The sequence below is a fragment of the Citrobacter sp. Cpo061 genome, from assembly GCF_030332845.1.
Lineage (GTDB): Bacteria > Pseudomonadota > Gammaproteobacteria > Enterobacterales > Enterobacteriaceae > Citrobacter > Citrobacter portucalensis.
Genome location: NZ_JAOWHB010000054.1, coordinates 54142 through 111812, shown reverse-complemented (window position 1 = coordinate 111812; position 57671 = coordinate 54142). Strand labels below are relative to the sequence as shown.

Sequence of the window (57671 nt, the reverse complement as noted above, 5' to 3'; positions counted from 1 at the left end):
TTAATATTAATCTTAAAAGCCAGGTATCGGCGGTTTGTTATCTTGCCTGATATTCGCATAGCTGCAACAATTCTTGCGGTAATAATCAAAAGATAAATATTTCCTCATCAATCAGTGGCGCCATTCCCGATGCGTTAACGCTGTAAATGTGATGAAAATAAAGGAGAAGATAAAAATTTAAATTAATCAGTGCATTGGTAGCTAGTGAAGCCAGGGGCGGTAGCGTGTCTGGTCGCCTGAAACAAGCCTAAATTATTCTGTCAAGAGACCGCAGATGAATTCATTTTTTTTAGGACTGATGCCAGTTAAATTTCATTTCAATTAACGGCAAGGTAAATACGTACAGGCGAAGTCGCTATTTAGATTGCATGTGATAAATACTCTGCCAAAGTGATAAATAATCAATGATGAAATCCAAACTTAAATTGATGCCAGTATTGGTATCGGTGATCTTGATAAACGGTTGTACCGTGCTTCCGGGCAGCAATATGTCTACGATGGGCAAAGATGTGATTAAACAGCAGGACGCTGATTTTGATATCGATCGCATGGTGAATGTTTATCCACTCACGCCACGTCTGGTCGAACAATTACGTCCTCGACCAAATGTTGCCCAGCCTAATATGTCGCTGGACCAGGAGATTTCCGGGTATCAGTACCGGGTCGGCCCGGGGGATGTCCTGAATGTGACCGTCTGGGACCATCCTGAACTCACCACGCCGGCCGGGCAGTACCGTAGCTCAAGCGATACCGGCAACTGGGTGCAGCCTGATGGCACCATGTTTTACCCCTACATCGGCAAAGTCAGCGTGGTGGGAAAAACGTTGGCAGAGATTCGTAGTGATATTACCGGGCGCTTAGCGAAGTACATTGCTGACCCGCAGGTGGACGTTAATATCGCCGCTTTCCGCTCGCAGAAGGCCTATGTCTCCGGGCAGGTGAACAAATCCGGCCAACAGGCCATCACCAACGTGCCGCTTACCGTTCTCGATGCCATTAACGCCGCTGGCGGTCTCACCGAGGCAGCAGACTGGCGCAACGTTGTACTGACTCATAAAGGGCAGGAGCAACGTATTTCACTGCAAGCGCTGATGCAAAATGGCGACCTGAGCCAGAACCGTCTGCTCTATCCTGGCGACATTCTGTTTGTTCCGCGTAATGACGATCTGAAAGTCTTCGTAATGGGAGAAGTGAAAAAACAGAGCACCCTAAAAATGGACTTCAGCGGCATGACGCTTACCGAAGCGCTGGGCAATGCCGAAGGTATTGACCTGACCACCTCCAATGCCAGCGGCATTTTCGTTATTCGACCATTGAAAGGTGAGGGCGGGAACAACGGCAAGATCGCCAATATCTATCAGCTTGATATGTCCGATGCGACGTCGCTGGTGATGGCAACATCATTCCGACTCCAGCCATACGATGTGGTGTACGTCACTACCGCGCCGGTTGCTCGCTGGAACCGTTTGATCAATCAGTTGCTGCCGACTATTAGCGGTGTTCGCTATATGACGGACACGGCCAGCGACCTTCACAACTGGTAATCATCATGTTTAACAAAATCTTAGTTGTCTGTGTGGGGAACATTTGTCGTTCCCCGACGGCAGAGCGCTTATTAAGGCAATTTCATCCGGCGTTAACGGTCTCTTCAGCCGGTCTTGGGGCGCTGGTGGGGAAAGGCGCGGATCCGTGTGCTATTAGCGTGGCACAGGCGCACAACCTGTCACTGGATAATCATTGTGCCCGGCAGATCTCGGGACGAATGTGCCGGGAGTATGACCTGATCCTGACCATGGAGAAGCGCCATATCTCTGCCCTGTGTGAAATGGTGCCGGAGATGCGCGGCAAAGTGATGCTTTTTGGGCACTGGGACAGCGAGCGCGAAATTCCCGATCCGTATCGTAAAAGCCGTGATGCGTTTGACGCGGTGTACGCATTACTTGAACGGTCTGCCCGCCAATGGGCTCAGGCACTGAACGCAGAGCAGGGAAAACAATGACAGAAAAAGTTAAACAGTCTGCTGCGCCGGTAACGGGCAATGATGAAATCGATATTGGTCGTCTGGTCGCAACGGTAGTGGAAGCCCGCTGGTGGGTTCTTGGCATTACCGCGGGCTTTGCATTGTGTGCCGCGGTCTACACGCTGTTCGCCACACCCATCTACAGTGCGGACGCGCTGGTGCAAATTGAGCAAAATACCGGAAATTCACTGGTGCAGGATATTGGCTCAGCGTTGTCGAACAAACCGCCGGCCTCGGAAGCGGAAATTCAGCTCATCCAGTCGCGTCTGGTATTAGGGAAAACGGTAGACGATCTTAACCTCGATATCGCCGTTACCAAAGATACATTCCCTATTTTTGGCGCGGGCTGGGACCGGCTGATGGGCCGCCAGAACGAAACGGTTAATGTGACCACCTTCACGCTGCCAAAGGCAATGAATGAACAGACCTTCACGCTCAATGTGCTGAATGACACAAGCTATCAACTGGTGAGTGACGGGGGTTTTAGCGCCCGGGGGCAAGTCGGCAAGGTGTTGGAACACGATGGCGTGACGATGCTGGTTGAGGCGATTCATGCCAGCCCGGAGAGCCAATTTACCGTCAGCAAATTCTCCACGCTGGGCATGATAAACACCCTGCAAAATAACCTGATGGTGACGGAAACGGGCAAAGACACCGGCGTATTGAGCCTGACCTTTACCGGCGAAGACCGCGAGCAAATCCGCCAGATCCTCGACAGTATTACCCGCAACTATCTGCAACAAAACGTGGAACGTAAATCTGAAGAGGCCGCCAAAAGTCTGGCGTTTCTGGCAAAGCAACTGCCTGAGGTGCGTAATCGGCTGGACGTTGCTGAAAACAAGCTGAACGCCTTTCGTCAGGATAAAGACTCCGTGGATTTGCCGCTGGAAGCCAAAGCGGTGCTGGATTCGATGGTGAATATCGATGCGCAGCTGAATGAACTGACCTTCAAAGAAGCGGAGATTTCCAAGCTGTTCACCAAAGCGCATCCGGCGTACCGCACGCTGCTGGAAAAACGCCAGGCGCTGGAAGATGAGAAAAGTAAGCTGAACGGGCGCGTAACGGCGATGCCGAAAACGCAGCAGGAAATTGTTCGTCTGACGCGTGATGTGGAGTCCGGTCAGCAGGTCTATATGCAGTTGCTGAACAAGCAACAGGAACTGAAGATTACCGAGGCCAGTACGGTTGGCGATGTGCGCATTGTCGATCCCGCGATTGCCCAGCCAGGCGTGCTGAAGCCGAAAACGGCGCTGATTATTCTCGGCAGTATCATTCTCGGTTTGATGCTTTCCGTGGTGGGCGTACTGCTGCGTTCTCTGTTTAATCGCGGTATTGAAAGCCCGCAGGCGCTGGAAGAGCATGGTATCAGCGTGTATGCCAGTATTCCGTTGTCTGAATGGCAAAAAGCACGTGATAACGTTCAGATCATTAAAGGTGTGAAACGCTACAAGCAAAGCCAGCTGTTGGCCGTGGGTAATCCAACGGATCTCGCCATAGAAGCGGTCCGTAGCCTGCGTACCAGCCTGCACTTTGCCATGATGCAGGCGCGTAACAACGTATTGATGCTGACCGGCGTCAGCCCGTCGATTGGTAAAACGTTTGTCTGCGCCAACCTGGCGGCAGTCATCAGCCAGACCAACAAACGCGTGCTGTTGATCGACTGCGATATGCGCAAAGGCTATACCCACGAACTGCTGGGGACCAATAACGTCAACGGCCTGTCTGAGATCCTCATCGGCAAGGGGGATATCTCATCCAGCGCCAAACCGACATCGATTCCGCATTTTGATCTGATCCCTCGCGGTCAAGTCCCTCCCAATCCTTCCGAGCTGTTGATGAGCGAGCGTTTCGGCGAACTGATTGCCTGGGCCAGCTCGCACTATGACCTGGTGCTGATTGACACCCCACCAATTCTGGCGGTGACCGACGCGGCGATTGTTGGCCGTCATGTCGGCACCACGCTGATGGTGGCGCGTTATGCGGTCAACACGCTGAAAGAGGTGGAAACCAGCCTGAGTCGCTTCGAGCAAAACGGCATTCAGGTGAAAGGGGTGATCCTCAACTCGATCTTCCGCCGTGCCAGCGGGTATCAGGATTACGGCTACTACGAATACGAATATACGTCGGATGCGAAATAAATCACCAACCCTGCCGGATGCGGCGAAAACGCCTTATCCGGCCTACAAAAGCGTATCTATCCGGAAACGAAAATGACGACAGAAAACCCGCTAATTTCAATTTATATGCCAACCTGGAACCGCCAGCAGCTGGCCATTCGGGCGATTAAATCGGTGTTGCGCCAGGACTACCCTCACTGGGAGATGATCATTGTGGATGATTGCTCTTCATCATATGAGCAGTTGCAGCAGTTTGTTGAGGAACTCAACGATCCGCGTGTGTCGTATACGCATAATTCCACCAACTCCGGGGCCTGCGCGGTGCGTAATCAGGCCATTATGCAGGCCAACGGGCAATACATTACGGGGATTGATGATGATGATGAATGGACGCCGAACCGCCTGAGCGTGTTCCTGCAGTATCGGCATCAACTGGTCACACGGGCGTTTCTGTATGCCAATGACTATGTCTGTGAGGGCGAAGTGTATTCGCAGCCGACCAGTCTGCCGCTCTATCCGAAGTCCGTTTATTCACGCCGCAGGTTTTATAAGCGCAACATCATTGGTAATCAGGTATTTACCTGGGCATGGCGGTTTAAAGCATGCCTGTTCGATACCACGCTGAAAGCGGCGCAGGATTACGACATCTTCCTGCGCATGGTGGTGGCGTATGGCAAACCGTGGAAGGTCAAAGAGGCGACGCAGATCCTGCATGTGAATCACGGCGAGATGCGTATTACCTCATCGCCGAATAAATTCTCCGGCTACTTTCAGTTTTACCGCAAGCACAAAGGCAAATTTGACCGGGCCAGCAAGAAATATCAGCTGTTTACCCTCTATCAGATCCGCAACAAACGGATGAACTGGCGCACGCTGCTGACGCTGCTTTCTGTTCGCAACAGTAAGCGTCTGGCCGACGGACTGCGAGGACGCTAAGTATGCTGGAAGATTTACGCGCGAACGGCTGGAGTCTGCGCCCCTGCTGCATGGTGGCGGCCTATCGGATTGCCCATTTTTGCTCCGTCTGGCGTAAAAAAAACATCATAAACAACCTGTGGGCTGCCCCGGTGCTGGTGATGTACCGCCTTATCACCGAATGCCTGTTTGGCTATGAAATTCAGGCTGCTGCATCAATCGGTCGTCGTTTCACCATCCATCATGGCTATGGGGTGGTTATCAATAAACACGTGGTGGCGGGGGATGATTTTACCCTACGCCACGGCGTCACCATCGGCAATCTTGGTGCCAACGATCCATCCTGTCCGGTCATCGGTAACGGCGTTGAGTTGGGGGCCAATGTCACTCTGCTCGGCGACGTTGCTATTGGCGATAACGTGACGATTGGCGCCGGGAGCGTTGTGGTGGATAGCGTCCCGGACAATACGCTGGTCGTGGGCGAGAAGGCACGGGTGAAGGTAATAAAATGAAGATATTACAGTTTAATGTGCGACTCGCAGAAGGTGGGGCGGCAGGCGTGGCGTTAGATTTGCATCTGAGGTCGCTGGAAAAAGGGCTGTCGTCGCGGTTTGTCTATGGCTATGGCAAAGGCGGTAAAAAAAGCGCCAGTCATGCGAATTACCCGCAGGTTATCAAATATACGCCGCGCCTGACGTCGGCGGCTAACATTGCGCTGTTTCGTTTTGCAAATCGCGACATGTTCGGCAATCTCGACAAGCTATATCGCACGGTTACCCGCACCTGCGGCCCGCTGGTACTGCATTTTCATGTGTTGCACAGCTACTGGTTGAACCTGGAAGAGGTGGTGACCTTTTGCCAAAAAGTGAAGGCGCATAAACCGGATATCACCTTCGTCTGGACCCTGCACGATCACTGGAGCGTGACCGGGCGCTGTGCCTTTACCGATGGCTGCGAAGGCTGGAGAACGGGCTGTCAGAAATGCCCAACGCTCAGCAACTATCCGCCGGTAAAAGTCGATAAAGCCCATCAGCAGTTGCCCGGTAAGCGGCAGATGTTCCGTGCCATGCTGGCGCTGGGCTGCCAGTTTATCTCGCCCAGTCAACATGTGGCCGACGCATTCAACAGCCTGTATGGCGTGGGACGCTGCCGCGTTATCAATAATGGCATTGATGTGGCAACCGAAGCCATTCTTGCCGAACTACCCGCGATGCCTGCGGAGAGCGGTCGGCCGAAAATTGCCGTGGTGGCTCATGACCTGCGCTATGACGGCAAAACCAGTCAACAACTGGTGCGAGCGATTAGCGCGCTTGGGGACAAAATTGAGCTGCATACCTTCGGCAAATTTTCGCCATTTGCGGGAGATAACGTCATCAACCACGGTTTTGAGAGCGATAAGCGCACGTTGATGAGTGCGCTTAACCAGATGGATGGACTGGTGTTCAGCTCCCGTGTCGATAACTACCCGCTGATTTTGTGTGAAGCGCTTTCCATCGGCGTACCGGTAATTGCCACGCACAGCGATGCCGCGCAGGAAGTGCTGGCTAAATCAGGCGGTAAAACGTTCAGCGAAGCGGACGTATTGCAGCTGGTGCAGCTGAAAAAATCAGACATTGCGCAGGCGGTATTTGACACGTCCCTTACCGCGTTCAGTCAACGCAGTCGGGTGGCATACAGTGGGCAACAGATGCTGGAGGAATATGTCTCGTTCTATCAGAATCTGTAGCTATCTGGTGCTACCGCTGCTTTATCTGCTGGTTAACGTCAAACTCGCCCAGCTTGGCGAGAGCTTCCCGATAACTATCGTCACCTTCTTACCCGTTCTGCTGTTGCTGTTTGTCGAGCGCATCAATATCAAAAAATTAATGATCGCGCTGGGGGTAGGGGGCGGGCTGACGGCGTTTAACTACCTGTTCGGTCAATCACTGGATGCCAGTAAGTACGTAACGTCAGCGATGCTGTTTGTTTATACCGTGGTGATTATTGGCATGGTGTGGAGTATTCGCTTCAAAACCATTTCACCGCATAACTACATTAAGATTTTGCGTTTTTTCTGGCTGGTGGTGGGACTGGTGGTGGGGTTAGCTGCGGTTGAAATGGCACAGATAATTCTCAGCGGCGGCAGCAGTTTAATGGAAGTTATTTCGAAATATCTTATTTACAGTAACAGCTATGTTCTGAACTTTATTAAGTTTGGTGGGAAACGTACCACTGCGCTCTATTTCGAACCGGCATTCTTCGCTCTGGCGTTAATCTCAATTTGGCTCAGCATCAAACAGTTTGGTATCAAAACACCTAAGTCCGATGCTATGATTCTGGCAGGGATAATATTATCAGGATCGTTTTCAGGGGTAATGACGTTTATTTTGTTTTATCTCCTGGAGTGGGCGTTCCAGTACCTGAATAAGGATGCGATAAAAAAGAAGCTGCCGCTGGCGATAATCTCATTAAGCGTGTTTTTAGTTGGGGTGATATTTGCTTTTCCGTACATCGCAACGCGGCTTGGTGATTTAGGAACTGAAGGTTCGTCATCGTATTATCGTATCGTAGGGCCATTAGTGATGGTCGGTTATTCGTTACTGAACGTTGATGGCGTAGTGAGATTTGGCTCACTTTATGAATACGTTGCGTCATTCGGAATTTTTAACGGTGCAGATGTCGGTAAAACAATAGACAATGGTTTGTATCTGCTGATTATTTATTTTTCATGGTTCGCGGTAATATTAGCCCTGTGGTACATGGGGAAGGTCATGAAAATGATGATCAATGCGTTTGGCGATAATCAGAATTATCGGGTGCAGCTTTATCTTTTTACACCGTTGTCACTGTTTTTTACAGGTTCAGTATTTAGTCCGGAATACGCATTTTTAATTGTGTGTCCGTTTATATTGCGCAAGGCGCTGAATATCGCGAGGTAACTCACATGCTGCTCAGTATCATTACCGTCGCCTTTCGCAATCTGGAAGGGATCGTCAAAACTCACGCATCGCTGGCACATCTGGCGCAAGCGGGTGATATCAGTTTTGAGTGGATTGTTGTTGATGGCGGCTCCTCGGATGGTACGTCGGCGTTTCTTGAAGGGCTCAGTGGGGAATACCGGTTACGGTTTGTCAGCGAGCCGGATAACGGCATCTATGATGCGATGAACAAAGGCATCGCGATGGCGCGCGGGCGGTTTGCACTGTTCCTCAACTCCGGGGATATTTTGCATGCGGACGCGGCACATTTTATCCGCCAGCTAAAAATGCAGAGCGACCAAACCATGGTCATTGGCGATGCGTTGCTGGATTTCGGCAATGGCAACAAAATTAAGCGCCGGGCAAAACCGGGTTGGTATATTTATCACAGCCTGCCCGCCAGTCATCAAGCGATATTCTTTCCGCTCTCAGGACTGAATGTCTGGCATTATGATTTGCAATATAAAATATCGTCTGATTACGCGTTGGCAGCCCAATTATACAAGTCCGGTTACGCTTTTAAAAAGCTTAGCGGGTTGGTATCGGAGTTTTCTATGGGCGGAGTGTCAACGACGAATAATCTGGAATTGTGTCGGGATGCCAAAAAAGTACAGCGCCAGATATTACACATGCCAGGTTTTTGGACCGGTTTGTCAGAATATTTACGTCTGCGCACAACCGGTAAAACAAAAACCTTATATGGGAAAACGTAAGGGCATATTATGCAGGACTTAAGCGGATTTAAAGTGCCTGGAGGTTTTCGCGGCGGTGGTGCTATTAAAGTGCAATTATGGTGGGCGGTGCAAGCAACATTATTTCGCTGGTCTCCACAGGTCATGTATCGCTGGCGTGCATTTTTATTACGAATGTTTGGCGCAAATATAGGAAAAAACGTAGTCATTCGGCCTTCAGTAAAAATTACTTATCCGTGGAAATTAACCCTGGGAGATTATGCCTGGGTGGGTGACGACGCGGTTTTATATACGTTAGGTGATATTACGATTGGCGCCCATGCGGTTATTTCGCAAAAAAGTTATTTATGCACCGGGAGTCATGATTATGCCAGTCAACATTTTGATATTAACGCCACGCCGATTGTGGTTGGCGCTAAATGCTGGCTGGCGACAGATGTCTTTGTCGCGCCTGGCGTGACGATTGGCGATGGCACCGTCGTTGGAGCACGAAGCAGCGTATTTAAATCGCTGCCAGCAAATGTTGTTTGTCGGGGAAATCCCGCAGTAGTCACGCGCGAACGCGTCGAGAAAGTTACTCCCTGAGGGGATCACTGAAGAGGTTATAACATGTCAAAAGTCGCTCTCATTACTGGCGTAACCGGGCAGGATGGTTCTTACCTGGCAGAACTCCTGCTGGAAAAAGGGTACGAAGTACACGGTATTAAGCGTCGCGCTTCATCATTCAACACCGAACGTGTGGACCACATCTACCAGGATCCGCATTCAGGCAATCCCAAATTTCATCTGCACTATGGCGATTTGACCGACTCCTCCAACCTGACCCGTATTTTACAAGAAGTCCAACCGGATGAAGTCTATAACCTGGGTGCCATGAGCCATGTCGCGGTGTCGTTTGATTCACCGGAATACACCGCAGACGTTGATGCGATCGGCACCTTGCGTTTGCTGGAGGCGATCCGCTTCCTTGGTCTGGAGAAAAAGACCCGTTTTTATCAGGCGTCCACCTCTGAGTTGTACGGTCTGGTACAGGAAATCCCGCAGAAAGAGAGCACGCCGTTCTATCCGCGTTCACCGTATGCCGTTGCCAAGCTGTACGCCTACTGGATCACCGTCAACTACCGCGAGTCTTACGGGATGTATGCCTGTAACGGCATTCTGTTCAACCACGAATCTCCGCGCCGCGGCGAAACCTTTGTCACTCGCAAAATTACCCGGGCGATCGCCAACATCGCTCAGGGGCTGGAGTCTTGCCTGTACCTGGGCAACATGGATTCACTGCGCGACTGGGGGCATGCCAAAGATTACGTCAGGATGCAGTGGATGATGCTGCAGCAGGATAAGCCGGAAGATTTCGTGATTGCCACCGGCGTGCAGTATTCCGTGCGCCAGTTCGTGGAAATGGCGGCCGCTCAGTTGGGGATTAAATTGCGCTTTGAAGGCGAGGGCGTGAATGAGAAAGGCATCGTGGTTTCTGTGACCGGACACGATGCGCCGGGGGTGAAACCCGGGGATGTCATGATTGCCGTTGACCCGCGCTACTTCCGTCCGGCTGAGGTGGAAACGCTGCTGGGCGACCCGGCCAAAGCACATGAAAAACTGGGCTGGAAACCGGAAATCACACTGCGCCAGATGATCTCGGAAATGGTTGCCAACGATCTTGATGCGGCGAAGAAACATTCCCTGCTCAAGTCGCACGGTTACGAGGTCGCCATCGCGCTGGAGTACTGAGGATGAAGACACAACGTATTTTTGTGGCGGGCCATCGCGGGATGGTGGGGGCCGCCATCGTCAGACAACTGGCGCAGCGAGATAACGTAGAACTGGTGCTGCGTACTCGCGACCAGCTTAATCTGCTGGACGCCGGTGCGGTGCAGGCGTTCTTTGCCGCTGAAAGTATTGACCAGGTTTATCTGGCGGCGGCAAAAGTGGGAGGGATTGTGGCGAACAATACTTATCCTGCTGATTTTATTTATGAAAATATGATGATTGAGAGCAACATTATTCATGCGGCGCATCTGCATAACGTGAATAAACTGTTGTTCCTCGGGTCATCCTGTATTTATCCCAAGCAAGCCACCCAGCCAATCGCCGAAAGTGAACTGTTGCAGGGGGCACTTGAACCGACCAATGAGCCGTATGCGATTGCCAAAATTGCCGGTATCAAGCTGTGCGAATCGTATAACCGACAGTATGGCCGTGATTATCGCTCGGTGATGCCGACCAATCTGTACGGACCGCATGACAACTTTCATCCGAGTAATTCGCATGTGATCCCGGCGCTGCTGCGCCGCTTTCATGAGGCTCGCGAGCAAAATACGCCGGATGTGGTGGTGTGGGGAAGCGGGACGCCAATGCGTGAATTTCTGCATGTCGACGATATGGCGGCGGCCAGTATCCACGTGATGGAGCTGGCTCAGGAAGTGTTGCAGGAATATACCCAACCAATGCTGTCGCATATCAACGTGGGCACCGGTGTGGACTGCACCATTCGTGAACTGGCCCAGACCATCGCACAGGTTGTGGGTTACAAGGGGCGCGTGGTGTTTGACGCCAGCAAACCGGACGGCACGCCGCGCAAATTGCTTGACGTTACGCGTCTGCATCAGTTGGGCTGGTATCACGAGATATCTCTGGAAGCGGGGCTTGCCAGTACATATCAGTGGTTCCTTGAAAACCAGCAGCGTTACCGGGGGTAAGCATGTTTTTACGTCATGAGGATTTTGCCACCGTTGTACGTTCAACTCCGCTGATTTCCATCGATTTGATCGTGGAAAACGCCCACGGCGAATTTCTGCTTGGCAAGCGCCTCAATCGTCCGGCGCAGGGGTACTGGTTCGTGCCCGGCGGTCGGGTGCAAAAAGATGAACCGCTGCGCGCGGCCTTTGAGCGGCTGACTGACGCTGAGCTGGGGTTACGTTTACCGCTGTCCGCTGCAGAGTTTTACGGGGTCTGGCAGCACTTCTATGACGACAACTTTTCCGGGGAAGATTTCTCAACGCATTACATCGTGCTGGGATTTCGTCTGCGGGTGTCGGAAAACGACCTGCAACTGCCTGACGTTCAACATGGCGCGTACCGCTGGCTGGCAATTGAAGAGATCCTGGCCAGTGACCACGTGCACGACAACAGCCGGGCTTACTTCTGTGAGAAGAGTCAGGCCGGAGTACCCGGGCTATGAAGATCCTTGTGTATGGCATCAACTATTCGCCGGAGTTGACCGGTATCGGTAAATACACCGGTGAAATGGTGGAGTGGATGGCGCAACAGGGGCATGACGTACGGGTGATCACTGCGCCGCCTTATTATCCGCAGTGGAAGGTCAACGGTCGCTATTCATCCTGGCGCTATCGTCGTGAAGAGGGCGATGCCATCGTCTGGCGTTGTCCGCTGTATGTGCCTGAGCAGCCTTCTACGCTCAAGCGCTTGCTGCATCTAGGCAGTTTCGCCCTGAGCAGTTTCTTCCCGCTGCTGGCGCAGCGTCGCTGGAAGCCGGATCGCATCATTGGGGTAGTGCCGACGCTGTTTTGTACGCCGGGCATGCGCCTGCTGGCGAAGCTGTCCGGGGCGCGCACGCTGCTGCATATTCAGGATTACGAAGTCGATGCCATGCTGGGGCTTGGCATGGCGGGCAAAGGCAAGCGTGGCGCGGTGGCAAAACTGGCCAGCGCCTTTGAGCGCAGTGGGCTGTTGAATATGGACCATATTTCGACCATTTCTCGCTCAATGATGAATAAAGCGCAGGAGAAGGGCGTTGATGCACAGAAGGTCATTTTCTTTCCGAACTGGTCAGAAGTAGCACGTTTTCGTGACGTGAACGATGCCGATGCTCTGGCGTTGCGCCAGCAACTGGGCTTGCCTGATGATAAAAAAATCATTCTCTACTCAGGCAATATCGGTGAAAAGCAAGGGCTGGAGAGTGTGATCGACGCAGCGGCCCTGTTGAGCGAACAGCCCTGGCTGTTTGTGATTGTCGGGCAGGGCGGAGGTAAAGCACGGCTGGAGAGTATGTCTGGCGAACGCGGCCTGAACAATGTGATGTTCTTTCCGCTGCAATCTTATGATGCGCTGCCTGCGCTGCTCAAGATGGCGGACTGTCATCTGGTTGTACAAAAGCGCGGTGCGGCGGATGCCGTATTGCCCTCCAAACTGACCAATATCCTCGCCGTTGGCGGTAACGCTGTGATTACCGCCGAACCTGAGACCGAGTTGGGTCAGCTGTGTGACGCTCACCCAGGCATCGCGGTGTGTGTCGAGCCTGAATCAGTGAGTGCGCTGGTTGGCGGGATTCAACAGGCGTTAACCATGCCAAAGATTAACACGGTGGCACGTGAGTATGCCGAACGCACGTTGGATAAAGAAAACGTGCTGAGCCAATTTATTGCAGATATTCGGGGTACATGATGAGTCAAAACAAACTCTTTCCGGTGGTGATGGCCGGTGGCTCGGGTAGCCGTTTATGGCCTCTGTCCCGCGTACTATATCCAAAGCAGTTTCTGTGCCTGAAAGGCGATCTCACCATGCTGCAGACAACGATCTGTCGTCTGAACGGCGTGGAGTGCGAAAGCCCGGTGGTTATCTGTAATGAACAACACCGTTTCATCGTAGCGGAACAGCTACGACAACTGCACAAGCTGACTGAGAATATTATTCTCGAACCCGCCGGGCGCAATACTGCACCGGCGATAGCGCTGGCCGCCCTGGCGGCAAAACGTCAAAGTCCGGGGGAAGATCCGCTGCTGTTGGTATTGGCGGCCGATCACATGATTGCCGATGAAGAGGCATTTCGAGAGGCGGTTCGCAATGCAATGCCGTATGCCAGCGCGGGTAAGCTGGTGACGTTTGGTATCGTGCCGGACCAGCCGGAGACCGGCTACGGCTATATACGTCGCGGCGAGGTTTCGCCGACCAATACCGACGCCGTGGCTTTTGAGGTGGCGCAGTTTGTTGAAAAGCCCAATCTGGAAACCGCGCAGGCTTACGTTGCGAGCGGCGACTACTACTGGAACAGCGGCATGTTTCTGTTCCGGGCCGGGCGCTATCTGGAAGAACTGAAAAAATATCGCCCCGACATTCTTGAGGCCTGCGAAAACGCCATGAGTACGGTTGACCCCGATCTCGATTTTATCCGCGTTGATGAACAGGCGTTTCTCGCCTGCCCGGAAGAGTCTGTGGACTATGCGGTAATGGAGCGTACGGCCGATGCGGTGGTGATGCCCATGAACGCAGGCTGGAGCGATGTTGGCTCCTGGTCATCATTGTGGGAAATCAGCGCCCATACTGCTGAAGGTAATGTGCATCATGGTGACGTCATTAGCCATAAAACGGAAAACAGCTACGTGTATGCCGAATCTGGCCTGGTGACGACCGTCGGGGTGAAGGATCTGGTGGTGGTGCAGACCAAAGATGCGGTGCTGATCGCCGATCGCAACGCGGTGCAGGACGTCAAAAAAGTGGTGGAGCAAATTAAAGCTGACGGACGTCATGAGCACCATATTCACCGTGAAGTTTACCGTCCATGGGGCAAGTACGACTCTATTGATGCCGGAGACCGTTACCAGGTGAAGCGGATTACCGTTAAACCCGGTGAGGGATTGTCCGTGCAGATGCATCATCACCGGGCTGAACACTGGGTTGTGGTGGCTGGTACCGCGAAGGTGACAATCAATGACGACATCAAACTGCTCGCTGAAAACGAGTCTGTCTATATTCCGCTGGGGGCGACCCATTGTCTGGAGAACCCGGGGAAAATCCCGCTCGATCTGATTGAAGTGCGCTCCGGATCTTATCTCGATGAGGATGATGTGGTGCGTTTTGCGGACAGATACGGGCGTACCTGATGCCGGATGCGCTGCGCTTATCCAGCCTACAACACCGTAGGCCCGATAAGCGAAGCTCGCCGGGAAATGCATTTAACACTCATTAAAAGGCTCATTAAGAGTCAGGGCCTCCTGTTGCCTGAAGAAGGGTAAATCATGACGAAATTAACCTGTTTCAAAGCCTACGATATTCGCGGCAGGCTGGGCGAAGAGCTGAATGAAGATATCGCGTGGCGTATTGGCCGCGCTTACGGCGAGTTCCTGAAGCCAAAAACCATTGTCCTCGGCGGCGATGTGCGCCTGACCAGTGAGACGCTGAAGCTGGCGCTGGCGAAAGGACTGCAGGATGCGGGGGTGGATGTGCTGGATATTGGCATGTCGGGCACCGAAGAGATTTACTTCGCCACCTTCCACCTGGGCATTGACGGCGGTATTGAAGTGACCGCCAGCCATAATCCGATGGATTACAACGGTATGAAGCTGGTGCGGGAAGGGGCGCGGCCCATCAGCGGTGATACCGGTCTGCGCGACGTGCAACGTCTGGCGGAAGCCAACGACTTCCCGGCGGTTGATGAGACAAAACGTGGCCGCTACCAGCGCATTACTACCCGCGATGCCTACATTGACCACCTGCTGGGTTACATCAATCCCGCCAACCTGAAACCGATGAAGCTGGTGCTCAATTCCGGCAACGGCGCGGCAGGTCCGGTGGTTGACGTCATTGAAGCCCGTTTTAAGGCGCTGGGCGTGCCGGTCGAGTTCATCAAAATTCACAACACGCCGGATGGCAACTTCCCCAACGGTATTCCCAATCCTCTGCTGCCGGAATGCCGGGCCGACACGCGCCATGCAGTGATTGAACACGGCGCGGATATGGGGATTGCCTTCGACGGTGATTTTGACCGCTGCTTCCTGTTCGATGAAAAAGGTCAGTTCATTGAGGGTTACTACATTGTCGGCCTGCTGGCGGAAGCGTTTCTGGAGAAGAATCCGGGGGCGAAAATTATCCACGACCCACGCCTGTCCTGGAACACCGTGGATGTGGTGACGGCGGCAGGTGGTAAACCGGTGATGTCAAAAACCGGGCACGCGTTTATCAAAGAGCGGATGCGCCACGAAGATGCCATTTATGGTGGCGAAATGAGCGCGCACCACTATTTCCGCGATTTTGCCTATTGCGACAGCGGAATGATCCCGTGGCTGCTGGTGGCGGAGCTGCTGTGTCTGAAAAGACAGTCGCTGGGCGAACTGGTCCGCGACCGGATGGTGGCCTACCCGGCGAGCGGAGAAATAAACAGTACGCTGGCAGAGCCGACGGCAGCGATTGCGCGCGTGGAGCAGCATTTTTCCCGTGAGGCGTTGTCGGTGGACAGAACGGACGGTATCAGCATGTCGTTTGTCGACTGGCGCTTCAATTTACGCTCTTCCAATACCGAACCGGTGGTGCGCCTGAACGTGGAATCGCGCGGAGATATTCCGTTGATGGAAGCGCGAACGCGCACTCTTCTGGCGTTACTGAATCAGTAATGCTGGTGCTTCCTTTGCCCGATTCTGGGCAAAGGGTGACTAACAGGAACCACGATGACACATCTAAAAAAGCGCGAACGCGCCAAAACCAATGCGTCGTTAATTTCGATGGTGCAACGCTTTTCAGATATCACCATCATGTTTGGCGGGTTGTGGGTAATCTGCGAATTAAGCGGTTTGCCTTTCCTGTACATGCACCTGCTGGTGGCGCTGATCACGCTGGTCGTTTTTCAGATGCTCGGTGGCATAACGGATTTTTATCGCTCCTGGCGCGGTGTCAAAATTTCCACTGAGCTGGTGCTGTTGCTGCAAAACTGGACGCTGAGTCTGATTTTTTGCGCAGGTCTGATCGCCTTTAATAACGATTTTGATAACCGTCTCGCCGTCTGGCTGGCGTGGTATCTGCTATCCAGCGTTGGCCTGGTGTTGAGCCGTTCGTTTATTCGCTACGGCGCGGGATGGTTGCGTAATCGCGGGTATAACACTCGCCGGGTGGCGGTGGCAGGGGACCTGCCAGCCGGACAAATGCTATTGGACAGCTTTCGCCATGAACCGTGGCTGGGATTTGAAGTAGCAGGTGTCTATCACGATCCTATCCCTGGAAAAAACTCCCGCGACTGGGCCGGTAATCTGCAACAGCTGGTGGATGACGCCAAAGCCTCACGTATTCATAACGTTTATATCGCCATGTCGATGAGCGATGGCGCCAGCGTCAAAAAACTGGTTCGTGAGCTGGCCGACACCACCTGTTCGGTGATCCTTATTCCTGATGTCTTTACCTTCAACATTCTGCATTCACGGATTGAAGAGATGAATGGCGTTCCGGTGGTGCCGCTGTATGACACGCCGCTCTCGGGGATTAATCGCCTGTTGAAACGCGCGGAAGATATCGTGCTGGCTTCACTGATCCTGCTGCTTATTTCTCCGGTGCTGTGTGGCATAGCGCTACTGGTAAAACTGACCTCCAAAGGACCGGTGATTTTCCGCCAGACCCGTTACGGCATGGATGGGAAGCCGATCAAAGTCTGGAAATTTCGCTCGATGAAAGTGATGGAAAACGACGCGGTGGTGACGCAGGCGACGCAAAACGATCCGCGCGTTACCCCTGTGGGGAATTTCCTGCGCCGAACGTCACTCGATGAACTGCCGCAGTTTATTAACGTGCTGACCGGGGGCATGTCTATTGTTGGGCCACGCCCGCATGCGGTAGCGCATAACGAACAGTACCGCCAGCTGATCGAGGGGTACATGTTACGCCATAAGGTGAAACCGGGTATTACCGGCTGGGCGCAAATCAACGGCTGGCGCGGTGAAACCGATACGCTGGAAAAAATGGAAAAACGTGTGGAATTTGACCTCGAATACATTCGCGAGTGGAGCGTGTGGTTCGATATCAAAATTGTTTTTCTGACGGTATTCAAAGGCTTTGTCAACAAAGCGGCGTATTAACATGAGTTTACGAGAAAAAACGCTGAACGGCGCAAAGTGGTCGGCGATTGCCACTGTGATCATCATTGGTCTGGGTCTTATCCAGATGACCGTACTGGCACGGATTATTGATAACCACCAGTTCGGGTTGTTAACCGTGGCGCTGGTGATCATCGCGCTGGCCGATACGTTGTCTGACTTTGGTATCGCCAACTCAATTATTCAGCGCAAAGAGATTGGCTATCTTGAGCTGACCACGCTGTACTGGCTCAACGTTGGGTTGGGTATCGTGGTATGCGTAGCGATGTTTCTGCTGAGCGAGACGATTGCCAGCGTACTTAATAACCCAGAACTGGCACCGCTCATCAAAACGTTATCGCTGGCGTTTGTGGTGATACCGCACGGGCAGCAGTTTCGTGCGCTGATGCAAAAAGAACTGGCCTTCAACAAAATTGGCATGATTGAAACCAGTTCGGTACTGGCCGGTTTTACCTTTACCGTAGTCAGCGCCCATTTCTGGCCGCTCGCACTGACGGCCATTCTCGGGTATCTGGTAAACAGTACGCTACGTACGCTGCTGTTCGGCTATTTTGGTCGCCGGATTTACCGCCCGGGGCTGCATTTTTCGCTGGCATCCGTTTCGTCGAATCTGCGTTTTGGTGCGTGGCTGACGGCAGACAGTATCATCAATTACATCAATACCAACCTTTCCACGCTGGTTTTGGCCCGCACGTTGGGAGCTGGCGTGGCGGGTGGATTCAATCTTGCCTGGAATGTGGCGGTTGTCCCCCCGATCAAACTGAACCCGATTATCACCCGCGTGCTGTTTCCGGCGTTTGCCAAAATCCAGGACGACAGTGAAAAGCTACGGGTGAATTTTTACAAGCTGCTGTCGGTGGTCGGGATTATCAACTTCCCGACGCTGCTGGGACTGATGGTGGTGTCGAATAACGTGGTGCCGCTGGTATTCGGCGAGAAGTGGAACGGCATTATCCCCATCCTGCAACTGCTGTGCATTGTTGGGCTGCTGCGCTCGGTGGGGAATCCAATCGGTTCACTGCTGATGGCGAAAGCGCGGGTCGATATCAGCTTTAAATTCAATGTGTTCAAAACCTTTCTGTTTATTCCAGCCATTTTCATCGGTGGGCATCTGGCCGGGGCGATTGGCGTGACGCTGGGCTTTTTGCTGGTCCAGGTGATTAACACAGTCCTCAGCTATTTCGTGATGATTAAACCTGTTCTTGGCTCCAGCTACCGCCAGTACATGCTCAGTCTTTGGCTGCCGTTGTATCTCTCCTTGCCAACCCTTGTAGTGAGCTATGCGCTGGGCGTAATGCTGCATGACCAGCTGTCGTTGGGCGTGTTGTTGGGGAGCCAGATAGCGGCAGGGGCGCTGGCGTTTGCGCTAATGATAGTGCTGTCGCGTCATCCGCTGGTGGTGGAAATAAAACGCCAGCTCTGTCGCAGTGAAAAAATGAAAACCTTGCTCCGTGCAGGATAAGAACAACGCTTTAAGAGGTCATAATGAAACTATTAATTTTGGGCAACCATACCTGCGGGAACCGAGGGGATAGCGCGATCCTGCGCGGTTTGCTGGATGCCATTAACGCGTTGCGTCCCGAGACTGAAGTGGATGTTATGAGCCGTTACCCAGTGAGCTCCTCATGGTTACTGAACCGCCCGGTGATGGGCGATCCGCTGTATTCGCAGATGAAGCAACACAACAACGCAGCGGGTGTTATGGGGCGCGTGAAGAAAGTGCTGCGTCGTCGCTATCAGCATCAGGTACTGCTCTCGCGTGTTACCGACTCCGGTAATCTGCGCAATATCGCTATCGCCCAGGGTTTTACCGATTTTGTTCGTTTGTTGTCGCGCTATGACGCCATCATCCAGGTCGGCGGATCGTTCTTTGTCGATCTGTATGGTGTGCCGCAGTTTGAGCATGCGTTGTGTTCGTTTATGGCGAAAAAACCGTTGTACATGATTGGTCACAGCGTGGGGCCATTCCAGGATGAGCAGTTTAATCAACTGGCGAACTACGTGTTTGGCCACTGTAATGCGTTGATTTTACGTGAATCCGTCAGTCTGGATCTGATGAAGCGCAGCGCAATTACCACGGATAAAGTCGAAACAGGCGTGGATACGGCCTGGCTTGTCGACAATCATCATGAGGATTTTGAGCCAGGTTATGCGGTACAGCACTGGTTAGACATGGCGGCTAAACAGAAGACCGTTGCCATTACATTGCGCGAGCTGGCGCCTTTTGATAAGCGTCTGGGAACAACGCAGCAGGCCTATGAGCAAGCCTTTGCCGGGGTAGTGAACCGCATCCTTGATGAAGGTTATCAGGTGATTGCACTGTCAACCTGCACCGGTATTGATAGTTACAACAAAGATGACCGCATGGTGGCGTTAAATCTTCGCCAGTATGTTAACGACCCGGCCCGATATCACGTGGTGATGGATGAACTTAACGATCTGGAGATGGGGAAGATTCTGGGGGCATGCGATCTGACGGTGGGTACTCGGTTGCACTCGGCCATTATCTCGATGAATTTTATGACGCCAGCCATCGCCATTAACTACGAGCATAAATCGGCAGGGATCATGCAACAGTTGGGGTTGCCGGAGATGGCTGTCGATATTCACCATCTGCTCGATGGCAGTCTGGAAGGAAAGGTCGCCGATACCCTCGGACAGCTACCTGAACTGAACATACGGCTTGGGGATGCTGTGACACGCGAACGCGAACGCGGGGTACGCATGGTGCAGTCGGTTTTAACGCGTATTGAGGGGGAAAAATGAAGATTGGCTTTTTCCTGCTTAAATTTCCGCTCTCTTCTGAGACCTTTGTACTCAATCAGATAACCGCATTTATCGATATGGGCTACGACGTGGAGATTGTCGCTTTGCAGAAGGGCGATCTTGAAAATACGCATGCCTCATTTAATACCTACAGGCTGGGTGAAAAAACGCGCTGGTTGCTGAATGAACCGGAAAGCAAACTGGCGAAGCTGAAATATAGGACCGCGGCGGCTCTGCACGGTCTCACCCGCGCAGCGACCTGGAAAGCGCTTAATGTTGCACGCTATGGCGAAGAAGCGCGTAATCTGATTTTGGCGGCCATTTGCGGTGGGAATCCGCGGGCGTTTGAAGCGGATGTCTTTATTGCTCATTTTGGGCCAGCAGGCGTAACGGCCGCTAAGCTGCGTGAGCTTGGGATGATCCGCGGAAAAATCGCCACGGTATTTCACGGCGTCGATGTTTCGCATCGGGATGTGCTTACCCGCTATACCCCTGAGTATCAGCAGCTGTTTCAACGCGGAGATTTGATGTTACCCATCAGCAATCTCTGGGCCGGACGTTTAAAAAACATGGGATGCCCGCCGCATAAAATCGCGGTTTCGCGTATGGGTATCGACATGACGCGTTTTACCCCTCGCCAACTGAAAGCACCAGCAGCAGCGCTGGAAATTATCTCTGTCGCCCGGTTAACCGAGAAAAAAGGACTGCACGTCGCCATCGAAGCCTGTCGTCAGTTAAAAGAGCAGGGCGTCTCATTTCGTTATTGCATTCTGGGTATCGGCCCTTGGGAGCGACGTTTACGCACACTGATCGAGCAATATCAACTCGATGATGTGATTGAGATGCCCGGCTTTAAGCCCAGCCATCAGGTAAAGGAGATGCTTGAACAGGCGGATGTATTTTTACTGCCGTCGATTACCGGAAGAGACGGCGATATGGAGGGGATCCCGGTGGCGCTGATGGAGGCGATGGCGGTAGGTATACCGGTAATTTCTACTGTCCACAGTGGGATCCCTGAGCTGGTCGAGCCGGGAAAATCTGGCTGGCTGGCACCGGAAAACGATGCGCAGGCACTGGCAGAGCGTTTAGCGGCATTTAGCCTGCTCGACAGTGAGCAGGTACAGCCGATTGTGCAGTGTGCGCGCGAAAAAATTGAAACTGAATTTAATCAGTTAGCGATCAATAAACAGTTAGCCAGTCTGCTGCAAACGATGTAAATCGAGGTTGTATGTCAGAGAACAAACTCTCACGCCGTACTTTTCTGACGGCAGGCTCTGCGCTTGTCGTGCTGCATACTCCCGTTGTCCGGGCGCTTGAATCATCGGATAGCGTCAACATTCAGGATTACAACCCAAAGGATTGGGTCGCTTCTTTCCGGCAGGCGTTCAAAGAAGGACAAACGGTAGTCGTACCATATGGACTGGAATGTAAGGATCTCAATACCGCTATCGTTATTCCTCCTGGCAAAACGCTACACCTACAAGGCAGAATCAGCGGCAATGGCCGTGGTCGCTTTGTTCTGCAGGATGGATGTAAGGTAGTGGGTGAGCAGGGGGGGAGCCTGAGGAATGTTACCCTCGATGTGCGCGGTTCAGACTGTGTGATAAAAGGGATTGCCATGAGTGGTTTTGGCCCAGTGACACAAGTCTATATCGGCGGCAAAACACCGAGGCTGATGCGCAATCTGATTATCGATGATATTACCGTCACGCGCGCCAACTATGGGATCCTGCGTCAGGGCTTTCATAACCGGATGGATGGCGTAAAGATTACAAACTGCCGTTTTAGCGATCTACAGGGAGATGCCATTGAGTGGAATGTGGCGATCAACGACAGCAACATCCTCATTTCTGACCATGTCATTGAACGTATCAACTGTACCAATGGCAACGTGAACTGGGGCATCGGCATCGGGCTGGCGGGCAGTACCTATGACAATTCCTATCCCGATGACCTAGCGGTAAAAAACTTTGTGGTGGCGAATATCACCGGCACCGACTGTCGACAGTTAGTCCATGTAGAGAACGGTAAACATTTTATCATTCGTAATATCACCGCACGAAATATTACCCCAGATTTTAGTAAGAAAGCAGGTATTGATAATGCGACGGTCGCTATTTATGGCTGTGATAATTTCGTGATTGATAATATCAATATGGAAAATAGCGCAGGTATGCTCATTGGCTACGGTGTTATTAAAGGACGATATTTATCCATCCCGCAGAACTTTAAGTTAAATAATATCCATCTGGATAACACGAAACTTGAATATAAATTACGTGGCATTCAGATCTCATCAGGTAATGCAACGTCGTTCGTGGCCATTACCAACGTTGAGATGAAGCGCGCCACGCTTGAGTTGCACAACCAACCGCAGCATCTTTTTTTACGTAACATCAGAGTGATGCAGCAATCCGCAACAGGACCCGCGCTCAAGATGCAATTCGATCTACGCCAGGATGTGCGCGGCAAGTTTATGGCTATGCAGGACACCTTGCTATCACTGGCGAATATCCATGCGGTAAACGAAAGCGGGCAAAGTTCAGTTGACATTGACCGGGTAAGCCATCAGGTGGTGAATGTCGAAGCGGTGAATTTTCGACTGCCGGGGCAGGGGAGGTAACTTTGCGACCATTCCTGGCAAAAGTTGTACCCGCCTGGGATTAAGATTACTGTATTCCGCAGTTAAGCGGCGTAACATACGCGGCATCGGAGTAATGTAATTCATACTGGCTAAAACAAGCTAAAAAGCTATAATTCAGCAACAATTGAATAGGTGAATGACTTAATGATTAATTTGAAAGCAGTTATTCCGGTAGCAGGTCTGGGGATGCACATGTTGCCTGCCACGAAGGCAATCCCTAAAGAGATGCTGCCGATCGTAGACAAGCCGATGATTCAATACATTGTCGACGAGATTGTAGCTGCCGGTATCAAAGAAATCGTTCTGGTGACTCATGCGTCTAAGAACGCAGTTGAGAACCACTTCGACACCTCTTACGAACTCGAATCACTCCTTGAGCAGCGTGTTAAGCGCCAGCTCTTAGCCGAAGTGCAGTCTATCTGTCCTCCGGGCGTGACCATCATGAACGTCCGTCAGGCTCAGTTGCTGGGTCTGGGTCATTCCATCCTTTGTGCTCGCCCAATTGTTGGGGACAACCCGTTCGTCGTGGTGCTCCCGGATGTCGTTCTTGATACCGCGAGTGCGGATCCGCTGCGCTACAACCTCGCTGCTATGGTTGCTCGTTTTAATGAAACCGGGCGTAGTCAGGTACTGGCTAAGCGTATGGAAGGCGATCTGTCTGAGTATTCTGTTATTCAGACCAAAGAGCCTTTGGACAATGAAGGTAAAGTCAGTCGCATCGTTGAATTCATCGAAAAACCGGATCAGCCGCAAACGCTTGATTCCGATCTGATGGCCGTAGGGCGCTATGTGCTGTCTGCTGATATTTGGGCAGAACTGGAGCATACGCAGCCAGGCGCCTGGGGGCGAATTCAGTTGACGGATGCCATCGCTGAGCTGGCGAAAAAACAGTCTGTTGATGCCATGCTGATGACGGGCGACAGCTACGACTGTGGTAAAAAGATGGGCTACATGCAGGCATTCGTTAAGTATGGGCTGCGTAATCTGAAGGAAGGTCCGAAGTTCAGGAAGGGCATCGAGAAGCTACTGAGCGAGTAGAAATTTACAGGTCTTTGTGACGGCTAGCCAGAAAAAAATAGCGGCAGCTAACATCCCAGCGTCTATGCTTTAGGCAATGGAATGTTACTGTCGTTTTTTATATTAAAAATAAAGAATTACAACAAGTTAACCTACCAAGTTTAATTTGTTTTTTGTTGTATTTTTTCTTGTTTCTGGCCGCGTTTGGTAAGACAATTAGCGTTTGAATTTAAGATAGCTTTGCGCTAACTGGCGGGGGCTAGTTACATCATTATCATTCAAGTAGTGCTCTGGTTGCTGCAAAGCCAGGGGCGGTAGCGTGCGTAAATATCCAGATGTATGCATTGTATACCAGCATTTTAATAGAGTCTTATAAACGATATTCGGAATTAAGACGTAAAAATTACTGCTGGGGCGGGTTTCATTGGATCTCCAGTTGTTCGTAATAGTAATAATAATCGGCATACTGTTGTTCATGCGGTAAAACTATCTACGCTAAGCCAACTGGTATTCCTTGTCGAAATCAGAAATAACCATAAATATTATTTCAAATATGTATCTGTCTGTGGTAAAACGATCATGGGACGTATTTTGGCCAGTCATAAGCTGGATACGGTAAAGTTTCTGGCGGCTAAAGCTATGTTGAACTTCCGATTTCTGGTTCTGCTGCCCTCATTGAACGAGTATAACTTTGTTTGTCTATCTGTAAAACTCTCGACCGGATAGTGTTCACATTCTGGCCTGCGTCATAACATGCTTTTGCTTTCAGTGCGACTGCCAGATCGCATCAATTTTGGATTTTGTGATTGAGATGATTATCCACTTCATACTCATAAAAGACTTGATGCTCTGCAGTACATTTTTCTAGAACAAGATGGATAATAACTACCTTCTCTTCTTTATTAGGGGTAAAAATATGTAACATTGGCACAGCATTTTCGACAGAATAAATTGGCTGAGGTAACTAGCAACGCAAAGTTCTGGTAAGTATTTCACTTCTATTTTTCATTAATTATTATTGCTATTGACTTTGTACTCCAGCGTGAACACCTATATTAAAAATAACTAGTGAAAGTATGTACGGAAAATACGCGGATATAATCAAAAGGCCAACTCCGGAATAATTTTTCGGGTAAGGTGCTTCAGTACACGATAATGTAAATCTGCTTGCTATACAGTTTATTATAGTTTAGTAAAGAGTGGGTTAAATCCGCTTAGCAGTGAGTCTTGGTGCACAGTTTATATCACGTCTGTATGGATGTTTTCTACATCGGGCATCGTTCGTTGCGGGATATATAGGGCTATGACAGGCATCACTCATTTCCGTCAGGGATATGTATGCTTGACGATTGATCAGAACACACAATTCAGGTTGAGTCCTCCTTAAGTAAACTAATACTCATGACATCTAGTGATTTTTTTGAAAAATGTGTCAGGCAAAGTTTGGTGGTTACATATCCAGAGGAAGTTGCTTGGATAAATGAATGGTTATGTAATGATGTATTACATGCAAAAAAGATAGTTTATTGACGAAAAATTATTATAAATGTTTGATGAAACTAGCTAAAAGTAAAAAATATATTTGAAAAGTAAAAATGTGTTGGGTTTGTATGATTTTTTAACGTAAAATGGTTACAGATTTTGAAGGTTATACTTAAGTTGAATTTTTTAAGTGCTATATCTAATTTTTTAATAAAATAAGAAAATTACTGATTCATCTGAATAAGTTACTCGAAATGAGATCTGTTGTATATGGGGCACTTCATTGAGCAAAACTAAACTAAATGTTCTTTACCTTGCAATAAGTCAGGGTGCCAATTACCTACTGCCATTATTAATTTTTCCTTATCTTGTGCGAGTTATTGGCGTATCGAATTTTGGTGATCTAAGTTTTTCATTGATTACTATACAAGTGTTATTAATGGTTGTTGAGTATGGTTTTGGATATAGTGGGACAAGAGAAATAGCACTAAATAACGATAGAAAATACCATTCTGAATTTTTTTGCGGTGTGGTGCTTGCTCGTTTTATATTAATGCTAATTGCAGCTATTATACTCATAATACTCTGTTTTTTTAATGTTTTTAACGATGTGAAGTATTTATTATACGTTGGTTTTTTGTCCGTAATTGCAGGTGTTTTTAATCCAAATTGGTTTTTGCAAGGTAAGGAAATGATGAGTGTGATGGCTGTGCTTTCACTATTTTCACGAGGCATAGCAGTCATTGCAGTTTATCTAATTATAAAACCCTCAACACCGATGTACATTAGTGCCTTATTATTGAGCATGCCATATATTTTGTATTCATTCTGCGGCGTTGCCTACTTACTTATCATTAAGGACATTTTTTTATGTAGACCGCCGATAAAGAAAATTCAAGCAATTTTAATAAATGGATTTCATTTCTTTTGTTCAACCCTTGCGACTAGTGCATACACAATGCTGACCCCGATTGTATTAGGTGGCGTATCTGGAAAGTTTGATGTAGGGATCTTTAACTCAGCTAACATGATTAAACAAGGTTTGGCTGGACTTGCATCACCTTTAGTCCAAGCTTTTTTTCCAAGAATTAACATTTTGCAAAGAGAGAATCCATATCTTGCAAACTTAAAATCTAGAATGATTCTTAAATACTTGCTTGCTTTTTACATTATTTTAGCAATACCATTTCTACTTTTTGCCAACCAGTTATCATTATTAATATTCGGCACGAAAGGAGAAGTAATTGCAAGTGCAATGCAATTAATGACATTGCTTCCTATTTTCATAGGTTTTAATACAGTTATAGGATTACTTGTATTAGTACCTAATGGGATGCAAAAACAGTATTTCAAATCTATTTTTCTAGGAACTATTGCTTGTTTAACTATAGTTTATCCAGCATGTAAATATTATGGAGCAACGGGTGCGATTGTAAGTCTTATGGTAGCTGAAGTTTTCGTTGGCATGGGAATGCTTAAACAATTCATTAAATTAAATAAAACCGTATGTAGGTCTCATAAATTATGAATATCTCGGTAGTAATATCTGTTTGGAAACGCCCAGTTCAATTAGAATTGATTCTCTCTGAGCTCGATTCTCAGGCTAAAGACAATGGTCTACACTTAGAAGTAATTGTTTCTGATAGTCATAGTGGAAAGGAAATTGATGATGTAGTTGCTGGTACTATTCATAAAAAGAAAAATATTAATGTTATCCATCAACATACTAAAAATGTACTCTCCGCTAAACGCAATTTCGGAGCATCCCTAGCCCATGGGGATTATTTAATATTTCTTGATGATGATTGTATACCCGCAAATGGTTATATATCGTCGTTGCTGAACTATTTAAAAAAAATGAATAGTAAAAGCGTATTATGTGGTGAAGTTAGATTTGAAAATGAACTCATTGAGACCAGCAATTACTATCGGTACAGGAACTCTTTACACCCTAAGTTTAGTGATAGTCATAATACCTCTATGAATGCCTGGACTTTTGTCGCAATGAATTGTGTTCTTGATAGAAAGGCATTTTCATCCGGTATAGTTTCATATAATGAAAATTTTATTGGTTATGGTTGTGAAGATCATGAGTTTGGGTGGCAACTTGAAAAAAATGACTTCAGTATTATTTTTGCTGATTTTAAAATATTTCATCACGAATACGGTGGCGATATAGAAGGATATACAAAAAAAATTCGTGCTACAGCACGTGATGGTATGAATGTATTAAGCAAAGTAAGACCTGAAATGTTTTCTACTAATAAAAAATTATTCTTGGTTGAGAAAATATTCAGTAAAAACAAAACGTTTAGTAAAGTATGCCAATCAATATTTTTCAATAAATTTATTTTTAAAAAAATAATACAATTTTTAAAAAAAACAGATGTAAATAAAAATCTCTATTTCCCAATTCTTTACAGATATGTGTTGATTTCGGCATATATACATGGTATTGGAGAGCGTGGCACCTCAAAATCAGATGATTTGCTTAAGAACTGGTATATATAGATGATGCTATCTTCATTTATTAAGACATTTGTATGAAAGGGAAAAGACAATGAAGTATAATGCCTTGATGGCTTTTTTGTTATTTTTTGTTGTTTTTTTTAGATTGTCGCTGATAATACCTTTCTTATATTTGGCATTTATTCCTGCATTTTTTGGTATTATGTATTTAGTACGTAATTTTATGATTTCTATGAACAATGGATTGGTATCTATAGATCGTAAAAACTTGATGCTATTATATATATTTATAACTATTTTTTTATTTTGTTTGGTTTTCGATTTTTTTCAAAAAAGCCATTCTTTTCAGAGTTATTTTACCGTTAGAATATTTATGTTGTTTTTATTTTCATTTGTTCCTGCGTATTATTTAGTAAATAGATTCATAAAGGGTGATTTGAAATTAATGGAGCGAATATTAGTGTGTTCTCTCTGGGTTCAAATAGTTATTTTTTTTGCTATGTATATAAGTCCAGAGTTAAAGAGATTGTTATATACTTTCTTTGGTATGTCTGACTCTGTTAATCTTTGGGAACAAAATGCTAAAGTCAGAGGGTTTGGGTTGTCGGGTGAAATAAATTTCATGACCCCATTTCTGATGATCTATATGTCATTTTTTATGATGAAAAGGCGTTATGCTTTAATTACTTTAATTTGTCTTACTCAAATCGTAAATTCTAACATGGCTGTAATTGCAGCCATTATTGGTATCGGTTGCTCTAGACTTAATATTAATATAAAAATTGCAACAGTATTGGTTTTGGGAATTTTAGTTTATAGCTTAGGAGCGGTTTTCTTTCCTAGATTTTATGATGAATTCGTTTCTGGGGATGGTACAAGAACTCTGGATATTTTATTACAACAACATGTGTTTGTTGTAGGTAATTTAGATTTTTTTAATATTATATTTGGACTACAGCAAAATATATCTTCATCAATCCCCGATATTAAACAAAGTTCGGATATGGGCTGGGTTATCCTGTTCAATTACGGTGGGTTAACATTTATTATACTCTTTTTATTTTTAATCTTTACTATTTCTATTGCGACATTTGGAGTGACATATCAAGCAATTATATGGATGTTAATTGGGATAATTTTCAATACCAAAGGTTTGGTTTTAGGATCTAACGGCTATTTCTTTCTATCTTTTATATATATGTTTTTGAATAGAGTAACACCTAGTGGACAGAGTTCAATAACTAATAAGTTAGGTCAAGTAAGTAAATAGCTTCCAGAATATATTTGTCTATAATTTGAGGTTCGGTTATTATGTTTTCATCTAAAATACTATTAATTACTGGTGGTACAGGCTCTTTCGGAAATGCTGTGTTAAATAGATTTCTTGATACAGATATTGCAGAAATTCGTATATTTAGTCGTGATGAAAAAAAACAAGATGATATGCGGAAAAAATACAATAATCAAAAATTAAAGTTCTATATTGGTGATGTCAGAGATTACCGTAGTATTTTGAATGCGACTCGCGGTGTTGATTTTATATATCATGCAGCGGCACTTAAGCAAGTTCCATCATGTGAATTTCATCCTATGGAGGCTGTTAAAACTAATGTCCTTGGTACGGAAAATGTTCTTGAAGCAGCTATAGCGAATGAAGTGAAAAGGGTTGTATGCCTAAGTACTGATAAAGCTGTATACCCGATTAACGCAATGGGTATTTCAAAAGCTATGATGGAAAAGGTCATGGTAGCGAAATCTCGTAATGTTGATCGCAATAAAACAGTAATATGTGGTACCCGTTATGGGAATGTTATGGCATCTCGCGGTTCAGTCATTCCATTATTTGTTGATCTTATTAAAGCCGGAAAGCCACTTACAATTACTGACCCTAATATGACCCGTTTTATGATGACTCTTGAGGATGCAGTAGATTTAGTTCTTTATGCATTCGAGCATGGTAATAATGGCGACATCTTTGTACAAAAAGCTCCTGCTGCAACTATCGAAACATTAGCAATTGCTTTAAAGGATTTACTAAATGTTGCGAATCATCCAGTAAATATTATTGGTACACGTCATGGTGAGAAATTATTTGAAGCTCTGCTTAGTCGAGAGGAAATGATCGCTGCTGTAGATATGGGGGATTATTACCGAGTCCCACCAGATCTTCGAGACCTTAATTATGGAAAGTATGTTGAACAAGGTGATAGCCGCATATCTGAGGTTGAAGATTATAACTCACATAATACTCAAAGGTTGGACATTGAAGGCATGAAAGCTCTCTTGCTCAAATTGGCCTTTATTCGAGCGCTTCGTGCTGGTGAACAATATGACCTGGACTCATGATATGAGAATATTGATTACTGGTGCAAATGGTTTTATTGGTCGTAATTTATGTTTGAGGCTTGAGGAACTCGGTTATAAGAATCTCATCAGAATTGATCGAGATTCAACAAATCAAGATCTTGAACGCGGTTTACAGGATGCTGATTTTATTTATCACTTAGCTGGTATCAATAGACCTAAGACTGATGATGAATTTATTTCTGGAAATAGTGATTTAACTAAGTACATAGTTGAGTATCTCCTTTCTATTGAAAAGAATACACCAATTATGCTAAGTTCTTCGATACAAGCTGAACTTAATAATGCTTATGGATTAAGTAAAGCTATGGCTGAAAGACATATCGAAAAGTATGCCGCTATTAGTGGTTCTCCATATTATATTTTCAGATATCCAAACGTTTTTGGTAAATGGTGCCAGCCAAACTATAATTCTTTTGTAGCGACTTTTTGCCATAACATTGCCAATGATATTGACATTACTATCAATGATGCATCAGCGCCAGTCAATCTGGTTTATATTGATGATGTTTGTACTGATGCGATAGCTCTTCTCTCTGGGACGGTTGAAAGCGGATATAAAGTTGTTGCGGCAATTTATTCAACTACAGTTGGTGAAGTTGCAGAATTAATTTATAGCTTCAAAAATAGCCGTTCCACCCTAATCACAGAAGCTGTCGGGACGGGATTTATCCGTGCATTGTATTCTACATGGCTGAGTTATCTACCAGCAGAGAAGTTTGCATACAAGGTACCTTCTTATGGGGATGCTCGCGGAGTCTTTTGTGAGATGCTGAAAACGCCTTCAGCGGGGCAATTTTCATTTTTTACTGCTCACCCAGGTATTACGCGTGGCGGACACTACCATCACAGTAAAAATGAGAAGTTCTTGGTCATTCGAGGTCAGGCATGCTTTAAATTTGAACATGTGATTACCGGTGAGCGATATGAACTGAAAGTTTCATTTGATGAGTTTAAGATTGTTGAAACAGTCCCTGGTTGGACACATGACATTACAAATATTGGAACTGATGAATTAATAGTCATGCTCTGGGCAAATGAAATTTTCAACCGTGATGAGCCTGATACTATTGCGAGACCTCTATAATGAATAAATTAAAAGTTATGTCTGTTGTTGGGACCCGTCCTGAGATTATCCGTTTGTCGAGAGTTCTTGCTAAGCTTGATGAACACTGCGATCATATTCTTGTCCATACTGGTCAAAATTATGATTACGAATTAAATGAAGTATTTTTTAATGACTTGGGTGTTCGAAAACCTGATTATTTTTTAAATGCAGCGGGTAAAAATGCGGCGGAAACTATTGGCCAGGTTATTATTAAGGTAGATGAAGTAATAGAAATCGAAAAACCTGAAGCAATGCTGGTGTTGGGAGATACCAATTCATGTATTTCTGCCATTCCGGCCAAACGTCGTAAAGTGCCTATCTTTCATATGGAAGCAGGTAACCGTTGTTTCGATCAACGCGTGCCTGAAGAAACCAACAGGCGTATTGTTGACCATACGGCTGATATCAATATGACCTACAGTGATATTGCTCGTGAATATCTCTTAGCTGAAGGTATCCCAGCTGATAGGATCATAAAAACTGGTAGCCCCATGTTTGAGGTACTTTCATATTATATGCCCCAAATTGATGATTCAGATGTACTCTCGCGTTTGAATCTACGGTCTGGTGAATTTTTTGTTGTCAGTGCGCATCGTGAAGAGAATGTTGATTCTCCTAAACAGCTCGTAAAATTTGCGAACATTCTAAACACTATTGCTGAAAAATATAATCTTCCAGTAATTGTTTCCACACACCCACGGACACGTAACCGAATAAATGAACAAGGAATTGAATTTCACCCAAATATAAATCTACTGAAACCACTGGGTTTTCATGATTATAACCACTTACAGAAAAACTCACGTGCTGTGCTTTCAGATAGCGGCACTATCACTGAAGAGTCATCCATCATGAATTTCCCTGCGATAAACATTCGGGAAGCGCACGAGCGTCCAGAGGGCTTTGAAGAAGCATCCGTCATGATGGTGGGGTTGGAGTGTGAGCGCGTACTACAGGCGCTGGACATTCTGGCAACACAACCGCGTGGCAAAGTCCGTCTTTTACGTCAGGTTAGTGATTACAGCATGCCGAATGTATCGGATAAAGTTGTTAGAATTGTTCACTCTTACACGGATTATGTTAAGAGAGTTGTCTGGAAAGAATATTGATGAAACTTGCTTTAATCATAGATGATTACCTTCCCAACAGTACTCGTGTTGGTGCAAAAATGTTCCATGACTTGGCTCAGGAATTTATTCATCGTGGACACGATGTTACGGTAATTACTCCTGATACGGGCATGCAAGAAGATATTTCTTTTGATACCTTCCAGGGGGTCAAAACATGGCGTTTTAAAAGTGGACCGCTCAAGGATGTAAGTAAAATTCGACGAGCGATCAATGAAACACTTTTGTCTTATCGCGCGTGGAAAGCCATCAAAAATCGGGTAAATAAAGAGACCTTTGATGGAGTGGTTTATTACTCACCTTCTATATTCTGGGGGTATTTGGTTAAAAAATTAAAGTCCCGTTGCCAATGTCCAGCCTATCTTATCTTAAGAGATATGTTTCCCCAATGGGTAATTGATGCAGGGATGCTTAATGCAGGTTCCCCCATAGAACGCTATTTTCGTCTTTTTGAAAGAATATCTTATCGTCAGGCTAATCGTATTGGACTTATGTCTGATAAGAATCTTGAGGTTTTTCGGATGACAAATAAGGGTTATCCATGCGAAGTTCTTCGTAATTGGGCATCCCTAACTCCAACCGTCTTACCCAAGGATTATATACCACTGCGTAAGCGACTTGGCCTTGAAGATAAAATCATTTTCTTCTATGGTGGAAACATCGGTCATGCACAGGATATGGCAAACTTGATGCGCCTTGTGAGAAACATGGCGGCATATCCGCAGGCTCATTTCCTTTTTATTGGTCAGGGTGATGAAGTTGAATTAATTAATTCCTTGGCTGCTGAGTGGGCATTGACGAATTTTACCTATTTGGCCTCGGTTAATCAGGATGAATTTAAATTCATTTTATCAGAAATGGATATAGGCTTGTTTTCTCTTTCCGCTAAACACTCTTCCCATAATTTCCCCGGTAAGTTGCTAGGTTATATGGTTCAGTCTCTACCTATTTTAGGCAGTGTGAATGCTGGAAATGATTTGCTTGACATCGTCAATCAAAATAACGCTGGATTAATACATGTCAATGGTGAGGATGATAAACTATGCCAATCTGCGCTGGTAATGCTGAATGATGTTAATGTTCGCCGCCAACTTGGTTTAGGCGCAAATGTGTTGTTGAAAGCGGAATTCTCTGTTGAGTCTGCAGCGCAGACGATAGAAATGAGACTGGAGGCATACAATGCGGTTAGTTGATAATAACCAAATTGACGAATTATACGATCAAGCCGAGCAATCAGAACGTTTGCGCTCCCATCTTTTGATGCATGAATCGCATCAAGAAAAGGTACAGCGGTTACTCATTGCATTAGTCAAGGGCAGCTATGTGGAACCGCATTATCACGAACTTCCTCATCAGTGGGAAATGTTCATTGTTTTGCAGGGGCAACTGCAGGTTTGTTTGCATAGTAAAAATGGCGAAGTTATAAAGCAATTTGTTGCAGGAGATAATACCGAAATTAGTATTGTGGAGTTTTCTCCAGGAGATATACACAGTGTTGAATGCCTGTCTCCGCGCGCACTTATGATGGAAGTGAAAGAAGGACCATTCGACCCTTCTTTTGCAAAATCGTTCGTGTGATGCCTGTTTGAACGCATCTTCCGCTATCTGCCCAAGCTAAACATGAGTTAACATCTATACCACATTTTAAGCCGCGCACATGCTGCGCGGTGACCACACCTGACAGGAGTATGTAATGTCCAAGCAACAGATCGGCGTCGTCGGTATGGCAGTGATGGGGCGCAACCTGGCGCTCAACATCGAAAGCCGTGGTTATACCGTCTCCATCTTCAACCGCTCCCGCGAGAAAACTGAAGAAGTTGTTGCCGAGAACCCGGGTAAGAAACTGGTTCCTTATTACACGGTGAAAGAGTTCGTCGAGTCTCTTGAAACCCCACGTCGTATCCTGTTAATGGTGAAAGCGGGCGCTGGCACCGATGCTGCCATCGATTCCCTGAAGCCGTATCTGGATAAAGGCGACATCATCATTGATGGTGGTAATACCTTCTTCCAGGATACCATTCGTCGTAACCGCGAATTGTCTGCTGAAGGCTTTAACTTCATCGGTACCGGCGTATCCGGCGGTGAAGAGGGCGCACTGAAAGGCCCGTCCATCATGCCTGGTGGACAGAAAGAAGCCTACGAACTGGTTGCGCCGATCCTGACCAAAATTGCTGCGGTGGCGGAAGATGGTGAGCCGTGCGTGACCTACATCGGCGCTGACGGCGCGGGTCATTACGTGAAGATGGTTCACAACGGTATCGAATACGGCGACATGCAGCTGATTGCAGAAGCCTATTCCCTGTTGAAAGGCGGCCTGAATCTGTCTAACGAAGAGCTGGCTACCACCTTCACCGAGTGGAATGAAGGCGAGTTGAGCAGCTACCTGATCGACATCACTAAAGACATCTTCACCAAAAAAGATGAAGAGGGTAAATACCTGGTTGACGTGATCCTGGACGAAGCGGCGAACAAAGGTACCGGTAAATGGACCAGCCAGAGCTCTCTGGATCTGGGCGAACCGCTGTCACTGATCACCGAGTCTGTATTCGCGCGCTACATCTCTTCTCTGAAAGACCAGCGCGTTGCGGCATCTAAAGTGCTGTCCGGCCCGCAGGCTCAACTGGCCGGCGATAAAGCCGAGTTCATTGAGAAAGTCCGTCGCGCGCTGTACCTGGGTAAAATCGTCTCCTACGCACAGGGCTTCTCTCAGCTGCGTGCCGCGTCCGACGAGTACAACTGGGATCTGAACTACGGTGAAATCGCGAAGATCTTCCGCGCGGGTTGCATCATTCGCGCGCAGTTCCTGCAGAAAATCACTGACGCTTATGCTGAAAACAAAGGTATCGCGAACCTGCTGTTGGCTCCGTACTTCAAAAATATCGCTGACGAATATCAGCAAGCGCTGCGTGATGTTGTCGCTTACGCTGTGCAGAACGGTATTCCGGTACCGACCTTCTCTGCAGCAGTAGCCTACTACGATAGCTACCGTTCTGCGGTACTGCCGGCTAACCTGATCCAGGCCCAGCGTGACTACTTCGGTGCGCACACGTATAAACGCACTGATAAAGAAGGTGTATTCCACACCGAATGGATGGAGTAAGTCTTCTAACGTACACTAGCCCGGATTTTTGACCGGGCTTTTTTTTATCTCAAATTCTATTAATTTAAGTTGATTGCTTAATGTTTTCTTAATATTCCAGGCGTAATCTGATAAAGAAAATCTTAATTGTTTTAACCATCGTTGACATGATATTCAAAAAAAAGTTAAAACATTATTCTCTTATCAAGATGTACGGCATCATGATTAAATATTAAGATAATACTGAGAGCATGAAATGAAAATCGCCATTTCTGGTACTGGGTATGTTGGTCTGTCAAATAGTCTTCTTATCGCTCAACATCATAAGGTCATTGCTCTGGACATTGTTCCCTCACGTGTCGAGATGCTAAATAATCGGATGTCTCCGATAGTTGATCAAGAAATTGAACAGTATCTGCAATCTAAAGATATAAAATTCGAAGCTACACTAGATAAATACTACGCTTATCAGAGTGCAGAGTTTGTCATTATTGCAACCCCAACAGACTACGATCCTAAAACTAATTACTTTGATACTAGCAGTGTCGAGTCAGTCATACAGGATGTTATTGAAATAAATCCAGATGCCTTAATGATAATAAAATCGACAGTTCCTGTCGGTTTTACTCAATCAATGCGTCAAAAATATAGAACAGATAATATCATCTTCTCCCCTGAATTCCTGCGTGAGGGTAAAGCTCTATACGACAACCTGCACCCGTCTCGTATCGTTATTGGTGAACGTTCTGAACGTGCCGAGCGCTTTGCCGGGTTGCTGCTGGAAGGTGCGGTGAAGAAAGATATCCCGACCTTATTTACCGACTCGACTGAAGCCGAAGCCATCAAGTTGTTCGCTAACACCTATCTGGCGTTACGTGTGGCCTACTTTAACGAACTGGATAGCTATGCCGAAAGCCTTGGTCTGAACTCACGGCAGATTATTGAAGGCGTGTGCCTGGATCCCCGTATCGGTAATCACTACAATAACCCGTCATTCGGTTACGGTGGGTACTGCTTGCCAAAAGATACTAAGCAGCTGTTGGCGAATTATGCATCTGTGCCGAATAACATTATTGGCGCAATCGTTGATGCTAACCGTACGCGTAAGGACTTCATTGCAGACTCTATTCTTGCCCGTCAACCTAAAGTAGTTGGCGTATACCGTTTAATTATGAAAAGCGGTTCCGATAATTTCCGTGCATCATCCATTCAGGGCATCATGAAGCGCATTAAGGCAAAGGGCGTGCCCGTGATTATTTACGAACCCGTCGTGGAAGAGGACGAATTTTTCCACTCTCGGGTAGTGCGTGATCTTAATGTGTTCAAAAATGAAGCAGATATTATTATTTCTAACCGCATGGTGTCAGAATTAGCTGATGTTGCCGATAAAGTTTATACCCGCGATTTGTTTGGTAGTGATTAATCTCGTCTCCATAAAAAAGGCCTTAATATAAGGCCTTTTTTATTTTAATCAGGCCAGTAATCAAACTTTGTAGAAATCACGGTACCAGTCAACAAAGTTCTTCACCCCATCTTTTACCGTGGTTTCAGGTTTAAAACCAATTACCTCATACAGTGCTTTAGTGTCCGCGCTGGTTTCCAGCACATCACCTGGCGGTAGCGGTAGCATATTTTTCTTCGCTTCAATACTCAGTGCATCTTCCAGAGCCTGGATATAGTCCATTAGCTCAACCGGTTAACTATTGCCGATATTGTCGACGTGATAGGGCGCATGCTGGCTGCGGGCTTGCGCGTCTCTACGGTCCATTGCGTGTCTGCATCAGTCCACTTTTTAAAACGTATCGTATTCCAGTAGTGTTTGAAATACCAATCAAAATCCCTGAAACAATTTGATTTTTTTATCATTAATCCTATGGCATTGCCGCAATTTATAGCTAAACTAATCCCAGTTTAAGTCTTTCCTTATCTAGGGTTTCTATGTCTGTAAGTGATAACAACATGTCTGGACGCAGTCACGATCCGGAACAGATTGATCTGATTGATTTACTGGTACAGTTATGGCGTGGGAAAGTAACAATCGTTATCGCGATTGTTGTTGCCATAGTGCTTGCTGTGGGCTATCTGGCAGTTGCTAAGGAGAAATGGACCTCAACAGCCATTATTACTCAACCGGATGTGGGTCAGATCGCCACATATAACAACGCCCTCAATGTGTTGTATGGTGTCAGCGCCCCCAAGGCTACTGAACTGCAGACAAACGTGGTTGGTCGTTTCAGTACTTCTCTCTCTGCATTGGCTGAAACGCTTGATAATCAGGAAGAACCACAGAAACTGTCAATTGAACAATCTGTTAAAGGTCAACCGCTGCCGTTGGCGGTTTCTTATGTGGGTAGTTCACCAGAAGACGCTCAGCGTCAGCTTGCCGAATACATTCAACAAACAGATGAAAAGGTCGCTAAAGAGCTGGAGCTTGACCTGGTTGATAATATCAAGTTGCAAAAAACCACGCTTCAGGACTCTTTGAAAACTCAGGAAGTGGTCGCTCAGGAGCAAAAAGATCTGCGAATTAAACAAATTCAGGAAGCGCTGCGTTATGCAGAGCAGGCCGGGGTGATTAAGCCGCAAATTCAGCAGACGCAGGATGTGACGCAGGACAGTATGTTCCTGTTGGGTAGTGATGCCCTGAAGTCCATGATTGAGCACGAATCTACACGTCCTTTGATATTGTCTGATAACTACTTCCAGACCAAGCAAAAGCTTTTGGATATTGAAAATCTTAAGCTTGAAGGGGCTGAGTTACACGCCTACCGCTATGTGATGAAACCAACGTTACCTATTCGCCGTGACAGCCCGAAAAAAGCGATTACCCTCGTGCTGGCGGTTCTGCTCGGTGGGATGATTGGTGCCGGTGTGGTGCTGGGGCGAAATGCTCTGCGTGGTTACAAAGCCAAAGCTGAGTAAGTCTAAAGCTGATAACAAAAAACCGGGCTCTGCCCGGTTTTTTTACGTCTGCAACTTACTGATGACGTTTGCGTAAATTCTCAATCACCGTCGTCAGGTCGAGGTCCTGGTCCTGCAGCAGCACCAGCAGGTGATACATGAGATCAGAAGCTTCATTTGTCAGCTCAAAACGGTCGTTAACGGTCGCGGCCAGCGCGGTTTCTACGCCTTCTTCGCCCACTTTCTGCGCGATGCGTTTGGTGCCGCTGGCATACAGTTTCGCGGTGTAGGAGCTGGCTGGGTCAGCGGTTTTACGTTCGGCCAGCAGTTGTTCAAGCTGATACAAAAACAGCCACTGGTGGCTGGAGTCACCAAAGCAGCTTGAGGTGCCTTTATGGCAGGTCGGGCCAATCGGGTTAACCAGCACCAGCAGGGTGTCGTTGTCGCAGTCAGGCGCAATGTTCACCACATTCAGGAAGTGACCGGAGGTTTCTCCTTTGGTCCACAGGCGCTGTTTGGTCCGCGAGAAAAAGGTCACTTTGCCGCTTTCGAGCGTTTTATCCAGCGCCTCCGGGTTCATATAACCCAGCATCAGCACCTCACCGGAAACCGCATGCTGCACGATGACTGGCATCAGTCCGTCGGTTTTTTCCCAGTCCAGCTCGCGGCATTGTTGCTTCGTTAACATATCCTGATCTCCACGCCCTGTGTTGCCAGGTACGCTTTTAATTCGCCAATATTGATAATTTGTTTGTGGAAGACGGAGGCGGCAAGCGCGCCGTCAACGTCGGCATCCCGGAAGGCTTCGAGGAAGTGTTCCATAGTGCCCGCGCCACCGGAGGCAATCAGCGGGACGTGGCAAACGTCACGCACTTTTTTCAGTTGTTCCAGGTCATAACCGTTACGTACGCCGTCCTGGTTCATCATGTTCAGGACGATTTCGCCCGCGCCGCGCTTTTGGACCTCCTGCACCCAGTCCAGTGTTTCCCACTGAGTGACGCGGGTACGGCTTTCATCTCCGGTATACTGATTTACATGATATTTGCCGGTTTCGGCGTCATACCAGGTATCAATGCCCACCACGATGCACTGCACGCCAAAGCGATCAGCCAGACGGGTGATAAGTTCCGGTTCGGCCAGCGCCGGGGAGTTGATGGAGATTTTGTCCGCCCCGAAGGAGAGAATGCGCGCCGCATCGTCGATGGATTTAATGCCACCGGCAACACAGAACGGAATATCGATCACTTCCGCCACGCGTGATACCCAGCTTTTATCCACTACGCGGCCATCGCTGGAAGCGGTGATATCGTAGAACACCAGTTCATCTGCGCCTTCATCGGCATAGCGTTTTGCCAGCGGGACAATGTCGCCAATAATCTCGTGATTACGGAACTGGACGCCTTTTACCACCTGCCCATCACGGACGTCCAGACAAGGAATTATGCGTTTTGCCAGCATTGAATGGCCTCCTCAACGGTGAAGTTTCCTTCCAGCAGGGCGCGTCCGACGATCACACCACGAACACCGGTCCCGCGCAGGGCTGCTACGTCCTCGATTCCGCCAATGCCGCCAGATGACTGAAACGCCACCTGCGGATATTTGGCGCACACTTCTTCATACAGTGCGACGTTTGAGCCTGCCAGTGTACCGTCGCGGGAGATATCGGTGCACAGCACGTGCTTCAGGCCGACGGGTAAATAGGTCTCAACCAGTTCTTCCAGTGAAACCCCGGAATCTTCCTGCCAGCCACTGACCGCAACCTGTTTATTCCCGTGCTCGTCAATACGAACGTCCAGCGCCAGTACCAGCGCATCGGCACCAAAACGGGCAAACCAGCTCTTGACTATCTCGGGGGATTTTACCGCCGTCGAACCCACCACCACGCGCGCCACACCTGCGTCAAGAAGCGCCGCCACGTCTGCTTCCGTACGCACGCCGCCGCCAACCTGTACCGGAACATTGACGCCAGCGACCAGCGTTTTGATCAGCGGGATCTGGCGCTGTGCCGGGTCTTTCGCGCCGGTTAAATCTACCAGGTGCAGCACTTCAGCACCCTGGGCGGCATAATCCTGCAAACGGGGGAGAGGATCGTTGCCGTAATCACGTTGCTTAGCGTAATCGCCCTGATGAAGACGCACCACCGTGCCGTCGATTAAATCTAATGCCGGAATAATCATTACATCTCCAGAAAGTTTTTCAGCAACTGTGCCCCAGCCGCGCCCGAACGTTCCGGGTGAAACTGTACGCCAAAGAAATTGTCCTTTTGTACTGCCGCGGTAAACGGTTCGCCGTAATTGCACTGGGCGATGGTCCACGGGTTTACTGGCATAGCGTAGCTGTGTACAAAGTAGAAATAGGCGCCATCTTCAATGCCCTGGAACAGACGATTTCCCGCCTGCGGATAGACGCGATTCCAGCCCATATGCGGCAGCGGCAGACCGAAATCGGTCATCTTCGGGACGTCCTGCTCAATAATGCCCAGTAGGGAGACGCCGTTACTCTCTTCGCTGCGACGGCCCAGCAGTTGCATACCTAAACAGATCCCCAGTACCGGTTGAGTACAGGCTTTAATCAGTTCAATCAGTTCGCGCTCGTGCAACTGGTCCATAGCCGCCTGCGCGGTGCCGACGCCCGGCAGAAACAGTTTATCGGCGCGCAGCACCACGTCCGGGTCACGGCTGACAACCGGGTCGTATCCGTGGCGTGCGACGGCGGATTTTACCGAGTGCAGGTTGGCGCAACCGGTGTCCAGAATCACCACGTTCATTACAGCACTCCTTTTGAGGAGGGCAGCGTGTCGCCTTCTACACGAATCGCCTGACGCAGCGTACGGCCAAAGGCTTTAAACAGGCTCTCCACACGGTGGTGGTCATTTTTGCCTTTGGTTTTCAGGTGCAGGGTGACGCCCATAGTGTAAGAGAGTGAACGGAAGAAGTGTTCGATCATCTCCGTGCTCAGATCGCCCACGCGCTGGTAGGTAAACTCCGCGCGGTACTCCAGGTGTGGGCGGCCGGAGATATCCAGCGCGCAACGTGCCAGGCACTCATCCATCGGCAGTACAAAACCAAAACGATTGATGCCGCGCTTATCGCCTAACGCCAGCTTTAAGGCTTCGCCCAGCGCCAGACCGGTATCTTCAACGGTGTGGTGATCGTCTATATACAGATCGCCCTTGACGGCAATCTCCATGCGAAAACCGCCGTGGGTGGCGATTTGATCCAGCATGTGGTCAAAGAAGCCAACGCCAGTATTGATTTTGCTGCGGCCTTCGCGGTCCAGCCAGACTTTGACGTCAATCTGCGTTTCTTTGGTATTGCGCTCAACGTGTGCGTAGCGGTCACGTTTGGTCAACTGCTCGCCGATCATAGCCCAGTTCAGGGTATCGCGATGGTAACGCAATCCGCTAATGCCCATGTTTTCAGCGAGCTGAATATCGGTCGCCCGATCACCAATGACGTAGCTGTTCGCCATATCCATGGCCTGTTCAACCAGATACTGTTCAACCAGCTTCACTTTTGGCTTACGGCAATCACACTCGTCCGCTGGCAAGTGCGGGCAGATCAATACCTCATCAAACGTTACGCCCTGAGAGGTGAAAATTTGCATCATCAGGTTATGCGGACCGTCAAAATCAGCCTGCGGGAAACTCTGGGTTCCGAGTCCATCCTGGTTAGTGATCATAACCAGCTTAAAACCTGCTTTTTGCAGTTTCAGTAAAACGGGAACAACTTCCGGCTCGAAGGCAAGTTTGTCAAAGCGATCGACCTGAAAGTCACTTGGCGGTTCGGAAATCAGGGTTCCATCACGGTCAATAAAAAGATACTTCTGGCTCATACTTGCTCCGCACGTAAGGCGTCAATGACGCGCTGGCTCTCTTCACGGGTTCCGACAGTAATTCGCAGGCAGCCGCTTAACGAAGGTTGTTTATTCTGATCTCGTAAGATAATGCCCTGATCCCACAAAGATTTAAATACGCTGCTGGAGGCAGTGAAGCGCGCCAGAACATAGTTGGTTTCAGAATCGAATACCTGCTCTACACAGCGAATTGTTTTCAGGTTATCTACCAGATACTGACGTTCTTGCAGGATCTGCTCTACGCGTTTACGCATGGCGGAAATCCCTTGCGGCGTCAGCGCCTGGGCGGCGATATCTGCCACCGGCGTAGAGAGTGGGTAAGGGGCAATCACTTTTAACAGCAGATTGATAACCTCTTCATTCGCCAGCGTAAACCCGCAGCGTAAACCGGCGAGCGCAAACGCTTTGGACAACGTGCGTAATATCACCAGATGCGGATACTCAGACAGCCAGCCTGCCAGCGTGGCCTGTGGGCAAAACTCGATATAGGCCTCATCAGCGACCACAATAGCTTTACCCTGCGCCATTTCGAGCAGTGAACGCAGATCCTGCGGGTTAATTAGCTGGCCGGTTGGGTTATTAGGGCTGCATACGTAGACCACCTTCACGCCATCAAGCTTGTCCGCGATGCCTTGCAAATCCAGTTGCCAGTTATCAAGGGTCGGAACGGTGCGGCACTCAACGCCAATCGTTTCGGCGCTGACGCTGTACATGCCGTAAGTCGGCGGGCAGTAGAGAATGGCATCTTTACCGGGTTCGCAAAAAGCGCGCACCAGCAGTTCGATCCCTTCATCTGCGCCGCGGCTGACCAGTACCTGCTCCGGTTTGACGTCAGCATACTGCGCGTAATTCTCAATCACCGCTTTCGGCTGGCATTCAGGGTAGCGGTTCAGCGTTTGCTGAGTGAGCTGGAACTCAACGGCGGTTGGGTACTCATTCGCGTTGAGCCAGACATCGCCGTTACCACCGAGACGACGGGCAGACTGATAGGGTGTTAACTCGCGAACATTCTTACGAGCTAAATCAGTGACGCTGAGAAAGTTGTCAGTGCTCATGCTTGCTCCTTCAGGGCGTTAACGCGCAGGGTGACGGCATTTTTGTGGGCAGTCAGTCGTTCAGCAGCGGCCAGTATTTCAATGGTTGAGGCCAGGGCCGAGAAACCTTGTGGGTTTAATTCCTGTACGGTCATCCGTTTCTGGAAATCAGCCAGCCCAAGGCTTGAGCAGGTCGCGGTATAGCCGTAGGTCGGAAGAACGTGGTTGGTGCCAGAAGCATAGTCGCCTGCGGATTCCGGCGACCAGTCGCCGAGGAACACCGAACCGGCGCTAGTGATCTCATCAACCAGTTCACGCGCGTTGCGAGTCTGAATAATCAGGTGTTCCGGACCGTAGGCGTTAGATATTTCAACGCACTGCGCCAGATCTTTCGCCACGATTAAGCGGCTGGCGGAGAGTGCCTGACGTGCGGTCTCTGCGCGGGAAAGCTCAGCAAGCTGGCGTTCAACGGCTTTGGCAACGCCTTCGGCAAGCGTAGCGTCTGGCGTCAGAAGGATAACCTGCGAGTCGGGGCCGTGTTCTGCCTGAGATAGCAGGTCAGAGGCAACAAAGTCCGGCGTCGCGCCGCTGTCGGCGATAACCAGCACTTCTGACGGGCCTGCAGGCATGTCGATGGCCGCGCCGTCAAGACGCTGGCTGACCTGGCGTTTGGCTTCGGTCACATACGCATTGCCCGGCCCGAAGATTTTATCAACCTTAGGAATAGATTCGGTGCCCAGCGCCAGCGCGGCAATAGCCTGCGCGCCGCCTACATTAAACACCTCTTTTACGCCACACAGCTGCGCGGCGTAGAGGATTTCATCGGCAATCGGCGGCGGTGAGCACAGTACCACTTTTTTGCAACCGGCGATGCGCGCCGGGGTCGCCAGCATTAATACGGTAGAAAACAGCGGCGCCGAACCTCCAGGAATATACAGGCCCACGGAAGCGATAGGGCGGGTAACCTGCTGGCAACGCACACCCGGCTGGGTTTCGATATCCACCGGCGGCAGGATCTGCGCGGTGTGGAAAGTATCGATATTACGCACCGCCGCCTGCATGGCTTGTTTCAGTTCGTCGCTCAGGCGACTGCTGGCTTGCTGGATTTCTTCCTCGGTCACGCGCAGCGCGCCAACCTCGGTTTTATCGAACTTTGCGCTGTATTCACGCAGCGCCCGGTCGCCGTTATTTTTGACGTTCTCAAGGATCTCAGCCACTGTGCGGCTAATGCTTTCAGAGGCGGAAATGGCCGGGCGCATCAGCAGTTCGCGCTGCTGCTCGGGGCTACAGCTATTCCAGTCAATCAGGGTATTGAAGCTCATGGTCGTTACTCCATTATCGGGTGTTGCCGGATGGCGGCGCTGCCTTATCCGGCCTACAAGACCCGTAATATCAATGATTGTGACAATTCTTGTAGGCCTGATAAGCGAAGCGCCATCAGGCATCAGATCACTCCATCATCTTCTCAATCGGCAACACCAGAATTGAGCTGGCACCGAGCGCTTTCAGTTTTTCCATTGTTTCCCAGAACAGGGTTTCGCTGCTGACCATGTGCATGGCAACACGCTGCTGGTCGCCCGCCAGAGGCAGAATGGTAGGGCGCTCAGCGCCGGGCAGCAGGGCGATGACCTCGTCCAGACGCTCGCTCGGCGCGTGCATCATGATGTATTTGGATTCACGGGCCTGAATAACCCCCTGGATACGGGTTAGCAGTTTGTCGATCAGTTGTTGCTTGGCTTCGGCCATTTCGCCGTCGCGCTGAATCAGACAGGCTTTAGAGCGGTAGATCACTTCTACTTCGCGCAGACCGTTGGCTTCAAGCGTTGCGCCGGTGGACACCAGATCGCAAATCGCATCAGCCAGACCCGCACGGGGAGCGACTTCTACTGAGCCGTTTAACAGACAAGATTTAAACGAAACCCCTTTCTGATCGAGATAACGTTTGAGCAGGTGTGGGTAAGAGGTCGCGATACGTTTACCGTTCAGCGCTGCCGGGCCATCCCAGGCTTCATCAACCGGGGTAGCCAGCGAGAGACGGCAGCCGCCGAAGTCCAGACGGCGCAGAGTAAAATAGCGAGGGTCTTCACCCTGTGCCCGGCGGTTGAGCAGTTCCTCTTCCAGAACGTTTTCCCCGATGATGCCGAGGTCAACGACACCGTCCATCACCAGACCCGGGATATCGTCATCACGCACGCGCAGAATATCGATCGGCATGTTCTCCGCCATCGCAATCAGGCGCTGGGTGTGAAGATTAATTTTAATGCCGCAACGGGCCAGTAATTCGCGTGAATCATCGCTTAAGCGGCCTGATTTCTGCATAGCTATGCGTAAACGGGTGTTGTCTAACATTCTTTATTCCTCGTTATCCTGTCTGAATCAGTTTGGGTCACGCACAAAAAAAAGCCCCCGGAAGAAATCTTCCGGGGGCTTTCTCATACGCTCATGCACCGCTGGAAGATTTAAACGTCTCCCAGCACACATCGCCTGAAAGACTAGTCAGGATGATGGTGATGATGGTGTTTGAATTGAGCGCGTGTCATAAATTTTCTCGATGAATGTTTATTCATTTGATGTCTTTTAACCTAAACCACTTTAGCTACGGAAAGCAAGGGCTTTTTTTGATCATTAATTCATTTCATATTGATACTATGAATTGTCAGCCACCGTGGGCTGGCGTAGCCTTGCGTTATAGGCCAAAAGTCAGGAGAGAAGGCATGAAAAAGGTCGCAATTGTCGGGTTAGGTTGGTTAGGCATGCCGTTAGCCATGTCGCTGGCGGCGAGAGGCTGGCAGGTTACCGGCAGCAAAACCACATTGGATGGGGTGGAAGCGGCCCGCATGAGCGGTATCGAGAGTTATTCGCTGCGCCTGGAACCTGAACTGGTCTGTGAGGCTGACGATCTCGATGCACTGATGGACGCCGATGCGCTGGTTATTACGCTGCCTGCGCGTCGTAGCGGTCCTGGGGAAGCATTTTACTTGCAGGCAATGCAGGAGCTGGTCGACAGCGCGCTGGCGTATCGGATCCCACGAATTATTTTTACCAGTTCGACGTCAGTCTATGGTGACGTGCAAGGCACAGTGAAAGAGGGGACGCCGCGTAATCCGGTCACGGCGAGCGGTCGTGTCCTGAAAGAACTTGAAGACTGGTTGCACAATTTGCCAGGCACGTCGGTGGATATTTTGCGTCTGGCCGGGTTGGTCGGTCCGGGAAGACATCCTGGTCGCTTCTTTGCCGGCAAGACGGCACCAGACGGACATCATGGCGTCAATCTGGTGCATCTGGACGATGTGGTTTCTGCCATCACGTTACTGCTGCAAGCGCCTAAAGGGGGACACATCTATAATATATGTGCGCCTATGCATCCAGCGCGTAACGTGTTCTATCCGCAGATGGCCCGCCAGTTGGGGATGGAGCCGCCGGAATTTTGCGGCGGTACGGATAACGGTAAAGGTAAAGTCATTGATGGCAACCGTATTTGTAATGAGCTTGGGTTTGAGTACCAGTATCCTGACCCGCTGGTGATGCCGATGGAGTGACAATCCAGCAGAGTGCCGCTGTATACCGCCAGGGGGCGAGTATGAAACCACTGCTGGACGTTCTTATCATCCTCGATGCATTAGAAAAAGAGGGCAGTTTCGCGGCGGCGTCGGCAAAATTGTTTAAGACGCCGTCTGCGCTCAGCTACACCGTCCATAAGCTGGAAAGTGATCTTAATATTCAGCTACTCGATCGCAGCGGACACCGGGCTAAGTTCACCCGCACCGGGCAGATGCTGCTGGAAAAGGGGCGGGAGGTGCTGCACACCGTCCGCGAACTTGAAAAGCAGGCGATTAAACTTCACGAAGGCTGGGAGAATGAACTGGTTATTGGCGTAGATGATACGTTTCCCTTTTCACTGCTGGCCCCACTCATCGAATCTTTCTATCAACACCACAGCGTGACGCGCCTGAAATTTATCAATGGCGTGCTGGGCGGCTCCTGGGATGCCCTAACTCAGGGCCGGGCGGATATTATCGTTGGCGCCATGCATGAACCCCCTGCAGCGAGTGAATTTGGCTTTGCACGGCTCGGGGTTTTGGAACAGGTGTTTGTGGTTGCGCCGCATCACCCGCTGGCGCAGGAACAGGAACCGTTAAATCGTCGTACCATTCGCCGTTTTCGCGCCATTGTGGTGGGGGACAATGCGCAGCATGCCAACGTCTCAGGCTCCCAGGTGCTGGACGATCAAGAAGCCATTACCGTTTTTGACTTCAAAACCAAGCTGGAACTGCAAATCAGCGGTCTGGGATGTGGCTATATTCCGCGCTACCTGGCGCAGCGATTTCTGGAGAGCGGCGCACTGATTGAGAAAAAAGTGGTCGCGCAAATTGTCTTTGAACCCGTGTGGATAGGCTGGAATGAACAGACCGCCGGGTTGGCCAGTGCCTGGTGGCGGGATGAAATTTTAGCAAATAGTGCTATTGCGGGGGTGTATGTTAAAACGGCTGCTGACAAATCAATCAGTTAAGAAAAAATATTCTTTTGTGGCCGCTTCAATCTCTTGTTATTTCTCCCCAATTTAGGGCAAAATACGCCGCTTGCAAAAAATGACATTAACCGACGTTTTAATACGCGTCGGTTATTTTTTTGCATCAAACCAATCATTCATAAAAGAGGCCGGGCTTCGTACCGGATAGATACTTACTTAAAAATCGACAGTTGTTGTCGCTGAGGATTAACAAAAAATGGGGCAATTTTTTGCTTACGCGACGGTTTTCGCCGTAATGGGGGATAACCATGTCGCATAACGCTACTCCAAACACCTCTCGCGTGGAATTACGTAAAACGCTTACGCTGGTTCCGGTTGTCATGATGGGCCTTGCCTATATGCAGCCGATGACGCTGTTCGATACATTCGGTATCGTATCAGGAATGACCGATGGTCACGTCCCGACAGCTTACGCCTTTGCACTGATCGCCATCCTCTTTACCGCACTGAGCTACGGTAAACTGGTGCGTCGCTATCCGTCTGCAGGCTCTGCCTACACTTACGCCCAGAAATCCATTAGCCCGACCGTTGGCTTTATGGTGGGTTGGTCATCACTGCTGGACTACCTGTTCGCTCCGATGATCAACATTCTGTTGGCAAAAATTTATTTTGAAGCCCTGGTGCCGTCGATACCGTCATGGATATTCGTGGTGGCGCTGGTGGCCTTTATGACCGCCTTCAACCTGCGCAGCCTTAAATCCGTTGCGAATTTCAACACCGTAATCGTGTTGTTGCAGGTGGTGCTGATTGCAGTGATCCTCGGCATGGTCGTTTATGGCGTGTTCGAAGGGGAAGGTGCTGGTACATTGGCGAGCAGCCGTCCGTTCTGGTCAGGTGATGCACACGTGATCCCGATGATCACGGGCGCTACGATCCTGTGCTTCTCGTTCACCGGTTTTGACGGTATCAGCAACCTGTCAGAAGAAACCAAAGACGCTGAGCGCGTGATCCCGCGTGCGATTTTCCTGACCGCGCTGATTGGTGGCCTGATCTTTATCGTCTCCACCTATCTGTTGCAGCTGTACTTCCCGGATATCTCGCGCTTCAAAGATCCAGACGCTTCACAGCCGGAAATCATGCTGTACGTCGCTGGTAAGTTCTTCCAGGTTGGCGCGCTGATTTTCTCTACCATTACCGTACTGGCGTCCGGTATGGCGGCGCATGCTGGCGTAGCGCGTCTGATGTACGTGATGGGGCGTGACGGCGTGTTCCCGAAAAGTTTCTTCGGTTATGTACACCCGAAATGGCGTACTCCGTCTATGAACATCATTCTGGTTGGTGCGATTGCTCTGCTGGCAATCAACTTCGACCTGGTGATGGCGACGGCGCTGATTAACTTTGGTGCGCTGGTGGCGTTTACCTTCGTTAACCTGTCGGTGATCTCCCAGTTCTGGATCCGTGAGAAGCGTAACAAGACGCTGAAAGACCACTTCCAGTATCTGTTCCTGCCGATGTGCGGTGCGCTGACCGTTGGTGCGTTGTGGGTGAATCTGGAAGAGAGCTCAATGGTTCTGGGTCTGATCTGGGCCGGTATCGGTCTGATTTACCTGGCTTGTGTGACCAAAAGCTTCCGCAACCCGGTGCCGCAGTACGACGAAGATGTCGCGTAATAACAGCATTTAACTAAAAAAAACGGAGACATGTTCTCCGTTTTTTTATGTGTGGGATTTATACAATCTCTTCGGCATACTGCCAGAGTGATTTCAGCAGCATCAACTTTTCTTTGTTATCCGCATACTGCTGGCTCAATAACTGCAGTTCATTGGCGTAATTTTGCAAAAACTCCGGTGTGAATACCTGGCGGCGATGGTCCAGCCAGCGTTGCTGTTCTGCTTCGTCCAGCGTTCCCGGGAAGTTACGTGCACGGTAATTAAACAACAGTTTTTCAATGCGCTTATCGACAAAGGAGATATCCAGCGCCGGTAAATTGCGTGGTTCGGTTTCCAGAACGATTTTCATCGCCGCACGGTCAGCATCGCTGAAAAAGCCGTTGTACAGTTGGGCATCTACGTTATCTGACGGTGTAAAGGGTTCCGCATCTGCAAAGATCGCGACCACTTTGTCGCGTATCTGCGGATTTTCACGCAGAACTTTGAGATTATCCAGACAGTGCTGGCGGTTAATGCCAAGACGGTCGGCATCTTCCGGACGCAGGGTATTCGCCTGTGCCAGTACCGGGCATTTGTTGATGTGCACCAGTTTAACCGGTACGGCCGGGTTATCACCCAGATCCGCTTTAGACGTGTAAAGCCGCTCGCGCAGGGCATCACTGTCGAGTTCGAGCAGCGGCGAAATATCACCGGCTAAGTCGACCATAATAATCGCGTTACGATTCTCCGGATGCCACGCCAACGGCGCTACCCAACTGGTGTTGCCGCGCCATGCGCCGAACATACCAGAGACATGGACCAGCGGCTTCATTTGCGGGACATCAATCAGCGCGGCCAGCTTGTGCTTATTACGATGGCTGTAGAGGTAATCAAACAGACGCGGCTGGCGCGACTTCACTAATTGCGCCATTGCGATCGTGGCGTATACGTCCGCCATCGCATCGTGAGCATTGGCATGCTCAATACCGTTGGCTTTGGTCAAATGCTCCAGGCGGAAGCTGGGTAAGCCGTCGTCGTTTTCCGGCCAGTTAATGCCTTCAGGACGCAGTGCATAGCAGGCGCGCATCACATCCAGCAGATCCCAGCGCGAATTATCGTTCTGCCAGCTCCAGGCATAGGGATCGTAGAAATTGCGATACAGGATGTTGCGCGTCACCTCATCATCGAAGCGCACGTTGTTATAGCCCAGGATACAGGTTTTCGGCACGGTGAACAGGGCGTGGATGCGTGCAGCAAAAGCGGCTTCATTTTCTCCCTTTTCACGTGCTTCCTGCGGTGTGATACCCGTAATCAACACCGCCTCAGGCTGCGGCAGATAATCGTCCGCGGGTTTGCAATAAAAGACTTCTGGTTCACCGATGATGTTGAAATCATTATCTGTGCGGATAGCCGCAAATTGCGCGGGTCTGTCCAGCGCCGGATGGGTACCAAAGGTCTCGTAATCGTGGAAGAGAAAACCAGGTTGCTGCTTGCCGTCATTCATTGTTCAGTTATGTCCGGGATCAATTTAGCGCTGGTTCAAGAATACCAAAAAATAGCGAGATAATCAGCTATGGCATTATCTAAGCTGGATTGTGTACGCAATAAAATTGAGATAAACAGGACATTAATGGAATTAATTAATAAATTCCGCACTGTTAAAATAAATTACGGAAATAAAACATCTTGAAGTTGCGGGGTTGTAAATAATCTAACTGATAACCATTATTGTTATTTTCCTCTTATTAGTTGTGTTCTGGAAACTTTAAAAATCTTTTATAAACAATGGGTTTTTATTTATGTCAATTCGCTGTCATGCATTGTAATGAAATGTGATTGATGTAAAAAATAAATAATCCAAACGCCATATAATTATTGGATATATCTAATAACAGGAGGTTATATGAGCATTAGTCGGCGTAATTTTTTGCGAGGAGTGGGTATAGGCTGTTCAGCCTGTGCGATAGGCAGTTTCCCGCCTGGGGCACTGGCGCGAAATTCTCCAGAGAGCATCAAAGGGAAAACATCCCTGACGCCAAGTTTGTGCGAGATGTGTTCTTTTCGCTGCCCAATTCAGGCTCAGGTGATTAATAATAAAACGGTTTTTATTCAGGGAAACCCTAATGCGCCACAGCAGGGGACACGTGTCTGCGCTCGTGGCGGCAGCGGCGTTAGCCTGGTCAACGACCCTCATCGCATTGTTAAACCCATGAAACGCACAGGACCTCGCGGGAGCGGTGACTGGCAGGTTATTAGCTGGGAACAGGCGTATAAAGAAATCGCCGAAAAAATGACGGCAATAAAAACGCAATATGGTCCCCAGGGAGTCGTCTTCTCGTCTAAATCTGGCTCGCTGTCTGGCCATTTATTTCACCTCGCGACGGCTTTCGGGTCACCGAATACCTTTACTCACGCATCAACGTGTCCTGCCGGTAAAGCCATTGCCGCTAAAGTTATGATGGGTGGCGATTTAGCCATGGATATCGCCAATACCCGTTATATGGTCTCTTTTGGCCATAACCTCTATGAAGGGATCGAGGTTGCTGATACGCATGAGCTGATGACCGCGCAGGAGAAGGGGGCGAAGATGGTCAGCTTCGATCCCCGTCTGTCCGTATTCTCCAGCAAGGCGGATGAATGGCATGCGCTCAAGCCGGGCGGCGATTTACCGGTGCTGATGGCCATGTGTCACGTCATGATCAATGAAAATCTGTATGACGCGGAATTTGTTGCGCGCTACACCACGGGGTTTGAGCAACTGGCAGAAGCGGTACAAGAGACCACGCCGGAATGGGCGCAGCAGCTCTCGGATGTGCCTGCTGATGTCATTGTTCGGGTCACCCGCGAAATGGCCGCCTGCGCGCCTCATGCCATCGTCAGTCCGGGCCATCGCGCGACGTTTTCGCAAGAAGAAATTGATATGAGGCGCATGATTTTTACCCTCAATGTGCTGCTTGGCAATATTGAGCGTGAAGGCGGTTTGTATCAGAAAAAAGCGGCGGCAACTTACAATAAGCTGGCTGGAGAGAAGGTCGCTCCGGTGCTGGCAAAACCCGATGTCAAATTACCCAAGCCAACGGCGCAGCGTATCGATCTGGTAGCCCCGCAGTTTAAGTACATCGCGGCGGGCGGTGGTGTGGTGCAAAGCATCATTGATGCTGTGTTAAACCAGACGCCTTATCCGGTGAAGGGATGGATTATGTCCCGACACAACCCTTTCCAAACCGTAACCTGTCGACCAGATCTGGTCAAAACCGTTGAACAGCTCGACCTTGTGGTCAGTTGTGATGTCTATTTAAGCGAAAGCGCGGCGTATGCCGACTACCTTTTGCCTGAATGTACTTACCTTGAGCGCGATGAAGAAGTTTCAGACATGTCGGGTCTGAATCCAGCCTATGCCCTGCGTCAGCAGGTAGTAGAACCTATTGGTGATGCGCGTCCGAGCTGGCAAATCTGGAAAGAGCTGGCCGTGCAGTTAGGCCTTGGCCAATTCTACCCATGGCAGGATATGCAAACGCGTCAGTTATACCAGCTTAATGGCGATCATGCGCTATCTGCTGAATTGCGTCATAAAGGGTATCGGGAGTGGGGTGTTCCGTTGCTGCTGCGTGAACCTGAAGCGGTGCGTCAGTTTGTGGAACGCTATCCGGGCGCGGCGGCGGTTGACAGCGACGGTACCTACGGCGAGCAACTGCGCTTTAAATCTCCGTCAGGAAAAATCGAACTCTATTCCGAAGAGCTGGAAACGCTCCTGCCTGGATACGGTATTCCGCGCGCGCGCAATTTTGCGCTTAAAGGCGACAGTGAACTCTATTTTATCCAGGGAAAAGTGGCGGTGCATACCAACGGTGCGACGCAATACGTGCCACTGCTTAGCGAGTTGATGTGGGATAACGCGGTGTGGATCCACCCGCAAACGGCCCGTGAAAAAGGCATCAAAAGCGGTGATGACATCTGGCTGGAAAATGCGACCGGCAAGGAAAAAGGCAAAGCGCTGGTCACCGCCGGAATTCGGCCCGATACGCTGTTTGTTTATATGGGATTTGGCGCCAAGGCGGGAGCCAAAACCGCAGCGACAACGCACGGTATCCATTGCGGTAATTTGCTTCCGCATGTTACCAGTCCGGTTTCCGGTACGGTGGTCCACACCGCTGGCGTTACGCTTCGTCGGGCATGAGAAAGGAGAACATCATGAATCAATCTACGAACCCTTATGTCATGCTGCATGACGAGAAACGCTGTATCGGCTGTCAGGCATGTACGGTTGCCTGCAAAGTTCTGAATGATGTGCCAGAGGGATTTAGCCGTCTACAGGTGCAGATCCGTTCACCCGAACATGAACCCGAGGTGCTGTCCCACTTCCAGTTTGTTCGCGTTTCCTGTCAGCATTGTGAAGATGCGCCGTGTGTCAGCGTTTGTCCGACCGGTGCATCATTTCGCGACGAAAATGGCATTGTGCAAGTGGATAAGTCTCGCTGTATTGGCTGTGACTACTGCGTTGCCGCTTGTCCGTTCCATGTCCGTTATCTCAATCCGCAAACGGGAATTGCCGACAAATGTAACTTCTGCGCAGATACCCGACTCGAGAGCGGTCAATCGCCCGCCTGCGTTTCCGTTTGTCCGACGGATGCGCTGAAATTTGGTCGTCGTGACGATCCGGAAATTCAGCACTGGATAAATCAAAAAGAGGTTTATCGCCAGCAGGATACGCGTAGCGGTCCGGTGAGTGTTTATCGGCGTAAAGAGATCCATCAGGAGGGTAAAGCATGAATTCTATCTGGGGAGCAGAGCTTAACTATGCGCCGGACTACTGGCCGCTGTGGCTCATTTATGCAGGCGTTGTTGTTGTGCTGATGATTTCGGGCCTGGTTATGCACGCGCTGTTACGTCGGATGCTGGCACCCAAGACGGCAATCGGAGAAGAGCACCGGGATTACCTTTATTCTCTGGCAGTCCGCCGCTGGCACTGGGGTAATGCGCTGCTTTTTATCCTGCTTTTGCTGAGTGGCCTGTTTGGTCACTTCTCTCTCGGACCGGTGGCATTGATGGTGCAGGTACATACCTGGTGCGGTTTCGCCTTGTTGGCCTTCTGGGTTGGTTTTGTGCTAATCAACGCAACCAGCGGCAACGGTTGTCATTACCGGGTGAAGTTTAATGGGTTGATATCACGCTGCTTGTTGCAAACGCGCTTTTATCTGTATGGCATCATGAAGGGTGAACCACACCCGTTTGCCGCAACGGCAGAGAGTAAATTTAACCCGCTACAACAGCTGGCTTATCTGGCCATCATGTATGCGCTGGTTCCGCTGCTAATCATCACCGGGTTGTTATGCCTCTACCCGCAGGTGATAGGGGCAGGGCCTGTGATGCTGGTGCTGCATATGGTGTTGGCGATTGTCGGCTTACTGTTCATCTGTGCGCATATTTACCTGTGCACGCTGGGTGACACGCCGGGGCAAATTTTCCGCAGTATGATAGATGGCTATCATCGTCATCGTAGCCATCACGCAGAAACGGCACCGCGCAAAGGGTAACGCCAGACGCGGTCGATATCTGAAATCCTTTCCATACAGCAAGAAAATGTGCCTTATGTCACATTTTCTTGCAATTTATCCATGTTTGTTCGCCAGAACTTCCGTAAAAAGAACGGCTATTTCTCCATTTCCTGAGGACATGCTGTTGAAACGCCGTTTGTTTATTGCCGCTTCACTATTTGCGATGAGTTTTTCGCCCGCGTACGCGACCGACGTCGCCAGTTTCGCTCCACAGCCTCCGGCAATTAATGCCGGTGCGTGGGTATTAATGGATTACACCACGGGCCAAATCCTGACAGCCGGAAATGAACACCAGCAGCGCAACCCTGCCAGCCTGACCAAGCTGATGACCGGCTATGTTGTTGATCGCGCAATCGACAGCAAGCGTATTAGTCCGACAGATATTGTCACCGTAGGGCGCGATGCCTGGGCGAAAGATAATCCGGTATTCGTCGGTTCATCCTTAATGTTCCTGAAAGAAGGGGATCGCGTTTCTGTGCGCGATCTGAGTCGCGGGTTAATTGTTGATTCCGGTAATGATGCCTGTGTGGCGCTGGCGGATTACATCGCCGGAGGGCAGCCGCAGTTTGTCGCGATGATGAACAACTATGTGCAAAAGCTGAACCTGCGGGACACGCATTTTGAAACGGTACATGGTCTGGATGCGCCAGGTCAGCATAGCTCAGCTTACGATCTGGCCGTGCTGTCGAGAGCTATCATCCATGGAGAGCCGGATTTCTACCATATGTACAGTGAAAAAAGCCTTACCTGGAACGGAATCACGCAGCAAAACCGTAACGGTTTGTTGTGGGATAAAACTATGAACGTCGATGGTCTGAAGACAGGACATACCTCCGGCGCTGGATTCAACCTGATTGCTTCTGCCGTTGATGGGCAGCGCCGCCTGATTGCAGTTGTGATGGGGGCGGAGAGTGCGAAAGGGCGTGAAGACCAGGCGCGAAAATTGCTGCAATGGGGACAACAGAACTTCGATACCGTGCAGGTATTACGTAGCGGTAAGCAGGTTGGTATTGAACGGATCTGGTACGGCGATAAAGAAAAAATTAGCCTTGGCACAGAGCAGGATTTCTGGATGGCCCTGCCTAAAGCCGAAGTCGCTAATATCAAGGCAAAATATGTTCTTGATAAGAAAGAACTGGTTGCCCCCATTGCTGCCCATCAACGTGTGGGGGAAATTGAACTCTACGATCGGGATAAACTGGTGGCGCACTGGCCTCTGGTTACGCTGGAGTCTGTCAACGAAGGCGGCGTCTTCTCGCGTTTGAGCGATTACTTCCACCACAAGGCGTAGTTTTTCCTGATGTGCCTGACTGGCAAGAGTGCGAATCTGCTCACATAATAATCACTGATTCCTTGTGGCCGTCATACCTAAAAATTACACTGTATATAAATACAGTGTAATAACGGAGGTTATATGGAGTACGAGATAAAGCAGGTTGAGAAACGCATAATTGCCGGTTTCCATATGGTTGGACCGTGGGAACAAACGGTAAAGCAGGGTTTCGAGCAGTTAATGATGTGGGTCGACGGTAAGCAGATCGTACCGCTGGAATGGATAGCTGTTTATTACGACAATCCTGACGTTGTTCCGGCGGAAAAACTGCGTTGTGATACCGTGGTGTCTGTGCCTGAAGGTTTTGAGATCCCAGAAAACAGCGAGGGGGTGATCCAGACCGAACTGGCGGGGGGCGACTATGCTATCGCCGTTGCGCGCGTTGAAAATCATGACTTCGCGACGCCGTGGTATCAGTTCTTTGAACGCCTGCTGCAGGATTCGACGTATGCGATAGCCGCTAAACCTTGCTTTGAAGTTTATATGAACAATGGCATGGAGGACGGCTACTGGGACATTGAAATGTACGTGCCGGTACAGTCGAAGTAACTGTTTTTGGTGTAAATCAGGATGAATGTCCTGGTCATCAGGGTGATGTTTTCACTCAAAAAACAGGTACAATTCTGTTCTTTGCAATTCCCTGACGGAGTGCATGAGTGCGTGCAGATAAGTCACTGAGTCCTTTTGAAATTCGTTTGTATCGTCATTATCGTGTGGTGCATGGTGTTCGCATTGCGCTGGCGTTTCTTTTTACTTTTCTGTTGGTTCGCCTGTTGAACATTCCTGAAGGTACATGGCCTCTGATTACGTTGGTGGTAATTATGGGGCCTATTTCCTTTTGGGGGAACGTTGTCCCCAGAGCGTTTGAGCGTATTGGCGGGACAATTCTGGGTTCGGTACTTGGGCTGGTGGCTCTTCGTCTGGAACTCTTTTCACTTCCGCTAATGCTGATATGGTGCGCGGTGGCGATGTTTCTCTGCGGCTGGCTGGCACTGGGTAAAAAGCCGTATCAGGCGTTGCTGATTGGTATAACGCTTGCGGTCGTTGTGGGTGCCCCCGCTGGAGATATGAACACAGCGTTATGGCGCGGTGGCGATGTTATTCTGGGTTCATTACTGGCAATGCTGTTTACCGGTATCTGGCCGCAGCGGGCATTTATACACTGGCGAATTCAGCTGGCGCATTGCGTAACGGGGTACAATCGGGTGTATCAGGCTGCGCTATCTCCCAACCTGCTGGAGCAACCGCGACTGGAGAAGCATTTACAACAGCTTTTAAGTGATGTTGTCAAAATGCGTGGGCT

At 49.2% G+C, this 57671-nt stretch carries 51 protein-coding genes, 2 pseudogenes and 1 other annotated feature (1 of these 54 running past the window's edge); of the genes and pseudogenes, 42 read left to right on the top strand and 11 right to left on the bottom strand.

The window, feature by feature from the left end; genetic code table 11:
- Nucleotides 1-404 precede the first annotated feature (404 nt).
- From OGX97_RS20785 to ugd, 31 genes are all read left to right on the top strand, one after another.
- Nucleotides 405-1544 (top strand): polysaccharide export protein, encoded by a 1140-nt coding sequence (locus OGX97_RS20785; RefSeq protein ID WP_003834266.1) that lies wholly within the window; start codon nt 405-407, stop codon nt 1542-1544.
- 5 nt (nt 1545-1549) lie between these two features.
- Complete coding sequence (gene wzb, locus OGX97_RS20780) at nt 1550-1999, top strand: low molecular weight protein-tyrosine-phosphatase Wzb (protein ID WP_032949610.1); 450 nt, start codon at nt 1550-1552, stop codon at nt 1997-1999.
- A complete protein-coding gene (wzc, locus tag OGX97_RS20775) occupies nt 1996-4158 on the top strand; it encodes a tyrosine-protein kinase Wzc (protein WP_279850757.1) in 2163 nt (720 codons plus the stop codon). Before wzb ends, wzc begins: the two co-directional genes overlap by 4 nt.
- 72 nt (nt 4159-4230) lie before the next feature.
- Nucleotides 4231-5073 (top strand): colanic acid biosynthesis glycosyltransferase WcaA, encoded by an 843-nt coding sequence (gene wcaA / locus OGX97_RS20770; RefSeq protein WP_000206145.1) that lies wholly within the window; start codon nt 4231-4233, stop codon nt 5071-5073.
- Between the two features lie 2 nt (nt 5074-5075).
- Complete coding sequence (wcaB, locus tag OGX97_RS20765) at nt 5076-5564, top strand: colanic acid biosynthesis acetyltransferase WcaB (RefSeq protein ID WP_032943932.1); 489 nt, start codon at nt 5076-5078, stop codon at nt 5562-5564.
- Nucleotides 5561-6778: a colanic acid biosynthesis glycosyltransferase WcaC gene (gene wcaC / locus OGX97_RS20760; protein ID WP_235127195.1), complete on the top strand. Its 1218-nt coding sequence runs from the start codon at nt 5561-5563 to the stop codon at nt 6776-6778. Before wcaB ends, wcaC begins: the two co-directional genes overlap by 4 nt.
- A complete protein-coding gene (wcaD, locus tag OGX97_RS20755; RefSeq protein WP_020996654.1) occupies nt 6753-7970 on the top strand; it encodes a colanic acid polymerase WcaD in 1218 nt (405 codons plus the stop codon). Before wcaC ends, wcaD begins: the two co-directional genes overlap by 26 nt.
- Before the next feature lie 5 nt (nt 7971-7975).
- Nucleotides 7976-8722, top strand: coding sequence for a colanic acid biosynthesis glycosyltransferase WcaE (gene wcaE, locus OGX97_RS20750; RefSeq protein WP_218659124.1), 747 nt, complete (start codon nt 7976-7978; stop codon nt 8720-8722).
- A 9-nt stretch (nt 8723-8731) separates the two neighbouring features.
- The gene (wcaF, locus tag OGX97_RS20745; RefSeq protein WP_218659125.1) at nt 8732-9286 is read left to right on the top strand and encodes a colanic acid biosynthesis acetyltransferase WcaF; all 555 of its coding nucleotides are present in this window, start codon (nt 8732-8734) and stop codon (nt 9284-9286) included.
- Between the two features lie 24 nt (nt 9287-9310).
- Nucleotides 9311-10432: a GDP-mannose 4,6-dehydratase gene (gene gmd / locus OGX97_RS20740; RefSeq protein WP_003036748.1), complete on the top strand. Its 1122-nt coding sequence runs from the start codon at nt 9311-9313 to the stop codon at nt 10430-10432.
- A 2-nt stretch (nt 10433-10434) separates the two neighbouring features.
- A complete protein-coding gene (gene fcl / locus OGX97_RS20735; protein ID WP_008785195.1) occupies nt 10435-11400 on the top strand; it encodes a GDP-L-fucose synthase in 966 nt (321 codons plus the stop codon).
- 2 nt (nt 11401-11402) lie between these two features.
- Nucleotides 11403-11882 carry a GDP-mannose mannosyl hydrolase gene (locus OGX97_RS20730; RefSeq protein WP_008785194.1) on the top strand — a complete coding sequence of 160 codons (480 nt, stop codon included), beginning with the start codon at nt 11403-11405 and terminating at the stop codon, nt 11880-11882.
- The gene (wcaI, locus tag OGX97_RS20725) at nt 11879-13105 is read left to right on the top strand and encodes a colanic acid biosynthesis fucosyltransferase WcaI (RefSeq protein WP_218659127.1); all 1227 of its coding nucleotides are present in this window, start codon (nt 11879-11881) and stop codon (nt 13103-13105) included. Before OGX97_RS20730 ends, wcaI begins: the two co-directional genes overlap by 4 nt.
- The gene (gene cpsB, locus OGX97_RS20720) at nt 13105-14541 is read left to right on the top strand and encodes a mannose-1-phosphate guanyltransferase (protein WP_008785192.1); all 1437 of its coding nucleotides are present in this window, start codon (nt 13105-13107) and stop codon (nt 14539-14541) included. The genes wcaI and cpsB overlap by 1 nt, the downstream gene beginning before the upstream one ends.
- Before the next feature lie 135 nt (nt 14542-14676).
- On the top strand, nt 14677-16047 hold the full coding sequence (gene cpsG, locus OGX97_RS20715) for a colanic acid biosynthesis phosphomannomutase CpsG (RefSeq protein ID WP_235127196.1): 1371 nt from the start codon (nt 14677-14679) through the stop codon (nt 16045-16047).
- Nucleotides 16048-16101: 54 nt separating this feature from the next.
- The gene (gene wcaJ / locus OGX97_RS20710) at nt 16102-17496 is read left to right on the top strand and encodes an undecaprenyl-phosphate glucose phosphotransferase (protein WP_008785190.1); all 1395 of its coding nucleotides are present in this window, start codon (nt 16102-16104) and stop codon (nt 17494-17496) included.
- Nucleotide 17497: 1 nt separating this feature from the next.
- On the top strand, nt 17498-18976 hold the full coding sequence (wzxC, locus tag OGX97_RS20705) for a colanic acid undecaprenyl disphosphate flippase WzxC (protein ID WP_218659128.1): 1479 nt from the start codon (nt 17498-17500) through the stop codon (nt 18974-18976).
- Between the two features lie 23 nt (nt 18977-18999).
- A complete protein-coding gene (gene wcaK / locus OGX97_RS20700; RefSeq protein ID WP_235127198.1) occupies nt 19000-20280 on the top strand; it encodes a colanic acid biosynthesis pyruvyl transferase WcaK in 1281 nt (426 codons plus the stop codon).
- Nucleotides 20277-21497, top strand: a complete 1221-nt coding sequence (gene wcaL, locus OGX97_RS20695; RefSeq protein ID WP_218659130.1) for a colanic acid biosynthesis glycosyltransferase WcaL — start codon at nt 20277-20279, stop codon at nt 21495-21497. Before wcaK ends, wcaL begins: the two co-directional genes overlap by 4 nt.
- An 11-nt stretch (nt 21498-21508) precedes the next feature.
- Nucleotides 21509-22903, top strand: a complete 1395-nt coding sequence (gene wcaM / locus OGX97_RS20690) for a colanic acid biosynthesis protein WcaM (RefSeq protein ID WP_279850758.1) — start codon at nt 21509-21511, stop codon at nt 22901-22903.
- Nucleotides 22904-23068: 165 nt separating this feature from the next.
- On the top strand, nt 23069-23962 hold the full coding sequence (gene galF, locus OGX97_RS20685; RefSeq protein WP_213238833.1) for a GalU regulator GalF: 894 nt from the start codon (nt 23069-23071) through the stop codon (nt 23960-23962).
- A gap of 1744 nt (nt 23963-25706) precedes the next feature.
- Nucleotides 25707-26951 (top strand): O15 family O-antigen flippase, encoded by a 1245-nt coding sequence (gene wzx / locus OGX97_RS20680; protein WP_235127200.1) that lies wholly within the window; start codon nt 25707-25709, stop codon nt 26949-26951.
- Nucleotides 26948-27934: a glycosyltransferase gene (locus OGX97_RS20675; protein ID WP_235127201.1), complete on the top strand. Its 987-nt coding sequence runs from the start codon at nt 26948-26950 to the stop codon at nt 27932-27934. Before wzx ends, OGX97_RS20675 begins: the two co-directional genes overlap by 4 nt.
- A 49-nt stretch (nt 27935-27983) precedes the next feature.
- Entirely contained in the window at nt 27984-29162 is a 1179-nt protein-coding gene (gene wzy / locus OGX97_RS20670; RefSeq protein ID WP_235127203.1) for an O15 family O-antigen polymerase, read from the top strand.
- Nucleotides 29163-29203: 41 nt separating this feature from the next.
- A complete protein-coding gene (gene fnlA, locus OGX97_RS20665; RefSeq protein ID WP_235127204.1) occupies nt 29204-30238 on the top strand; it encodes a UDP-N-acetylglucosamine 4,6-dehydratase/5-epimerase in 1035 nt (344 codons plus the stop codon).
- Between the two features lies 1 nt (nt 30239).
- Complete coding sequence (gene wbjC / locus OGX97_RS20660) at nt 30240-31343, top strand: UDP-2-acetamido-2,6-beta-L-arabino-hexul-4-ose reductase (protein WP_235127594.1); 1104 nt, start codon at nt 30240-30242, stop codon at nt 31341-31343.
- The gene (gene wecB, locus OGX97_RS20655; RefSeq protein ID WP_235127205.1) at nt 31343-32473 is read left to right on the top strand and encodes a non-hydrolyzing UDP-N-acetylglucosamine 2-epimerase; all 1131 of its coding nucleotides are present in this window, start codon (nt 31343-31345) and stop codon (nt 32471-32473) included. Before wbjC ends, wecB begins: the two co-directional genes overlap by 1 nt.
- Complete coding sequence (locus tag OGX97_RS20650) at nt 32473-33684, top strand: glycosyltransferase family 4 protein (RefSeq protein ID WP_235127207.1); 1212 nt, start codon at nt 32473-32475, stop codon at nt 33682-33684. Before wecB ends, OGX97_RS20650 begins: the two co-directional genes overlap by 1 nt.
- A complete protein-coding gene (locus OGX97_RS20645; protein ID WP_235127208.1) occupies nt 33671-34069 on the top strand; it encodes a WbuC family cupin fold metalloprotein in 399 nt (132 codons plus the stop codon). The genes OGX97_RS20650 and OGX97_RS20645 overlap by 14 nt, the downstream gene beginning before the upstream one ends.
- 115 nt (nt 34070-34184) lie before the next feature.
- Complete coding sequence (gene gndA, locus OGX97_RS20640) at nt 34185-35591, top strand: NADP-dependent phosphogluconate dehydrogenase (RefSeq protein ID WP_060683595.1); 1407 nt, start codon at nt 34185-34187, stop codon at nt 35589-35591.
- A gap of 235 nt (nt 35592-35826) precedes the next feature.
- A complete protein-coding gene (gene ugd / locus OGX97_RS20635; protein WP_218659132.1) occupies nt 35827-36993 on the top strand; it encodes a UDP-glucose 6-dehydrogenase in 1167 nt (388 codons plus the stop codon).
- A 60-nt stretch (nt 36994-37053) separates the two neighbouring features.
- On the opposite strand, the pseudogene OGX97_RS20630 reads toward ugd, so the two are convergent.
- Nucleotides 37054-37349: pseudogene (locus tag OGX97_RS20630) on the bottom strand (protein CapI); the annotation flags it as partial.
- A 159-nt stretch (nt 37350-37508) separates the two neighbouring features.
- On the opposite strand from OGX97_RS20630, the gene wzzB reads away from it, so the two are divergent.
- Nucleotides 37509-38492, top strand: coding sequence for an LPS O-antigen chain length determinant protein WzzB (gene wzzB / locus OGX97_RS20625; RefSeq protein ID WP_235127209.1), 984 nt, complete (start codon nt 37509-37511; stop codon nt 38490-38492).
- Nucleotides 38493-38547: 55 nt separating this feature from the next.
- Here wzzB and hisIE read toward each other — a convergent pair whose 3' ends face one another.
- The 9 genes from hisIE to hisL form a co-directional block, all read right to left on the bottom strand.
- Nucleotides 38548-39159, bottom strand: coding sequence for a bifunctional phosphoribosyl-AMP cyclohydrolase/phosphoribosyl-ATP diphosphatase HisIE (gene hisIE, locus OGX97_RS20620; RefSeq protein WP_174771375.1), 612 nt, complete (start codon nt 39157-39159; stop codon nt 38548-38550).
- The gene (gene hisF / locus OGX97_RS20615) at nt 39153-39929 is read right to left on the bottom strand and encodes an imidazole glycerol phosphate synthase subunit HisF (RefSeq protein ID WP_019077116.1); all 777 of its coding nucleotides are present in this window, start codon (nt 39927-39929) and stop codon (nt 39153-39155) included. The genes hisIE and hisF overlap by 7 nt, the downstream gene beginning before the upstream one ends.
- Nucleotides 39911-40648: a 1-(5-phosphoribosyl)-5-[(5-phosphoribosylamino)methylideneamino]imidazole-4-carboxamide isomerase gene (gene hisA, locus OGX97_RS20610; RefSeq protein ID WP_235127216.1), complete on the bottom strand. Its 738-nt coding sequence runs from the start codon at nt 40646-40648 to the stop codon at nt 39911-39913. The genes hisF and hisA overlap by 19 nt, the downstream gene beginning before the upstream one ends.
- Nucleotides 40648-41238, bottom strand: coding sequence for an imidazole glycerol phosphate synthase subunit HisH (gene hisH, locus OGX97_RS20605; protein WP_001103544.1), 591 nt, complete (start codon nt 41236-41238; stop codon nt 40648-40650). The genes hisA and hisH overlap by 1 nt, the downstream gene beginning before the upstream one ends.
- Nucleotides 41238-42305, bottom strand: coding sequence for a bifunctional histidinol-phosphatase/imidazoleglycerol-phosphate dehydratase HisB (gene hisB, locus OGX97_RS20600; RefSeq protein WP_000080054.1), 1068 nt, complete (start codon nt 42303-42305; stop codon nt 41238-41240). The genes hisH and hisB overlap by 1 nt, the downstream gene beginning before the upstream one ends.
- The gene (hisC, locus tag OGX97_RS20595; protein ID WP_235127218.1) at nt 42302-43381 is read right to left on the bottom strand and encodes a histidinol-phosphate transaminase; all 1080 of its coding nucleotides are present in this window, start codon (nt 43379-43381) and stop codon (nt 42302-42304) included. Before hisC ends, hisB begins: the two co-directional genes overlap by 4 nt.
- On the bottom strand, nt 43378-44682 hold the full coding sequence (hisD, locus tag OGX97_RS20590) for a histidinol dehydrogenase (protein WP_191227050.1): 1305 nt from the start codon (nt 44680-44682) through the stop codon (nt 43378-43380). The genes hisC and hisD overlap by 4 nt, the downstream gene beginning before the upstream one ends.
- A 127-nt stretch (nt 44683-44809) precedes the next feature.
- Nucleotides 44810-45709, bottom strand: a complete 900-nt coding sequence (hisG, locus tag OGX97_RS20585) for an ATP phosphoribosyltransferase (RefSeq protein ID WP_003834191.1) — start codon at nt 45707-45709, stop codon at nt 44810-44812.
- 45 nt (nt 45710-45754) lie between these two features.
- Nucleotides 45755-45877: a sequence feature (His leader region), on the bottom strand.
- A complete protein-coding gene (hisL, locus tag OGX97_RS20580) occupies nt 45853-45900 on the bottom strand; it encodes a his operon leader peptide (RefSeq protein ID WP_100250077.1) in 48 nt (15 codons plus the stop codon). It overlaps the preceding feature by 25 nt.
- Before the next feature lie 174 nt (nt 45901-46074).
- Here hisL and OGX97_RS20575 point away from each other — a divergent pair, with 174 nt between their 5' ends.
- The 4 genes and pseudogenes from OGX97_RS20575 to plaP all read left to right on the top strand — a co-directional run bounded on the left by OGX97_RS20575 (nt 46075) and on the right by plaP (nt 49501).
- Nucleotides 46075-46899 (top strand): SDR family oxidoreductase, encoded by an 825-nt coding sequence (locus tag OGX97_RS20575; RefSeq protein WP_136392093.1) that lies wholly within the window; start codon nt 46075-46077, stop codon nt 46897-46899.
- A gap of 41 nt (nt 46900-46940) precedes the next feature.
- Nucleotides 46941-47925 (top strand): annotated as a pseudogene (locus OGX97_RS20570) (LysR family transcriptional regulator).
- 162 nt (nt 47926-48087) lie between these two features.
- Nucleotides 48088-48150, top strand: coding sequence for a membrane protein YoeI (yoeI, locus tag OGX97_RS23235; protein ID WP_099045591.1), 63 nt, complete (start codon nt 48088-48090; stop codon nt 48148-48150).
- Entirely contained in the window at nt 48140-49501 is a 1362-nt protein-coding gene (gene plaP / locus OGX97_RS20565; RefSeq protein ID WP_003834188.1) for a putrescine/proton symporter PlaP, read from the top strand. The genes yoeI and plaP overlap by 11 nt, the downstream gene beginning before the upstream one ends.
- A gap of 58 nt (nt 49502-49559) precedes the next feature.
- Here the strand turns inward: plaP and sbcB are convergent, their stop codons facing one another.
- Nucleotides 49560-50984, bottom strand: a complete 1425-nt coding sequence (sbcB, locus tag OGX97_RS20560; RefSeq protein ID WP_218659139.1) for an exodeoxyribonuclease I — start codon at nt 50982-50984, stop codon at nt 49560-49562.
- Nucleotides 50985-51383: 399 nt separating this feature from the next.
- Between sbcB and phsA the strand changes: the two genes are divergently transcribed.
- The 6 genes from phsA to OGX97_RS20530 form a co-directional block, all read left to right on the top strand.
- Entirely contained in the window at nt 51384-53657 is a 2274-nt protein-coding gene (phsA, locus tag OGX97_RS20555) for a thiosulfate reductase PhsA (protein ID WP_279850760.1), read from the top strand.
- Nucleotides 53658-53671: 14 nt separating this feature from the next.
- On the top strand, nt 53672-54250 hold the full coding sequence (gene phsB, locus OGX97_RS20550; protein ID WP_003834185.1) for a thiosulfate reductase electron transport protein PhsB: 579 nt from the start codon (nt 53672-53674) through the stop codon (nt 54248-54250).
- On the top strand, nt 54247-55014 hold the full coding sequence (phsC, locus tag OGX97_RS20545) for a thiosulfate reductase cytochrome B subunit (protein ID WP_218659141.1): 768 nt from the start codon (nt 54247-54249) through the stop codon (nt 55012-55014). The genes phsB and phsC overlap by 4 nt, the downstream gene beginning before the upstream one ends.
- Before the next feature lie 139 nt (nt 55015-55153).
- Nucleotides 55154-56326, top strand: coding sequence for a serine-type D-Ala-D-Ala carboxypeptidase DacD (dacD, locus tag OGX97_RS20540; RefSeq protein WP_032941959.1), 1173 nt, complete (start codon nt 55154-55156; stop codon nt 56324-56326).
- Nucleotides 56327-56449: 123 nt separating this feature from the next.
- The gene (gene sbmC, locus OGX97_RS20535; RefSeq protein WP_008785156.1) at nt 56450-56917 is read left to right on the top strand and encodes a DNA gyrase inhibitor SbmC; all 468 of its coding nucleotides are present in this window, start codon (nt 56450-56452) and stop codon (nt 56915-56917) included.
- A gap of 107 nt (nt 56918-57024) precedes the next feature.
- Nucleotides 57025-57671 carry the 5' portion of an FUSC family protein gene (locus tag OGX97_RS20530; RefSeq protein ID WP_204192300.1) on the top strand. 412 nt of this gene lie beyond the right edge of the window, so the window shows 647 of its 1059 coding nt (coding positions 1-647); the start codon lies at nt 57025-57027; its stop codon lies off the right edge, out of view.

Bases quoted from the DNA above. Each gene is read 5' to 3' on its own strand.
- OGX97_RS20785 (WP_003834266.1), top strand. From the start codon at position 405: ATGATGAAATCCAAACTTAAATTGATGCCAGTATTGGTATCGGTGATC.
- wzb (WP_032949610.1), top strand. From the start codon at position 1,550: ATGTTTAACAAAATCTTAGTTGTCTGTGTGGGGAACATTTGTCGTTCC.
- wzc (WP_279850757.1), top strand. From the start codon at position 1,996: ATGACAGAAAAAGTTAAACAGTCTGCTGCGCCGGTAACGGGCAATGAT.
- wcaA (WP_000206145.1), top strand. From the start codon at position 4,231: ATGACGACAGAAAACCCGCTAATTTCAATTTATATGCCAACCTGGAAC.
- wcaB (WP_032943932.1), top strand. From the start codon at position 5,076: ATGCTGGAAGATTTACGCGCGAACGGCTGGAGTCTGCGCCCCTGCTGC.
- wcaC (WP_235127195.1), top strand. From the start codon at position 5,561: ATGAAGATATTACAGTTTAATGTGCGACTCGCAGAAGGTGGGGCGGCA.
- wcaD (WP_020996654.1), top strand. From the start codon at position 6,753: ATGTCTCGTTCTATCAGAATCTGTAGCTATCTGGTGCTACCGCTGCTT.
- wcaE (WP_218659124.1), top strand. From the start codon at position 7,976: ATGCTGCTCAGTATCATTACCGTCGCCTTTCGCAATCTGGAAGGGATC.
- wcaF (WP_218659125.1), top strand. From the start codon at position 8,732: ATGCAGGACTTAAGCGGATTTAAAGTGCCTGGAGGTTTTCGCGGCGGT.
- gmd (WP_003036748.1), top strand. From the start codon at position 9,311: ATGTCAAAAGTCGCTCTCATTACTGGCGTAACCGGGCAGGATGGTTCT.
- fcl (WP_008785195.1), top strand. From the start codon at position 10,435: ATGAAGACACAACGTATTTTTGTGGCGGGCCATCGCGGGATGGTGGGG.
- OGX97_RS20730 (WP_008785194.1), top strand. From the start codon at position 11,403: ATGTTTTTACGTCATGAGGATTTTGCCACCGTTGTACGTTCAACTCCG.
- wcaI (WP_218659127.1), top strand. From the start codon at position 11,879: ATGAAGATCCTTGTGTATGGCATCAACTATTCGCCGGAGTTGACCGGT.
- cpsB (WP_008785192.1), top strand. From the start codon at position 13,105: ATGAGTCAAAACAAACTCTTTCCGGTGGTGATGGCCGGTGGCTCGGGT.
- cpsG (WP_235127196.1), top strand. From the start codon at position 14,677: ATGACGAAATTAACCTGTTTCAAAGCCTACGATATTCGCGGCAGGCTG.
- wcaJ (WP_008785190.1), top strand. From the start codon at position 16,102: ATGACACATCTAAAAAAGCGCGAACGCGCCAAAACCAATGCGTCGTTA.
- wzxC (WP_218659128.1), top strand. From the start codon at position 17,498: ATGAGTTTACGAGAAAAAACGCTGAACGGCGCAAAGTGGTCGGCGATT.
- wcaK (WP_235127198.1), top strand. From the start codon at position 19,000: ATGAAACTATTAATTTTGGGCAACCATACCTGCGGGAACCGAGGGGAT.
- wcaL (WP_218659130.1), top strand. From the start codon at position 20,277: ATGAAGATTGGCTTTTTCCTGCTTAAATTTCCGCTCTCTTCTGAGACC.
- wcaM (WP_279850758.1), top strand. From the start codon at position 21,509: ATGTCAGAGAACAAACTCTCACGCCGTACTTTTCTGACGGCAGGCTCT.
- galF (WP_213238833.1), top strand. From the start codon at position 23,069: ATGATTAATTTGAAAGCAGTTATTCCGGTAGCAGGTCTGGGGATGCAC.
- OGX97_RS20675 (WP_235127201.1), top strand. From the start codon at position 26,948: ATGAATATCTCGGTAGTAATATCTGTTTGGAAACGCCCAGTTCAATTA.
- wzy (WP_235127203.1), top strand. From the start codon at position 27,984: ATGAAGTATAATGCCTTGATGGCTTTTTTGTTATTTTTTGTTGTTTTT.
- fnlA (WP_235127204.1), top strand. From the start codon at position 29,204: ATGTTTTCATCTAAAATACTATTAATTACTGGTGGTACAGGCTCTTTC.
- wbjC (WP_235127594.1), top strand. From the start codon at position 30,240: ATGAGAATATTGATTACTGGTGCAAATGGTTTTATTGGTCGTAATTTA.
- wecB (WP_235127205.1), top strand. From the start codon at position 31,343: ATGAATAAATTAAAAGTTATGTCTGTTGTTGGGACCCGTCCTGAGATT.
- OGX97_RS20650 (WP_235127207.1), top strand. From the start codon at position 32,473: ATGAAACTTGCTTTAATCATAGATGATTACCTTCCCAACAGTACTCGT.
- OGX97_RS20645 (WP_235127208.1), top strand. From the start codon at position 33,671: ATGCGGTTAGTTGATAATAACCAAATTGACGAATTATACGATCAAGCC.
- gndA (WP_060683595.1), top strand. From the start codon at position 34,185: ATGTCCAAGCAACAGATCGGCGTCGTCGGTATGGCAGTGATGGGGCGC.
- ugd (WP_218659132.1), top strand. From the start codon at position 35,827: ATGAAAATCGCCATTTCTGGTACTGGGTATGTTGGTCTGTCAAATAGT.
- wzzB (WP_235127209.1), top strand. From the start codon at position 37,509: ATGTCTGTAAGTGATAACAACATGTCTGGACGCAGTCACGATCCGGAA.
- hisIE (WP_174771375.1), bottom strand. From the start codon at position 39,159: ATGTTAACGAAGCAACAATGCCGCGAGCTGGACTGGGAAAAAACCGAC.
- hisF (WP_019077116.1), bottom strand. From the start codon at position 39,929: ATGCTGGCAAAACGCATAATTCCTTGTCTGGACGTCCGTGATGGGCAG.
- hisA (WP_235127216.1), bottom strand. From the start codon at position 40,648: ATGATTATTCCGGCATTAGATTTAATCGACGGCACGGTGGTGCGTCTT.
- hisH (WP_001103544.1), bottom strand. From the start codon at position 41,238: ATGAACGTGGTGATTCTGGACACCGGTTGCGCCAACCTGCACTCGGTA.
- hisB (WP_000080054.1), bottom strand. From the start codon at position 42,305: ATGAGCCAGAAGTATCTTTTTATTGACCGTGATGGAACCCTGATTTCC.
- hisC (WP_235127218.1), bottom strand. From the start codon at position 43,381: ATGAGCACTGACAACTTTCTCAGCGTCACTGATTTAGCTCGTAAGAAT.
- hisD (WP_191227050.1), bottom strand. From the start codon at position 44,682: ATGAGCTTCAATACCCTGATTGACTGGAATAGCTGTAGCCCCGAGCAG.
- hisG (WP_003834191.1), bottom strand. From the start codon at position 45,709: ATGTTAGACAACACCCGTTTACGCATAGCTATGCAGAAATCAGGCCGC.
- OGX97_RS20575 (WP_136392093.1), top strand. From the start codon at position 46,075: ATGAAAAAGGTCGCAATTGTCGGGTTAGGTTGGTTAGGCATGCCGTTA.
- plaP (WP_003834188.1), top strand. From the start codon at position 48,140: ATGTCGCATAACGCTACTCCAAACACCTCTCGCGTGGAATTACGTAAA.
- sbcB (WP_218659139.1), bottom strand. From the start codon at position 50,984: ATGAATGACGGCAAGCAGCAACCTGGTTTTCTCTTCCACGATTACGAG.
- phsA (WP_279850760.1), top strand. From the start codon at position 51,384: ATGAGCATTAGTCGGCGTAATTTTTTGCGAGGAGTGGGTATAGGCTGT.
- phsB (WP_003834185.1), top strand. From the start codon at position 53,672: ATGAATCAATCTACGAACCCTTATGTCATGCTGCATGACGAGAAACGC.
- phsC (WP_218659141.1), top strand. From the start codon at position 54,247: ATGAATTCTATCTGGGGAGCAGAGCTTAACTATGCGCCGGACTACTGG.
- dacD (WP_032941959.1), top strand. From the start codon at position 55,154: ATGCTGTTGAAACGCCGTTTGTTTATTGCCGCTTCACTATTTGCGATG.
- sbmC (WP_008785156.1), top strand. From the start codon at position 56,450: ATGGAGTACGAGATAAAGCAGGTTGAGAAACGCATAATTGCCGGTTTC.